The sequence below is a fragment of the Nocardioides sp. genome, from assembly GCF_041913365.1.
Classification (GTDB): Bacteria; Actinomycetota; Actinomycetes; order Propionibacteriales; family Nocardioidaceae; genus Nocardioides.
On the sequence record NZ_JAYSFM010000001.1, the window covers coordinates 478,288 to 533,406 of the forward strand.

General features: G+C 73.3%; 52 protein-coding genes (2 of these 52 cut by a window edge). 29 read left to right on the forward strand and 23 right to left on the reverse strand.

Annotation, left to right across the window (positions count from 1 at the left end; translation table 11 throughout):
* The 3 genes from acs to ACE3QY_RS02440 form a co-directional block, all read right to left on the reverse strand.
* Positions 1-1,767, reverse strand: the 5' portion of a protein-coding gene (gene acs, locus ACE3QY_RS02430; RefSeq protein ID WP_374454915.1) for an acetate--CoA ligase. It extends 162 nt beyond the left edge of the window; only the first 1,767 of its 1,929 coding nucleotides appear in the window; the start codon lies at positions 1,765-1,767; its stop codon lies off the left edge, out of view.
* Between the two features lie 144 nt (positions 1,768-1,911).
* Complete coding sequence (locus tag ACE3QY_RS02435; protein WP_374454407.1) at positions 1,912-3,543, reverse strand: cation acetate symporter; 1,632 nt, start codon at positions 3,541-3,543, stop codon at positions 1,912-1,914.
* Between the two features lies 1 nt (position 3,544).
* The gene (locus ACE3QY_RS02440; protein WP_374454408.1) at positions 3,545-3,913 is read right to left on the reverse strand and encodes a DUF485 domain-containing protein; all 369 of its coding nucleotides are present in this window, start codon (positions 3,911-3,913) and stop codon (positions 3,545-3,547) included.
* 219 nt (positions 3,914-4,132) lie between these two features.
* Here ACE3QY_RS02440 and ACE3QY_RS02445 point away from each other — a divergent pair, with 219 nt between their 5' ends.
* The 7 genes from ACE3QY_RS02445 (at position 4,133) to ACE3QY_RS02475 (ending at position 12,277) form a co-directional block, all read left to right on the forward strand.
* Positions 4,133-4,996, forward strand: a complete 864-nt coding sequence (locus ACE3QY_RS02445) for an MEDS domain-containing protein (protein ID WP_374454409.1) — start codon at positions 4,133-4,135, stop codon at positions 4,994-4,996.
* Positions 4,993-5,916 carry an anti-sigma factor RsbA family regulatory protein gene (locus ACE3QY_RS02450; RefSeq protein ID WP_374454410.1) on the forward strand — a complete coding sequence of 308 codons (924 nt, stop codon included), beginning with the start codon at positions 4,993-4,995 and terminating at the stop codon, positions 5,914-5,916. Before ACE3QY_RS02445 ends, ACE3QY_RS02450 begins: the two co-directional genes overlap by 4 nt.
* Before the next feature lie 88 nt (positions 5,917-6,004).
* A complete protein-coding gene (locus tag ACE3QY_RS02455; protein WP_374454411.1) occupies positions 6,005-7,474 on the forward strand; it encodes an MFS transporter in 1,470 nt (489 codons plus the stop codon).
* Complete coding sequence (locus ACE3QY_RS02460) at positions 7,474-9,504, forward strand: molybdopterin oxidoreductase family protein (protein ID WP_374454412.1); 2,031 nt, start codon at positions 7,474-7,476, stop codon at positions 9,502-9,504. Before ACE3QY_RS02455 ends, ACE3QY_RS02460 begins: the two co-directional genes overlap by 1 nt.
* The gene (locus ACE3QY_RS02465; RefSeq protein WP_374454413.1) at positions 9,497-10,885 is read left to right on the forward strand and encodes an FAD-dependent oxidoreductase; all 1,389 of its coding nucleotides are present in this window, start codon (positions 9,497-9,499) and stop codon (positions 10,883-10,885) included. Before ACE3QY_RS02460 ends, ACE3QY_RS02465 begins: the two co-directional genes overlap by 8 nt.
* A 69-nt stretch (positions 10,886-10,954) precedes the next feature.
* A complete protein-coding gene (locus tag ACE3QY_RS02470) occupies positions 10,955-11,614 on the forward strand; it encodes a hypothetical protein (RefSeq protein WP_374454414.1) in 660 nt (219 codons plus the stop codon).
* Between the two features lie 21 nt (positions 11,615-11,635).
* Positions 11,636-12,277 carry a hypothetical protein gene (locus ACE3QY_RS02475; RefSeq protein WP_374454415.1) on the forward strand — a complete coding sequence of 214 codons (642 nt, stop codon included), beginning with the start codon at positions 11,636-11,638 and terminating at the stop codon, positions 12,275-12,277.
* On the opposite strand, the gene ACE3QY_RS02480 is transcribed toward ACE3QY_RS02475, so the two are convergent.
* Positions 12,274-12,672, reverse strand: a complete 399-nt coding sequence (locus ACE3QY_RS02480; protein ID WP_374454416.1) for a DUF1304 family protein — start codon at positions 12,670-12,672, stop codon at positions 12,274-12,276. The two genes, ACE3QY_RS02475 and ACE3QY_RS02480, sit on opposite strands and share 4 nt — an antisense overlap.
* Before the next feature lie 4 nt (positions 12,673-12,676).
* Positions 12,677-13,762 (reverse strand): methyltransferase, encoded by a 1,086-nt coding sequence (locus tag ACE3QY_RS02485; protein WP_374454417.1) that lies wholly within the window; start codon positions 13,760-13,762, stop codon positions 12,677-12,679.
* A 71-nt stretch (positions 13,763-13,833) separates the two neighbouring features.
* Between ACE3QY_RS02485 and ACE3QY_RS02490 the strand changes: the two genes are divergently transcribed.
* Both ACE3QY_RS02490 and ACE3QY_RS02495 read left to right on the forward strand, forming a co-directional pair.
* Positions 13,834-14,253, forward strand: a complete 420-nt coding sequence (locus ACE3QY_RS02490) for a MarR family winged helix-turn-helix transcriptional regulator (RefSeq protein WP_374454418.1) — start codon at positions 13,834-13,836, stop codon at positions 14,251-14,253.
* Between the two features lie 14 nt (positions 14,254-14,267).
* Positions 14,268-14,681: a VOC family protein gene (locus ACE3QY_RS02495; protein ID WP_374454419.1), complete on the forward strand. Its 414-nt coding sequence runs from the start codon at positions 14,268-14,270 to the stop codon at positions 14,679-14,681.
* On the opposite strand, the gene ACE3QY_RS02500 is transcribed toward ACE3QY_RS02495, so the two are convergent.
* Positions 14,656-15,081 carry a GNAT family N-acetyltransferase gene (locus tag ACE3QY_RS02500; RefSeq protein ID WP_374454420.1) on the reverse strand — a complete coding sequence of 142 codons (426 nt, stop codon included), beginning with the start codon at positions 15,079-15,081 and terminating at the stop codon, positions 14,656-14,658. The two genes, ACE3QY_RS02495 and ACE3QY_RS02500, sit on opposite strands and share 26 nt — an antisense overlap.
* Positions 15,078-15,560 (reverse strand): redox-sensitive transcriptional activator SoxR, encoded by a 483-nt coding sequence (gene soxR, locus ACE3QY_RS02505; protein ID WP_374454421.1) that lies wholly within the window; start codon positions 15,558-15,560, stop codon positions 15,078-15,080. Before soxR ends, ACE3QY_RS02500 begins: the two co-directional genes overlap by 4 nt.
* Before the next feature lie 46 nt (positions 15,561-15,606).
* Between soxR and ACE3QY_RS02510 the strand changes: the two genes are divergently transcribed.
* The 4 genes from ACE3QY_RS02510 (at position 15,607) to ACE3QY_RS02525 (ending at position 18,549) form a co-directional block, all read left to right on the forward strand.
* Positions 15,607-16,293, forward strand: a complete 687-nt coding sequence (locus ACE3QY_RS02510; RefSeq protein WP_374454422.1) for an SDR family oxidoreductase — start codon at positions 15,607-15,609, stop codon at positions 16,291-16,293.
* Positions 16,290-17,339, forward strand: coding sequence for an S-adenosylmethionine:tRNA ribosyltransferase-isomerase (locus ACE3QY_RS02515; RefSeq protein ID WP_374454423.1), 1,050 nt, complete (start codon positions 16,290-16,292; stop codon positions 17,337-17,339). The genes ACE3QY_RS02510 and ACE3QY_RS02515 overlap by 4 nt, the downstream gene beginning before the upstream one ends.
* Positions 17,340-17,360: 21 nt before the next feature.
* Complete coding sequence (locus ACE3QY_RS02520) at positions 17,361-17,780, forward strand: SRPBCC family protein (protein ID WP_374454424.1); 420 nt, start codon at positions 17,361-17,363, stop codon at positions 17,778-17,780.
* A 67-nt stretch (positions 17,781-17,847) separates the two neighbouring features.
* On the forward strand, positions 17,848-18,549 hold the full coding sequence (locus ACE3QY_RS02525) for a phosphatase PAP2 family protein (protein WP_374454425.1): 702 nt from the start codon (positions 17,848-17,850) through the stop codon (positions 18,547-18,549).
* Here the strand turns inward: ACE3QY_RS02525 and ACE3QY_RS02530 are convergent.
* Complete coding sequence (locus tag ACE3QY_RS02530; RefSeq protein ID WP_374454426.1) at positions 18,498-19,955, reverse strand: phospholipase D-like domain-containing protein; 1,458 nt, start codon at positions 19,953-19,955, stop codon at positions 18,498-18,500. The two genes, ACE3QY_RS02525 and ACE3QY_RS02530, sit on opposite strands and share 52 nt — an antisense overlap.
* 89 nt (positions 19,956-20,044) lie before the next feature.
* On the opposite strand from ACE3QY_RS02530, the gene nirB reads away from it, so the two are divergent.
* The 5 genes from nirB to ACE3QY_RS02555 all read left to right on the forward strand — a co-directional run bounded on the left by nirB (position 20,045) and on the right by ACE3QY_RS02555 (position 25,792).
* Positions 20,045-22,642, forward strand: coding sequence for a nitrite reductase large subunit NirB (gene nirB, locus ACE3QY_RS02535; protein WP_374454427.1), 2,598 nt, complete (start codon positions 20,045-20,047; stop codon positions 22,640-22,642).
* The gene (gene nirD, locus ACE3QY_RS02540; protein WP_374454428.1) at positions 22,639-22,983 is read left to right on the forward strand and encodes a nitrite reductase small subunit NirD; all 345 of its coding nucleotides are present in this window, start codon (positions 22,639-22,641) and stop codon (positions 22,981-22,983) included. Before nirB ends, nirD begins: the two co-directional genes overlap by 4 nt.
* Positions 22,980-24,101, forward strand: a complete 1,122-nt coding sequence (locus tag ACE3QY_RS02545) for a uroporphyrinogen-III synthase (RefSeq protein ID WP_374454429.1) — start codon at positions 22,980-22,982, stop codon at positions 24,099-24,101. The genes nirD and ACE3QY_RS02545 overlap by 4 nt, the downstream gene beginning before the upstream one ends.
* Positions 24,098-25,003: an NAD-dependent epimerase/dehydratase family protein gene (locus ACE3QY_RS02550; RefSeq protein ID WP_374454430.1), complete on the forward strand. Its 906-nt coding sequence runs from the start codon at positions 24,098-24,100 to the stop codon at positions 25,001-25,003. Before ACE3QY_RS02545 ends, ACE3QY_RS02550 begins: the two co-directional genes overlap by 4 nt.
* 135 nt (positions 25,004-25,138) lie before the next feature.
* The gene (locus ACE3QY_RS02555) at positions 25,139-25,792 is read left to right on the forward strand and encodes a VOC family protein (RefSeq protein WP_374454431.1); all 654 of its coding nucleotides are present in this window, start codon (positions 25,139-25,141) and stop codon (positions 25,790-25,792) included.
* Here ACE3QY_RS02555 and ACE3QY_RS02560 read toward each other — a convergent pair.
* The 10 genes from ACE3QY_RS02560 to ACE3QY_RS02605 form a co-directional block, all read right to left on the reverse strand.
* Entirely contained in the window at positions 25,789-26,250 is a 462-nt protein-coding gene (locus ACE3QY_RS02560; RefSeq protein ID WP_374454432.1) for an isoprenylcysteine carboxylmethyltransferase family protein, read from the reverse strand. The genes ACE3QY_RS02555 and ACE3QY_RS02560 overlap by 4 nt on opposite strands.
* Positions 26,251-26,253: 3 nt before the next feature.
* A complete protein-coding gene (locus ACE3QY_RS02565; RefSeq protein ID WP_374454433.1) occupies positions 26,254-27,291 on the reverse strand; it encodes a DUF4082 domain-containing protein in 1,038 nt (345 codons plus the stop codon).
* A 79-nt stretch (positions 27,292-27,370) separates the two neighbouring features.
* A complete protein-coding gene (locus ACE3QY_RS02570; RefSeq protein WP_374454434.1) occupies positions 27,371-28,888 on the reverse strand; it encodes a cation acetate symporter in 1,518 nt (505 codons plus the stop codon).
* A complete protein-coding gene (locus ACE3QY_RS02575; RefSeq protein WP_374454435.1) occupies positions 28,885-29,277 on the reverse strand; it encodes a hypothetical protein in 393 nt (130 codons plus the stop codon). Before ACE3QY_RS02575 ends, ACE3QY_RS02570 begins: the two co-directional genes overlap by 4 nt.
* 10 nt (positions 29,278-29,287) lie before the next feature.
* Entirely contained in the window at positions 29,288-30,001 is a 714-nt protein-coding gene (locus ACE3QY_RS02580; protein ID WP_374454436.1) for a LytR/AlgR family response regulator transcription factor, read from the reverse strand.
* Positions 29,998-31,125: a sensor histidine kinase gene (locus tag ACE3QY_RS02585; RefSeq protein ID WP_374454437.1), complete on the reverse strand. Its 1,128-nt coding sequence runs from the start codon at positions 31,123-31,125 to the stop codon at positions 29,998-30,000. The genes ACE3QY_RS02580 and ACE3QY_RS02585 overlap by 4 nt, the downstream gene beginning before the upstream one ends.
* Before the next feature lie 19 nt (positions 31,126-31,144).
* A complete protein-coding gene (locus tag ACE3QY_RS02590; protein ID WP_374454438.1) occupies positions 31,145-32,485 on the reverse strand; it encodes a hypothetical protein in 1,341 nt (446 codons plus the stop codon).
* Positions 32,486-32,534: 49 nt separating this feature from the next.
* Complete coding sequence (locus tag ACE3QY_RS02595; RefSeq protein WP_374454439.1) at positions 32,535-33,902, reverse strand: calcium-binding protein; 1,368 nt, start codon at positions 33,900-33,902, stop codon at positions 32,535-32,537.
* 22 nt (positions 33,903-33,924) lie between these two features.
* Positions 33,925-34,791, reverse strand: a complete 867-nt coding sequence (locus ACE3QY_RS02600) for a class I SAM-dependent methyltransferase (RefSeq protein ID WP_374454440.1) — start codon at positions 34,789-34,791, stop codon at positions 33,925-33,927.
* Between the two features lie 33 nt (positions 34,792-34,824).
* Positions 34,825-36,141 (reverse strand): hypothetical protein, encoded by a 1,317-nt coding sequence (locus tag ACE3QY_RS02605; protein ID WP_374454441.1) that lies wholly within the window; start codon positions 36,139-36,141, stop codon positions 34,825-34,827.
* Between the two features lie 96 nt (positions 36,142-36,237).
* Here ACE3QY_RS02605 and ACE3QY_RS02610 point away from each other — a divergent pair, with 96 nt between their 5' ends.
* Entirely contained in the window at positions 36,238-36,954 is a 717-nt protein-coding gene (locus tag ACE3QY_RS02610) for an oxidoreductase (RefSeq protein ID WP_374454442.1), read from the forward strand.
* Between the two features lie 282 nt (positions 36,955-37,236).
* Here the strand turns inward: ACE3QY_RS02610 and ACE3QY_RS02615 are convergent, their stop codons facing one another.
* Together ACE3QY_RS02615 and ACE3QY_RS02620 are read right to left on the reverse strand one after the other, a co-directional pair.
* Entirely contained in the window at positions 37,237-38,034 is a 798-nt protein-coding gene (locus tag ACE3QY_RS02615) for an HAD family hydrolase (RefSeq protein ID WP_374454443.1), read from the reverse strand.
* A gap of 44 nt (positions 38,035-38,078) precedes the next feature.
* Entirely contained in the window at positions 38,079-39,803 is a 1,725-nt protein-coding gene (locus tag ACE3QY_RS02620; protein ID WP_374454444.1) for a lipase family protein, read from the reverse strand.
* A 147-nt stretch (positions 39,804-39,950) separates the two neighbouring features.
* On the opposite strand from ACE3QY_RS02620, the gene ssd reads away from it, so the two are divergent.
* From ssd to ACE3QY_RS02655, 7 genes are all read left to right on the forward strand, one after another.
* Complete coding sequence (ssd, locus tag ACE3QY_RS02625; RefSeq protein WP_374454445.1) at positions 39,951-40,970, forward strand: septum site-determining protein Ssd; 1,020 nt, start codon at positions 39,951-39,953, stop codon at positions 40,968-40,970.
* Complete coding sequence (locus tag ACE3QY_RS02630) at positions 40,967-42,130, forward strand: TadA family conjugal transfer-associated ATPase (RefSeq protein ID WP_374454446.1); 1,164 nt, start codon at positions 40,967-40,969, stop codon at positions 42,128-42,130. The genes ssd and ACE3QY_RS02630 overlap by 4 nt, the downstream gene beginning before the upstream one ends.
* On the forward strand, positions 42,124-42,795 hold the full coding sequence (locus ACE3QY_RS02635; protein ID WP_374454447.1) for a type II secretion system F family protein: 672 nt from the start codon (positions 42,124-42,126) through the stop codon (positions 42,793-42,795). Before ACE3QY_RS02630 ends, ACE3QY_RS02635 begins: the two co-directional genes overlap by 7 nt.
* Complete coding sequence (locus tag ACE3QY_RS02640) at positions 42,795-43,478, forward strand: type II secretion system F family protein (RefSeq protein WP_374454916.1); 684 nt, start codon at positions 42,795-42,797, stop codon at positions 43,476-43,478. Before ACE3QY_RS02635 ends, ACE3QY_RS02640 begins: the two co-directional genes overlap by 1 nt.
* A gap of 134 nt (positions 43,479-43,612) precedes the next feature.
* Entirely contained in the window at positions 43,613-43,786 is a 174-nt protein-coding gene (locus tag ACE3QY_RS02645; protein ID WP_374454448.1) for a DUF4244 domain-containing protein, read from the forward strand.
* Positions 43,786-44,148, forward strand: coding sequence for a TadE family type IV pilus minor pilin (locus ACE3QY_RS02650; protein ID WP_374454449.1), 363 nt, complete (start codon positions 43,786-43,788; stop codon positions 44,146-44,148). Before ACE3QY_RS02645 ends, ACE3QY_RS02650 begins: the two co-directional genes overlap by 1 nt.
* Positions 44,145-44,480, forward strand: a complete 336-nt coding sequence (locus tag ACE3QY_RS02655) for an Rv3654c family TadE-like protein (RefSeq protein ID WP_374454450.1) — start codon at positions 44,145-44,147, stop codon at positions 44,478-44,480. The genes ACE3QY_RS02650 and ACE3QY_RS02655 overlap by 4 nt, the downstream gene beginning before the upstream one ends.
* 9 nt (positions 44,481-44,489) lie before the next feature.
* Here the strand turns inward: ACE3QY_RS02655 and ACE3QY_RS02660 are convergent, their stop codons facing one another.
* Both ACE3QY_RS02660 and ACE3QY_RS02665 read right to left on the reverse strand, forming a co-directional pair.
* Positions 44,490-44,792 (reverse strand): hypothetical protein, encoded by a 303-nt coding sequence (locus ACE3QY_RS02660; protein ID WP_374454451.1) that lies wholly within the window; start codon positions 44,790-44,792, stop codon positions 44,490-44,492.
* Positions 44,793-44,810: 18 nt separating this feature from the next.
* The gene (locus ACE3QY_RS02665) at positions 44,811-47,150 is read right to left on the reverse strand and encodes a DEAD/DEAH box helicase (RefSeq protein WP_374454452.1); all 2,340 of its coding nucleotides are present in this window, start codon (positions 47,148-47,150) and stop codon (positions 44,811-44,813) included.
* A gap of 157 nt (positions 47,151-47,307) precedes the next feature.
* On the opposite strand from ACE3QY_RS02665, the gene ACE3QY_RS02670 reads away from it, so the two are divergent.
* The 3 genes from ACE3QY_RS02670 to ACE3QY_RS02680 all read left to right on the forward strand — a co-directional run bounded on the left by ACE3QY_RS02670 (position 47,308) and on the right by ACE3QY_RS02680 (position 54,337).
* Entirely contained in the window at positions 47,308-47,643 is a 336-nt protein-coding gene (locus ACE3QY_RS02670; RefSeq protein WP_311287040.1) for an anti-sigma factor antagonist, read from the forward strand.
* A 155-nt stretch (positions 47,644-47,798) separates the two neighbouring features.
* Entirely contained in the window at positions 47,799-50,126 is a 2,328-nt protein-coding gene (locus ACE3QY_RS02675) for a sodium-translocating pyrophosphatase (protein WP_374454453.1), read from the forward strand.
* Between the two features lie 125 nt (positions 50,127-50,251).
* Positions 50,252-54,337, forward strand: coding sequence for a hypothetical protein (locus ACE3QY_RS02680; protein WP_374454454.1), 4,086 nt, complete (start codon positions 50,252-50,254; stop codon positions 54,335-54,337).
* A gap of 2 nt (positions 54,338-54,339) precedes the next feature.
* On the opposite strand, the gene ACE3QY_RS02685 is transcribed toward ACE3QY_RS02680, so the two are convergent.
* Positions 54,340-55,119, reverse strand: partial view of a phosphotransferase family protein gene (locus ACE3QY_RS02685; RefSeq protein WP_374454455.1) — the 3' portion only. The gene runs 114 nt beyond the window's last position; 780 of the gene's 894 nt are visible here — the last part of the coding sequence; its start codon lies off the right edge, out of view; its stop codon occupies positions 54,340-54,342.

Below are 55,119 nucleotides of genomic sequence, written 5' to 3' on the forward strand. Positions count from 1 at the left end.
CATGATCTGGCGCGGCTTGGCGATCGCCCCGATCTCCTTGGCCACGTGCTTGCGCAGCTCCTCGACGATGTCCTCGCCGCCGTCGCCCGCGGAGTCACGGAGGATGACGAAGGCGCAGACCGCCTGGCCGGTGGTCTCGTCGGCGGCACCGACCACGGCCGCCTCGGCGACCTTGGGGTGGGAGACGAGCGCGGACTCGATCTCGGTGGTGGAGAGGCGGTGGCCCGACACGTTCATCACGTCGTCGACGCGGCCGAGCAGCCAGATGTCGCCGTCGTCGTCGAGCTTGGCACCGTCACCGGCGAAGTAGAGGCCCTGCCAGCGCGACCAGTAGGTCTCCTTGAACCGCTCGTCGTCGCCCCACAGCGTGCGGAGCATGGCCGGCCACGGCTCCTTGAGCACCAGGTAGCCGCCGTTGCCGTTGCCGACCGAGTGTGCCTCGTCGTCGACCACGTCGGCGGCGATGCCGGGCAGTGCCTTCATCGCCGAGCCGGGCTTGCCGGCGGTGACGCCGGGCAGCGGGCTGATCATGATCTGGCCGGTCTCGGTCTGCCACCAGGTGTCGACGATGGGGCAGCGGTCGCCGCCGATGACCTCGCGGTACCAGACGTAGGCCTCGGGGTTGATCGGCTCGCCGACCGACCCGAGCAGCCGCAGCGACGACATGTCGTAGCCGTCGGGGATCTCACGGCCCTGCTTCATGAAGGTCCGGATCGCGGTGGGGGCGGTGTAGAAGATCGTCACCTTGTAGTCCTGCACGATCTGCCACCAGCGGCCCTTCTCGGGCGTGCCCTCGTACATCACCTGCGTCGCGCCGTTGGCGAGCGGGCCGTAGACCATGTAGCTGTGGCCGGTCACCCAGCCGACGTCGGCGGTGCACCAGTAGACGTCGGTCTCGGGCTTGAGGTCGAAGACCTCCCAGTGCGTGAACGACGTGCCGGTGAGGTAGCCGCCCGTCGTGTGCAGGATGCCCTTCGGCTTGCCCGTCGTGCCGGACGTGTACATGACGTAGAGCGGGTGCTCGGAGTCGTGCATCTCGGGCTCGTGGTCGGCCGAGGCGCCGTCGACGGCGTCGTGCCACCACACGTCGCGGCCCTCGTGCCAGTCGACGTCCTGGCCGGTGCGGCGCACGACGAGCACGTTGCGGACGAGGTCGCCGGTCTTCTCCACGGCCTCGTCGACGGCCGGCTTGAGCGCGCTGGCGGCGCCGCGGCGGTAGCCACCGTCGGAGGTGATGACGACGTGGGCCTCGCAGTCGGTGATGCGCGAGGCGAGGGCGTCGGCGGAGAAGCCGCCGAAGACGACTGTGTGCGGGGCGCCGAGGCGGGCGCAGGCGAGCATCGCGACGACGACCTCGGGGATCATCGGCATGTAGATCGCGACGCGGTCGCCCTTCTTCACGCCGAGCCCGGTCAGCGCGTTGGCGGCCCTCGAGACCTCGTCCTTGAGCTGGGAGTACGTGATGTCGCGGGTGTCGTCCTCGGGCTCACCGACCCAGTGGAGGGCGACCTTGTCGCCGTTGCCGGCCGCGACGTGGCGGTCCACGCAGTTGACCGAGGCGTTCAGGGTGCCGCCGACGAACCACTTGGCGAACGGCGGGTTCGACCAGTCCAGGACCTGGTCCCACTTCTGGCCCCACTCGAGGCGGTCGGCCGCCGCGGCCCAGAAGGCCTCGCGGTCCTCGTCGGCCCGGGCGTACGCCTCCTCCTTGACGTTGGCGTCGGCGGCCAGGTCGGCGGGAGGCTCGAAGCGCCGGTCCTCGTGCATCAGGTTCGACAGGGTCTGCTCGGACAACGTTCTTCTCCTCGTGCGGGGACGCGGACGGGGTGTGGGGTGCGGGGTGAGGCGACCCCCTCGCCGAACCTACTCCGGCTCGGCGAAGGGGTCACCGGTGGTGGTGGGTGTGCTGGGCTAGTGCTGAACGGCCTGCTCGGCGCCCGCCCCGGTGAGGGCACGGACCTCGAGCTCGGTGTAGCGCTCCTCGGCCGCCGGCTCCTTGGACGTGATGGTGCCGAGGTAGCCGAGCAGGAAGCCGAGCGGGATCGACACGATGCCGGGGTTCTCCAGCGGGAACCACGAGATGTCGATGTCGGCCGGCAGCAGGGACAGGTTCTTGCCCGTCGGGTCGAGGCCCTTGCCGGAGACGACCGGGCTGAAGATCACCAGGCCGACGGCGGAGATGAGACCGCCGTAGATGCTCCAGAGCGCACCGCGGGTGTTGAAGCGGCGCCAGAACATGTTGTAGATGATCGCCGGCAGGTTGGCCGAGGCCGCGACCGCGAAGGCCAGCGCGACCAGGAACGCGATGTTGAGCTTCTGCGCCGGGATCGCCAGCAGGATCGCGACCAGGCCGATGACGCCCGCGGCGATCCGGGACACCCGGATCTCCTCGGCCTCGGAGGCCTTGCCGTCCTTGAACACCGAGTTGTAGAGGTCGTGCGCGACCGACACCGACGACGTCAGGGTCAGGCCCGCGACCACCGCGAGGATGGTGGCGAACGCGACCGCGGCGATCAGCGCCAGCAGCACGGCGCCTCCGGTCGAGCCCGGTCCACCTCCGACGGCCTCGGCCAGCAGCGGCGAGGCCAGGTTGCCGCCCGACGCGGCCACCTCGGCGTACGAGTCCTTGTCGAGCAGGGCCGCGGCACCGAAGCCGAGGACCAGCGTGAACAGGTAGAACGCACCGATCAGGCCGATCGCCCAGAGCACCGACTTGCGTGCGTCGCGCGAGGTCGGGGTCGTGTAGAAGCGGATCAGGATGTGTGGCAGGCCGGCCGTGCCGAGCACGAGGGCGATGCCGAGGGAGATGAAGTCGATCTTCGACGTGGTGGACACGCCGTACTTCAGTCCGGGCTCGAGGAACGCCTGGCCCTTGCCGCTGTTGGCGGCGGCCGTGCCGAGCAGGTCGGACAGGTTGAAGCCGAACTTCGCGAGCACCAGCACGACGATGAGCGCGGAGCCCGCCATCAGCAGCACGGCCTTGACGATCTGCACCCAGGTCGTGCCCTTCATGCCGCCGACGGTGACGTAGAAGATCATCAGCGCGCCGACGAAGAAGATCGTCAGGTTCTTGACGCCGTCGCTGGTGACGCCGAGGAGCAGCGCGACGAGCGCGCCGGCGCCGACCATCTGGGCGAGCAGGTAGAAGATGGAGACGACCACCGTGGAGGTCGCCGCCGCGGTGCGCACCGGCTTCTGCCTCATCCGGTAGGCGAGCTGGTCGGCCATCGTGTAGCGGCCGGAGTTGCGGAGCACCTCGGCGACGAGGAGCAGCGCGACCAGCCAGGCGACCAGGAAGCCGATCGAGTAGAGGAAGCCGTCGTAGCCGGACAGCGCGATGGCGCCGGAGATGCCGAGGAACGACGCCGCCGACATGTAGTCGCCGCCGATGGCGAGACCGTTCTGGAAGCCGGAGAAGCTGCGGCCCCCGGCGTAGTGGTCGGCCGCGCCGGAGGAGTTCCGGCTGGCCCAGATGGTGATGCCGACGGTCAGGGCGACGACCCCGAGGAAGAGGGCGGTGGTGAGGATCTGGTGGCCTTCCATGTCAGCGACCTCCGTTGTCGGCACGACCGTCGAGCGTGCGGTGGTAGTCCTCGGTCAGCTGGCGGGCCAGCGGGTCGAGGTTGGCGTTGGAGTAGCGGCTGTAGAGCCACGCGATGAGGAACGTGGTGGCGAACTGCAGGAGCCCGAAGACGAGGGCGACGTTGATGTTGCCGACGACCTTCGCGCTCATGAAGTCGTGGGCGAACATGGACATGAGCACGTAGAGCGCGTACCAGAGCAGGAACGCGGCGCTGGCCGGGATGATGAACTTGCGGTAGCGAGAGCGGAGCTCTGCGAACTCCGGGCGGGCCGACAGCTCGTCGTAGACGGGGTCGTGCCGCGCGGCCTGGTCGTGGGCTTCCTGTGTCACGACGGGTCCTTCCGAGCGGGGGTCACCGGAGTGTGACCGCCGTCACCGTGACACCGGTCACGCGCCGCGGGGGAGGGGGCGACCGCGACGGGTCGGTCGGTGGGACCGGCCGCGCGCCCAGCGGTCGGTTGGGCACGACGAGCGGTCGCCGGTGCCGATCGGGCATAACTCGCGGAGATCTGATGGTCCAGACCGCGCGGACCGACCTAGAGTGACGCCATGATCCACGGGGCGCACCGCTCGGCGGCCGACCTCTGTGCGCTCGAGCCCGGCACGCACCTGTGCGCCCTCGAGCGCGGCGAGCTGCAGCTGGACCGGGTCGCGGCGACCTTCGTGGGCCACGGCCTTGCCGCCGGTGACCAGCTGCTCTACGTCTCTTCGGTCGAGCAGGCCGACGCCCTCGTCGCCGCGCTCCCCGAGCACGTGCACCCGGGCCACGCCCTCGCCACCGGCCAGCTGCGCCTCATCTCGTTCGAGGAGGCCTACGGCACCGGCCGGCCCGACGACCTCGCCACGGTCGCTGCCGGCTTCCGGGCCGCCGCCGCCCAGTCCCGCAAGGACGGCTTCGCCCACCTGCGCGTCGCGGCGCGGATGGACGAGCTGGCCGCCCTCCTCGGCGCGGACGAGGACGTGGTGGCGTGGGAGCGCATGTCGACCGGTCTGCAGCGCGAGATCCAGGTCAGCTCCGTGTGCCTCTACGACGCGAGCCGGATCGACCCCAGGCAGGCGGCCTCGATCGCGCGGGAGCACGACGGCCAGGCGCCGGAGATCGACGTCCCCCCGATCGGCACCTTCCTCGCCACCGACGAGCCCTGGGGCCTGCGGGTCAGCGGCGAGGTCGACGTCTCCAACCGCGACCTGCTCCAGCGGATGGTCCTCTCGCGGGCGGCGGTCACCCCGCGGCTGCGCCTCGACCTCGGCGACGTGACCTTCGCCGACGCCGGCACCGTGGCCCGGCTCCACGCGGTGGCGGCGGAGCTGCCCGACAGCGGCTGGCTGCTGCTCGACCGCGTCCCGTCCGTGGTGCGCCGGATCCTCGACGTCACCGGGATCAGGCACGAGCGGCTGAGGGTGCAGCCATGAGCGCCCCGGCCACGCACGCCACGATGTTCTACGACGGCCCCCGGCAGTACGCCGCCGAGGCTGGGAGCTTCCTCCGCAGCGGGCTCGAGCAGGGGCACCGCGGCCTGGTGATGGCGCCCCCCGACCGCGTGGAGCTGCTGCGCTGCGAGCTCGGCCGCGACGCGGAGGAGGTCACCTTCGTCGACGACTCGGTCGCCTACGCCCCGCAGTGGAACGCCTACCGCGTGCTGCTCGACTTCGCCGCCGAGGCGCCGGACGTGCGCTCGCGCGTGATCGCCGAGCAGTCCCTCGCCTGCCGCGTCCCCGCCGAGCAGGTCGACTACCGCCGGCTGGAGGCGGCCGTCAACGTGGTGTTCGCGGACAGCCCGGTCGACCTGCTGTGCCCCTACGACGCCGGCGCGCTCCCGGCGCACCTGCTCGACATCGCCCACGAGACGCACGACACCGTCCGCGCCGGCGGCGTGGCCGTCTCCAACGGCAGCTTCGGCGACCCGCTGGCGCTGCTCGACGACCTGTCGGCCGCCGTGCACCCGCCGTCCGGTGCGACCACCCTCGACTGCACGTCGCCGGCCGACCTCGCGCTCGCGCGACGGCTCGTCCGCAGCGGCGGTGAGGAGGCCGGCCTCGGGCCGGACGCGGTGCACGACATGGCACTCGCCGTGAGCGAGGTGCTGGCCAACGCGATGCTGCACGGCCGCCCGCCCTCGCTCCTCCACGTCTACGACGAGGACGGCACCTGGGTGTGCCACGTCCAGGACTCCGGCAGCGAGCCGGTGGACCCGCTCACCGGGCTCCTCCCGCCCGCGCAGCCGTCCGACCACGGCTACGGGCTGTGGATCGCACGGCAGCTGTGTGCCGCGGTCGACGTCGGGCACGACCCGACGGGCACGCACGTGCGGCTCCACGCGCGCACGCCGTAGCTGCCTCGTGAGGCCGTGAGGAAGATGTGACGGTCCCGCCACCGCAGCGGCAGGGTGTCCGATACACGCGCTGACGACCATCGTCGGCATGAGCACGCAGACCGCCCCCCGACGCACCCGCCGCTGGATCGACGACTGGCGCTCGGAGGACCCCGACTTCTGGGCGTCGACCGGCCGCACGGTGGCCCGCCGCAACCTGGTGTGGTCGATCTTCGCCGAGCACGTCGGCTTCTCCGTGTGGCTGATCTGGAGCGTCTCGTCCGCGTTCCTGCTGGCCCAGGGGTTCGCGTTCACCCCCCAGCAGCTCTTCCTGCTGGTCGCCCTGCCCAACCTCGTCGGCTCCCTGCTCCGGTTGCCCTACACCTTCGCGGTGCCGCGCTTCGGCGGCCGCAACTGGACGATCGTGAGCGCCGCGATGCTCCTCGTCCCGACGCTGCTCTTCGCGTACGCCGTCCAGGACCCGTCGACGCCCTACTGGGTGTTCTGCCTGATCGCGGCGACGGCCGGCGTGGGCGGCGGCAACTTCGCCTCGTCGATGGCCAACATCAACTTCTTCTACCCCTCGGCCGAGAAGGGTGCGGCGCTCGGGCTCAACGCGGCCGGCGGCAACCTCGGCGTCTCGCTCATCCAGCTGCTGCTCCCGGTGATCGTCGGCGGTGCCGGCGTCTTCGGCCTGGTCAAGGCGTCCGGAAGCGGGATCCACCTCGAGCGGGCGGCGTACGTCTATGCGGGCCTGGCGCTGCTCGCCACCGCCGCGGCCTGGCTGCGGATGGACAACCTCACCACCGTCACGTCCTCGCCGCGTGAGCAGCTGCAGGTCGTGCGGCAGAAGCAGACGTGGCTGCTCTCGGTGCTCTACATCGGCACCTTCGGCTCGTTCATCGGCTACTCCGCCGCGATGCCGCTGCTGATCAAGCTCAACTTCTGGGTGCCCGAGCCGGCACCGCTGGGCACCGGCATCTACTTCGCCTTCTACGCCTTCCTCGGTGCGGGCGTGGGCTCGCTGACGCGTCCCTTCGGCGGCTGGCTGGCCGACCGGCTGGGTGGGGCGCGGGTGACGCTCGGTGCCTTCGCCGCGATGGTCGTCTTCACCCTCGGCGTGCTGTGGACCGTCAGCCGGCTGACGCCCAACCCGGGAGCCGACCCGGCCGTCGCCACCGCCAACGCCGGGTGGTTCCCGCTGTTCCTCGGCTTCTTCCTCTGCATCTTCGCCGCCACCGGCATCGGCAACGGGTCGGTCTACAAGATGATCCCCGCGCTCTGGAAGGCCGAGGCCGAGCGCTCGACGGTGCCGGGCACGACGGCGCGCGCCGCCGCGCTCACCACCGCCACCCGCCAGTCGTCCTCCGCGCTCGGCGTGATCGGTGCCGTCGGTGCCGTGGGTGGCTTCCTGGTCCCGCTGGCCTTCGCCGCCCCGTGGGTGTCCGACCCGCTGGCAGCCACCCGCGCCGCCTTCACCGTCTTCACCGCCTACTACCTCGGCTGCGCGGTCCTGACCTGGGCGCTCTACCTGCGCCGCCCCGTCCGTGCCCACGGGCTGGCCGCCGCGGAGATCTGATGACCCAGGCCCAGACCGAGACCCACTGCCCCTACTGCTCGCTGCAGTGCGGGATGCGGCTGGCCGGACGTCGCACTCCCGAGGTGCAGCCGTGGGAGGAGTTCCCGGTCAACCAGGGCGCGCTCTGCCGCAAGGGCTGGTCGGCCGCCGGCCTCTACGGCTCGCGCGAGCGGCTCACCTCGCCGCTGGTGCGCGACCGGGCGACGGGGGAGTGGTCGGCGGTCTCCTGGGACGACGCCCTCGACCGGGTCGCCGACGGGATCCGCGCGGCCCAGGCGCGTGGCGGTCCGGACGCGGTCGCGGTGTTCGGCGGCGGTGGGCTCACCAACGAGAAGGCGTACTCGCTCGGCAAGCTCGCCCGCGCCGCGCTCGGCACCTCGCAGATCGACTACAACGGCCGCTGGTGCATGTCGTCGGCCGCGTCGGCGGGGATCCGCGCCTTCGGCGTCGACCGCGGACTGCCCTTCCCGCTGGCCGACGTGGAGGAGGCTGACGTGCTGGTGCTGGTCGGCTCCAACCTCGCCGAGACCATGCCGCCCGCCGCGCGCCATCTCGACCGGCTGCGGGAGCGGGGCGGCCGCGTCGTCGTGATCGACCCGCGGCGTACGCCGACCGCGGACCGCGCCGACCTGCACCTGCAGCCCGTGCCGGGCACCGACCTGGCGCTGGCGCTCGGGCTGCTGCACCTGCTGGTCGCCGCGGGTGCGGTCGACGAGGACTACCTCGCCACCCGGACGACCGGCTGGCCGCAGGTCCGGGACTCGGTCGCCTCGTGGTGGCCAGAGCGCGTCGAGCGGGTCACCGGGGTCGAGGCACACGAGCTGCGGGAGCTGGCGGCCTGGCTGGCCGGGTCGCCGCGCGTCATGGTGCTCACCGCGCGCGGTGCCGAGCAGCACTCCACCGGCTCGGACACCGTGCTCGCCTGGATCAACATCGCGCTCGCGCTCGGGATGGTCGGGCGGCGGGGCGCCGGCTACGGCTGCCTGACCGGCCAGGGCAACGGGCAGGGCGGGCGCGAGCACGGGCAGAAGGCGGACCAGCTGCCCGGTTACCGCCGCATCGACGATTCGGCGGCAAGGGCGCACGTGGCCGGCGTGTGGGGGGTCGAGCCCGACTCGCTGCCGGGGCCGGGGCGGTCGGCGTACGAGCTGCTCGACGCGCTCGGCACCGAGGGCGGTCCCTCGGCGATGCTCGTCCTCGGGTCGAACATCGTCGTCAGCGCGCCGCGCGCCACCCACGTCACCGAGCGCCTGGAGGCGCTCGACCTGCTGGTGGTGTGCGACGTGGTGATGTCGGAGACTGCGGCGCTCGCCGACGTCGTGCTGCCGGTGACGCAGTGGGCCGAGGAGACCGGGACGATGACCAACCTCGAGGGCCGTGTCGTGCTGCGCCAGCGCGCGATCACGCCGCCCCGCGGGGTGCGGTCCGACCTCGACGTCATCGCCGGGCTCGCGTCCCGCCTCTCCGACGTCGCCTTCTCGACCGACCCGGAGGAGGTCTTCGCCGAGCTCGGCCGGGCCTCGGCCGGTGGCGCGGCCGACTACTCGGAGATCACCTACGACCGGATCCGCGCGGAGGGCGGCGTCTTCTGGGGCGGTGAGCGGCTCTTCGCGGAGTCCTTCGCCCACCCGGACGGCCGGGCCCGGATGCTCGTGGTCGAGCACCGCGGCGCCGCCGAGCAGCCGTGCGCGGACTACCCCGTGCACCTGACGACCGGGCGGGTGCTCGCGCAGTACCAGTCCGGCGCCCAGACCCGCCGGGTCCGCGCACTGCCCGACGACGGACCCTTCGTCGAGGTGCACCCGCTGCTGGCCGGTCGCCTCGGGGTCGCGTCGGGCGAGCCCCTCCGGGTGTCGACGCGGCGCGGCAGCATGACCGCGCCGGCCCGGGTCGTCACCACCATCCGCCCCGACACGGTCTTCGTCCCCTTCCACTGGGTCGGCGTCAACCGGCTGACCAACGACGCCCTTGACCCCGCCTCCCGGATGCCGGAGTTCAAGGTCTGCGCGGCACAGGTCGCTCATGCCTGAGCGCGTCGTGGTGGTCGGCGGCGGCATGGCCGCGGTGCGCCTGGCTGCGCAGCTCGTCGGCGCCGACGTCGCGCTGACGATCCTCGCCGACGAGGCGCACGCCCCCTACAACCGCATCCTGCTGTCGGCCGTCCTGGAGGGCACGCACCCCGCTTCGGCGCTGACCCTGCGGTCGCCGGAGTGGTACACCGACCACGGCATCGACCTGCGCCTCGGGGCGCGGGTCCTCGAGATCGACCGCGAGGCGCGCGAGGTCGTGCTGGTGGATGGGGAACGGATCGCATGGGACCGGCTCGTCCTGGCCTGCGGATCGATCCCCACGCTGCCGCCGATCCGCGGCCTGGTCCGCCGCGACGGCACCCTCGACCCACGGGTCCACCCGTTCCGCAGCCTCGACGACTGCCGCCGGCTCGACGAGTCCCTCGGCCACGCCCGGCGTGCCGTCGTCGTGGGTGGCGGCCTCCTCGGCCTCCAGGTCGCCCGGGCGCTGGCTGTCCGGGGACTGCTCACCGAGGTCGTCGAGGGAGCCGACCACCTGCTGCACTCCCACCTCGGGCGCCCCGCCGGCCGGGTCCTCGCACGCGACCTGCGCCGCCTCGGCACCGAGGTCTACACCGGCGCGCGCGCCGTGCGGCTGACCGAGGCGGGCCTCGTGCTCGACAACGGCGCCGTGCTGCCGACGGACCTCGTCGTGCTCACCGCGGGTGGCCGGCCGTCGACCGCCCTCGCCCGCCGCGCGGGGCTGATGGTGGGGCGCGGGGTCGTCGTCGACGGCTCGCTGGCCAGCGTCACCGACGACCGGGTCCACGCCATCGGCGACTGCGCGGAGCACCGGCGTCGCACGACCGGCTTCGTGCCACCGGCCTGGGACCAGGCCGAGGTGCTCGCCCGCGTGCTGCGCGGGGAGGAGGCGACGTACGACGGCAGCCGCAGCGTCGCCCGCCTCCGGGCCACCGGCCTCGACGTCGCCGTCCTCGGCGACCCGCGCACGGCCGAGGGGGAGGTGGTCGAGGTGACCAACCCGATCAGCGGGTCGCACCGGCGCCTCGTCGTGCACGGAGGACGGATCGTCGCGGCCGAGCTGGTCGGCGACCTGTCCCGCGTCGGCCTGCTCACCCAGCTCTACGACCGCGGCACGATCCTCGGCCCCGATGAGCCCGGTCAGCTGCTGCTCCCCGAGCCCGCCGACGCACCCGCACCGCTGCCCGACGAGGCCGAGGTGTGCGCGTGCGCGGGCGTGTCGGCCGGCGAGATCCGGGCCTGCGGCTCCGTGGCCGAGTGCGTCGACCGGACCCGCGCGACCACCGGCTGCGGCGGCTGCGCCCACGTCGTACGACGACTCGTGGAGGAGCGCAGCGCGAAGCCGGTCGCTGTCGGCTGACCCGGTTGCGCGCGGGGGCCTCAGGTCGAGACGCTGTCGGCCGATGGGAGGCGGCAGAAGGAGGTCGAGATGCAGCTGCACGCGGTGGTCGTCCCGCCGGCTGCCAACGCACTGGCGGCGCTCGAGGCGGCCCAGGAGCTCGCCCCGCCGCCCGTGGTCGTGGACGAGCCGAAGCCGGGTCTGCTCGACCGGCTGCGTGGCCGGCGCGAGCCCGAGCCGGTCGAGGAGGCGCCGGTGGTCACCCTGGTGCCGGAGCCGCCCGAGGCCGTCCGCGTGCGGCTGGCCAAGTTCGGCAACGTGACCACGAACGATGCCGGAGCCCTCGCCGCAGCGCTCGAGGCCGAGGCCGGCGCCTGGCGGGTGCCCGTGGTCTACGTCGCAGCGCTCGCGGTCGGCGCGGAGCACCCCTTCGAGGTCACGGCCAGGCTCGAGGGCGACGTCGACAGCCTGCGCGACCTCTACCGCAACGTCAACGAGGTCGCCCAGTCCGAGCGCTTCTTCCTCGACCGGCGCGGCTTCCGCAGCGAGATGGTGCTCGGCACGCTCCGCGTGGACGACGGGTCGCCGCCTCCGCTGGCCGGGGTCGAGGTCCCGTTCCGGGGCGCGTACTGGTCGCCGTCCCACGTCTCGCTCCTCCGTGCGTCCTATGGTGCCGGCGGGACGACGTTCGCGGAGTACGCGCGGATCGACCTGGCGGACGGCGCCGAGGAACCGGTCGCCCTCGGCTGACCGCGGGCCCTACGGTGAGCCATGGCCCGCCACCTGCCGCTGCCCCCGCCGAGACCCGTGGTGCACCCGCTGCGCACGTCGGACCCCGCCCGCAGCACGGTCCACCGGCTGTCCCACCACCGGATGCGGGTCACCATCGACCACGAGCCGCTCGCCGGTGTCACACCGGCGATGCTGCTCTGGTGGTTCCGCCACATCGGTGACTCCCTCACCTACGCGGGCCAGCAGATGTCCGGCTACCTCGCCTGGCACCCGCTCGACCACATCCGGTGGGAGCTCGCCCGGCCGGCGCCCGGCGGTGGCGCCGGGGAGGGGGCGCGCTACCGCATCGTCGAGGCCTTCGGTCGACGCGACGACTTCTACGTCGACTCGGTCGAGCGGGTGGAGAAGCTGGACGAGACCGGCATCCGGCTGGTGCGCCGGATCGCGGGGATCCAGGTCTTCCAGCTCGAGCACACCTGGTCGGCCGGTCGTGAGGGCACCCACTACGTCAGCGTGATGGACCTCGGCTCCGGGTCGCCCCTGATGGCGCCGGTCAACCGCCACCTGACCTCTCGCGTCTTCCCGGAGGCCATGGCGCGGGCGTGGGTGGTGCACAACGTCGAGGAGGTCGGCGTCCTCGAGCACCTGCTACCCGGCCTCGTGCCGGCCGAGGGCGGCTAGACCGCGATGGCCACCAGCGCGACCGCGGGCAGCACCGACGACGCGAGGGTGCCGCGGACGCTGCCGCCGCGCGGCAGCCAGAAGCCGAGGAGGTCGGCGACGCCCATGAAGAGCGACGCCAGCAGCATGTAGACGCAGCAGACCACGACCACCGTCGTGCCCGTGTCGGCGTCACCGCGGTTGACCATCCAGAGCCCGACGAGCGTGCCGACCCCGGCGAGCGCGTTGCGGGCCCCGATGCAGAACGACCACAGGTGGACGTTGGCAATGCCGTGCGGCTCGATCCCGAGGAAGCGCTGCACCCACGGACGGTCGATGAGGAACGCCTCGAACGGGAAGACCGCGATCAGGACGACGGCGGACAGGCCGGCGGCGAGCTGGGCGAGGGTGTCCACGACCTCACCTCCCCGGCCTGGCCTCGACCAGCGAGATGGTCGAGACCGTCGGCACGACCCGGGTCATCCGGAAGCCCGAGCGGTCGAGGAGCGTGGCCATCTCGCGCTCGGTCCGCTCGCGGCCGCCGACGAAGACGAGCATGTCGAGGTCGAGTGTCTTGGCGAAGTGCGGCTCTTTGCCCGGGGGCACGACGCTCTCCATGAGCAGCAGCGTCGCGGTGCCGGGCATGTGCCGCCGGAGGGTGGCGAGGATCGCGGACGCCTGCTCGTCGTCGAAGTCGTGCACCACCCGCCGCAGCACGTAGAGGTCCCCGTCGTCGGGCGCCGTCTCCAGGAACGACCCGGGCTCGAGGCGGCACCGCGCGAGGACCCCGGCCTCGCGCAGGTGCGCCTCGGCTCCCTCGATGACGGACGCGCGCTCGAGCAGCACGCCCTTGGCCGCCGGCGCCGCCTCCAGCATGCGCGCGAGCAGGTGGCCGTGCCCGCCGCCGACGTCGACGATCGTGGCGAACGGCGTGAAGTCGTAGGCCGCCTCGACGGTCGGCCAGTCCAGGTCGGACAGCCGGGTCATCGCGTCGTTGAACGTCGCCGCGAAGTCGGCGTCGCGGTCGACGTGCTCCCACATCGGCACGCCCAGCGCGGCCTCCGCGCCGGGGCTGCCGGTCGTCACCGCGTCGGGCAGCCGCCCCCAGACCGCCTGGTAGGCCGGGTCGCCGACCATCAGCACGACCGGCCGCATCGAGTCCTCCGTGTCCGAGCGCAGGGTCGCGCCCAGCGGGGTGAGCGAGAAGCGGCCGTGGTCGTCCTCGCGGAGCAGGCCGGTCGCCGCGGCCGCGCGGAGCAGCCGGTACGTCGCGTCGGGGTTGGTGCCGAGCTCGCCGGCCACCTCGGCAGCCGGGCGGGCCCGGGGCGCGAGCACGTCGGCGATCCCGAGCCGTGCGACGGCGTACGTGATGTGGGTCGCCATGAACCCCGACGCCAGCTCGAGGACGCCGACCTCGGGCGGCACCATCCGGCGCGTCAGCGACTGGAGCGCGGTCCGGACGCTGGTCGCGGCACGGACCACGCGGACGGGTGGGATCTTCGCCATGGTGTGCCCCTATGATGGTCAGGAATGCTGACCATATTGGTCAGTGAGGCTGACCAATGTCAAGGGGTGCGATGGACCTCGCCACGCTCATGTTCGTCTCCTACCGTGCGATGGACGAGCGCGTCATGGCCGCCATGCGCGCGGCGGGCTACGACGTCACTGCAGCGCAGTCGCGCCTCGCCCAGCGGATCGACGACGAGGGGTGCCGGCTGACCGACCTGGCCGAGCGCGCGCAGGTCACCAAGCAGACCGCGAGCCTGCTCGTCGCGGCCCTCGAGGAGCAGGGACTGGTCGAACGCGTCCCCGACCCGGCCGACGGGCGCGCCCGGCTGATCCGCTTCACCGAGCGCGGCCGCGCCGCGGCCCAGGAGGCGATGCACGTCGTGATCGGCGTGGAGCAGGAGTGGGCGGACCACCTCGGACCCCGGCTCACCGGACAGCTGCGCGCCGCGCTGACGAAGCTGCGCGAGGTGACCGACCCCTACGCCTGAGCGAGGATCGGTCCATGACCGATGTCCACCTCGATGTCCACGAGCTCCGGATCACCCTCACCGTCGACGACTTCGACGCCGCCGTACGCCTCTACCGCGATGCGCTCGGCCTGCCCGAGGTGGCCGACTGGAGCAGCGAGCAGGGCCGGGTGCTGCTGCTCGACGCGGGCCGGGCCACGCTCGAGCTCTTCGACGAGGCGCAGGCCGCGATGGTCGACGACCTCGAGGTCGGCCGCCGGGTGTCGGGGAAGGTGCGGTTCGCGCTCCAGGTGCCCGACGCGGACGCCGCCGCGGCGTCGCTCGTCGGTGCCGGGGCCACGCCCGTCGCGGACGCCGTCGACACCCCGTGGGGCGACCGCAACGCCCGCGTCGCCGCTCCGGACGGGATGCAGCTGACGCTGTTCAGCCTCGGTCCGGAGGCGTCCTGATCATCCACATCGTCGGGTCCGGGAGCGGCGTGAAGCCGAAGCCGGTGTAGACCTCGTGGGCGTCCCGGGTCGCCAGGAGCGTCCGCCGGACGCCGAGCGCGTCGAGGCGCTCCGCGGCGGCCGCCACGAGGCGCGTGCCGAGGCCCTTCCCGCGGTGGTCGCGGTCGACGTACACGTCGCAGAGCCAGGCGAAGTTCGCGCGGTCGGTGACGACGCGGGCGTACGCCACCTGCCTCCCGTCGCGCGCGAACGCGCCGAAGTTCAGCGAGTGCTCGGCCGCGGTCCCGACGGCCTCGCGGGAGCGGCCCATCGACCAGTATGCGTCGGTGCTGAGCCACCGGTGGACCAGGTCGAGGTCCATGTCGGCGAGGTCGGTGCGGATCTGGTGGTCGTCGCTCATGCCGAGGATCCTCGCTTGGTCGGGTGCGGCTTGCGCAGGGTGTCGGGCAGCAGCTGGGCGCCGGGGCCGCGGGAGGCGGCCCAGTCGCCGGCGTTGGAGAAGGCGCACGACCGCAGGCTCAGGCACCCGCAGCCGATGCAGCTGTCGAGGCCGCCCTTGAGCCGCTCCAGGGCGGCGATCTGCTCGTCGAGCCGCCGCCGCCAGTGCTGGGAGATGCGGTGCCAGTCCGCCTTGGTCGGCGTGCGGTTGCCGGGCAGCCGCGCCAGCTCGTCGCGGATCTCCTCGATGGTGAGGCCGACGTTGGCCGCGGCCCGGATGAAGGCGAGCCGACGGAGCACGTTGCGCTCGAAACGGCGCTGGCCACCGCCGGATCGGTGCGCCTCGATCAGGCCCTCGGCCTCGTAGTAGCGGATCGCCGACGCTGCGAAGCCACTCCGCCGCGAGATCTCGCCCATCGGCAGCAGATCACGTGAATCCATGCACACCCCTTGAACTCAAGTTCACTTGAACTTGAACCATGATGTCATGACATCGAAAAGGACGACACGGGTGGCGCTGGTCACCGGAGGATCTGCTGGGCTGGGCCGCGCCCTGGCCCGGGCGCTGGCGGCCGACGGGTGGGACGTGGTGACCGACGGGCGGAGCGCGGAGAAGTTCAAGGAGGCCGACCTGCCGGCGGGGGTGGCCGTCGTGGTGGGTGACCTCACCGACGCGGAGCACCGGGACCGGCTCGTGGCCGAGGTCGCCGGGCGCGGCCGCCTCGACCTGCTGGTCCACAACGCCAGCACGCTGGGGCCGCTGCCGATGCGCCCGCTCGCCGAGGTCGACATCCCCGACCTGGCGCACGTGTGGCGCACCAACGTCGGCGGGCCGCTGGTGCTCACCTCGGCCCTGCTGCCCTGGCTCCGCGAAGCCAGCGGCGTGCTCCTCTCGATCAGCTCCGACGCCGCGGTGAACCACTACGAGACCTGGGGCCTCTACGGCGCCAGCAAGGCCGCGCTCGACCACGTCACGCTGACGTACGCCGCCGAGTCCGGGCTCACCGGCTACGCCGTCGACCCGGGCGACATGCGCACGGCGATGCACCAGGACGCGTTCCCCGGCGAGGACATCTCGGACCGGCCCCTCCCGGAGAGCGTCGTACCGCGGCTGCTCGGCCTCCTGGCCGACCGCCCTGCCTCGGGCCGCTACCGGGCGGAGGACCTCGGATGACGACCCTCGACGAGACGCCACGCACCCACTTCGCCGCGTCGACCTTCGCGCCGCAGCCCGCCGAGGAGCGCGGGGTGGCGCGCGACGAGGTGCGGCTGCTGGTCGGCACGCCCGACGGCATCGACCACGTCCGCTTCCGTGACCTGCCGGACCACCTGCACCCCGGCGACGTGCTGGTGGTGAACACCTCGGCCACGGTCAACGGCGAGGTCGACGCGACGGTCGACGGCGGGCCGGTCGTGCTGCACGTCGCCCACCACCTCGAGGACGGCGACCGGGTGGTCGAGCTCCGGACGGCGCCGGACGCCGCCCGCGCGGTCCTCGACGCCGCTGTGGGGACCGTCGTGGTCGTGGGAGACGTCCGCCTGGTGCTGCGCGAGCCGTGGCCGGGGGCTCCGTCATCCCCGACCGGGCAGGGGAACCGTCTCTGGCGGGCCTCGGTCAGGGGCGACCTGGACCGCCAGCTGGACTGGAACGGGCGGCCGATCGCCTACGGCTACCTCGACCACCGCTACCCGCTGTCGGCCTACCAGACCGTCTTCGGCACCCGGCCGGGCAGCGCGGAGATGGCGTCCGCGGGACGGCCGTTCACCCATGCCCTCGTCACCCACCTGGTGACGGCGGGCATCCACTTCGCGCCGGTCACGCTGCACACCGGCGTCTCCTCGCAGGAGGCCGGCGAGGCGCCGGGGCCGGAGTGGTTCGAGGTGCCGCCGACCAGCGCGCGGGTCATCAACGGCGCACGCGAGAGCGGCGGTCGCGTCATCGCGGTCGGCACCACCGCCACCCGCGCGGTCGAGTCGACCGTGCGGGGCCGGCACGTGGTCGCCGGCCGCGGCTGGACCGACCGGGTGATCACGCCAGGCGACCCGCCGCACGTGGTCGACGGCCTCATCACCGGCTGGCACGACCCGATGGCCTCGCACCTCCTCCTCGTCGAGGCGGTCGCCGGTCGCGGCCTGACGCAGGCGGCGTACGACGCGGCTGTCGCGGAGGGCTACCTCTGGCACGAGTTCGGCGACTCGGCACTGCTGCTGCGGCGCTGACCGCGCGCCTAGACTCCCGTCATGCCGGGTCTCCAGCAGTCCGTCACCATCGCCGCCCCGCCCGAGCGCGTCTGGGAGGTGCTCGTCGACCTCGAGCGCTGGCCCGAGCGGATCCCGACGGTGGACTCGGTCGAGCGGCTCGACACCGGCCCGCTCGCCGTCGGCTCGCGCACCCGGCTGCGCCAGCCCAAGCTGCCGGAGGCGGTGTGGACGGTCACCGAGCTCCACGAGGGCCGCTCGTTCACGTGGGCCTCGACGTCACCGGGTGTGGCGATCGCCGCCAGCCACGTCGTCGAGCCCCACGCCGACGGCAGCCGGCTGACGCTCGCCATCGACATCACCGGACTGCTCGCCCCGGTCGGGTGGCTGATGACCAAGAAGCTCTCCCAGCAGTACGTCACCACCGAGGCGGCGTCGATGAAGGCGGCCGCCGAGGGCTGAGGAGCGCGCTCCGCGAAATGTCCTTGGGGGTGGACGACGAAGCGGCGCCGTGCGGCAGTCTCTGCCCGTGAGCACGTCGACCGACCACCGCACGACCGCGCGCGTCCTCGCGACGGTGTGGGCCGCCCTCGTGCTGGGCGTCCTCGCCCTCGGCTGGCTGATCACGCATCCGCTCGAGACGACCGTGGACCCGTGGGACGACCGCGTCGAGCGCAGCATCGCGGCCGAGCGCACCGCCGACCTCGACGTCGCGGCCGCGATCGGCAGCGGCGTCGCGGACACGATCGTCGGCGTCGGGCTGGCCGTGGTGGTCGCCGGCCTGGCTGCCTGGCGGCTGCGCTCGTGGCGCCCGGTCGTCTACTTCGCCACGCTGGTCGGCGGCTACCTCGCCCTCTACGCCATCGTCACCCACCTGGTCACGCGCGACCGGCCGCCAGTCGAGATCCTCGACCCCGGCCTGATCCCCGACCACAGCTTCCCCTCGGGCCATGTGGCCACCTCGATCGTGGTCTACGGCGGTATCGCGCTCTGGGTCGCCGCCGCCGCGCCGCGCTGGCGCCGGTGGACGTGGCCGCTCTTCCTCCTCCCGCTCGTCGTCGCCCCCTCCCGCCTCTACCAGGGCGCGCACCACCCGACCGACGTGCTCACCAGCTTCGTCTTCGCGAGCATCTGGCTCGTCGTGGTCTCGCGGGTCCTGCTGCCCCGCGACGCGGAGCCTCAGAAGTCGGAGGTGCCCCGCATCGAGCGGGGTCTCCCGTCGGGGTCGTAGAGCAGCCGGTAGGCCCGCTTCGCCCACGCCGTCGTACGACGTGGGAGCACGGGGGGCTCGTGGAGGCCGATGCGGCTGCCGGGTGCCCCGAGCCGTGAGGTCCACAGGGCCATCGGGTCGTCGGCGTACGCCAGCCGCTCGTCGTCGTCCGGAAGACCGAGGTGCTCGGCCCAGAGCTGCGTCCGCAGCCGACCCGGCAGCTCGCCGTCGGGGTCGACGATCGCGCAGGTCAGCTCGGAGTCGTGGGTCCACGAGCGGAGGTTGAGGTTGTCGGAGCCGATGGTCATCCACTCGTCGTCGACGATGCACACCTTGGCGTGGACGTAGATCGGCGTGCCCGCGTCGTTCTCGAGGTCGAACATCGCGAACCTCTCACCGCCCGCCTCGCGCAGGCGCTCCCACGCGACCCGCTGCCCGTAGTGGGCCGGCGGGCCGCCGAACCTGCCCTCGTCCTCGCTGAAGCGCGGGACGACCGCGATGACCTGCAGCTCGGGCTCGCGGCGCAGCGCGTCGGACAGCGTCGTGGCCACCACGTCGGACCAGAAGTACTGGTCCTCGACATAGACCATCCGGCGAGCGCGCTGGAAGGCCCGGGAGTAGGCCCGGGCGATCGACCGCTCGCCGTCGGGCGCGAAGGGGTAGCGCGGGCGCTTCGAGGGGTAGGTGCGCAGGACCTGCACCTGGTGCCGACCGGCCTCCGGTGGCGGGTCCCACCGCTCCGGCAGCTGCTCGGGGTGGCGCGGCATCCGCACGACCCGGTGCGCGACCGCGCGGTAGGGGTTGCGGTGGTCGAGCGGCGTGCGGTCGTCCCACCGCTCGGTGAAGGTGTCGAGGACGTGCGCGACCGCCGGGCCACGGATCTCCGCCATCGCGTCGTGCCACGGCGGGGCGTCGCCGTACCTGTCGTCGAGCGGAGCCGCCTGCGGGTCGCCGCCGTGCTCCGCGTCGTCGCGGCGGCTGTAGCAGAGGTCGATGCCGCCGACGAAGGCCACGTCCTCCTCGGGACGGCCCTTGCGGCGCACGACGAAGAGCTTCTGGTGGTGCGAGCCGCCCCACTTGACCCGTTCGTCGAGCAGCGCCTCGCCGCCGCACTCGTTGATGATCCGGCCGAGGTGGCCGTTCTCCTCGCCGTTGAGCTGACCGGGGTGCGAGCGCCACATGAGGGCGCGCACCTCGACGTCGCGCGCGGCCGCCTGCCGGAGCAGCTCCGCGACCGTGGGGCCGTCCTCGGTCAACCGCTCGTCGGAGTCGCCCCGCCAGTCGGTGAAGTAGATGCGGTCGCCCGCCTCCGTGGCCTCGACGAGCTCGACGAGCCGGGCGAAGTAGCCGGCGCCGTGCACGCGGGGGACCACCAGGTTGCCGGAGGTCCACGGACGCTCCGACTCGGGCAGGAACCACTCGCTCACGTCCTCAGTGTGAGGTCGTGCCGCCCAGTTTTCACAGCCGAAACATTCGCCCGACGGCCGGGAAACATCGCGTTCCTACCGTCCTCGGCATGAGCAAGCGCCAGCGGATCGTCGTCGTCGGGCACGGCATGGTGGGCCACCGGTTCGCCCAGGCCGCCGTCGAGCGCGGCCTCACCGAGACCCACGACGTGCTCGTCATCGGCGAGGAGCCCCGCGCGGCGTACGACCGGGTGGCGCTGACCAGCTGGTTCGGCCACGACGCGGCCGGCGACGGCGAGGGCGCGCTCACGCTGCTGCCCGGCGGGGAGTACGACGACCCGCGGGTGCGCCTGGTCCTCGACAGCGTCGTGACCGAGGTCGACCGCGCCGGGCGCACCGTCACGGTGGTCTCGCCGCCGGCCGCGGTCGGTGACCCCCTCGCCCACCCGGGCGCCGTCACCGTCCACGAGTACGACGTCCTCGTGCTCGCCACCGGAGCCGCACCGTTCGTCCCGCCGGTCGAGGGCCGCGGCAAGGCCGGGTGCTTCGTCTACCGCACCATCGAGGACCTCCAGGCGATCAAGGCCGCCAGCGCGACGGCGACGAGCGGGATCGTGATCGGCGGCGGTCTCCTCGGGCTCGAGGCGGCGAACGCCCTCGTGCAGCTCGGCCTGGAGACGCACGTCGTGGAGATGGCGCCACGGCTGATGCCCGTGCAGCTCGACGCCGCCGCGGGCACCACGCTGGTCCGCCACATCGAGCGGCTCGGCGTGACCGCCCACACCGGTGTCCTCACCGAGGCCATCGTGGGGGACGACGACGCCGTCGCGGGCCTGCGGATGCGGCAGGCGGGCACCGAGGAGGGCGCGCCCACGACGACCGTCGAGGCACAGGTCGTGGTGTTCTCCGCTGGCATCCGGCCGCGCGACGCCCTGGCCCGCGAGTGCGACCTCGACGTCGCCGAGCGCGGTGGCGTACTGGTGGACGAGCAGTGCCGGACGAGCGACCCCGCGATCTTCGCGATCGGCGAGTGCGCGGCGCCCGGCGGGAGGATGTACGGCCTGGTCGCGCCGGGCTACGCGATGGCCGAGGTCGTCGTCGACGCGCTGCTCGACGGGCCGGGCACCTTCACCGGCGCCGACATGTCGACCAAGCTCAAGCTCCTCGGCGTCGACGTGGCCAGCTTCGGCGACGCCTTCGCCACGACCGCAGACTCCCTCGAGCTCGTCTACTCCGACGCCGTCGCCGGCGTCTACAAGAAGCTCGTGGTGAGCGAGGACGGCACCCGGCTGCTCGGAGGCATCCTCGTGGGCGACGCGTCGGCGTACGGCGTGCTCCGGCCGATGGTGAGCAGCGGGCTGGCACTGCCCGACAACCCCGAGCAGCTGATCCTGCCGGCGAGCAGCGGCGTCCAGCTGGGGATGCCCGACGAGGCGCAGGTCTGCTCGTGCAACGACGTGACGAAGGCCGACATCCTCCACGCGGTGGCCGAGCAGGGGTGCGAGGACGTCGCCGCGGTCAAGCAGTGCACGCGGGCCGGCAGCACCTGCGGCTCCTGCGTGCCGACGGTGAAGAACCTCATCGAGGAGCACTTCGCCAGCGTCGGCAAGGTCGTCGACAAGGGCCTGTGCGAGCACTTCCGGCTCACCCGGCAGGAGCTCTTCGACGTGGTCGCCGTCCACGGCTACCGCCGCTTCGACGACATCGTCGAGGCGCACGGCACGGGTCGCGGCTGCGACGTCTGCAAGCCGGCGATCGCCAGCATCCTGGCCAGCCAGACCAGCACCCACATCCTCGAGCGCGAGACGGCCGAGCTCCAGGACACCAACGACGCCTACCTCGCCAACATCCAGCGCAACGGCACCTACTCCGTCGTCCCGCGCATCCCCGGCGGCGAGATCACCCCGGAGAAGCTGATCGTGATCGGCGAGGTGGCACGCGACTTCGACCTCTACACCAAGATCACCGGCGGCCAGCGCATCGACCTCTTCGGCGCCCGGATGGAGCAGCTGCCGGCCATCTGGCGGCGGCTCGTCGACGCCGGCTTCGAGTCCGGCCACGCCTACGGCAAGTCGCTGCGGACCGTGAAGTCGTGCGTCGGCTCGACCTGGTGCCGCTACGGCGTCCAGGACTCGGTTGGCCTCGCCATCGCCCTCGAGCTGCGCTACCGCGGCCTCCGCAGCCCGCACAAGCTCAAGGGCGGGGTCAGCGGCTGCGCCCGCGAGTGCGCCGAGGCGCGCGGCAAGGACTTCGGCGTCATCGCGACGGAGAAGGGGTGGAACCTCTACGTCGGCGGCAACGGCGGCGCGAACCCCGCCCACGCCCGGCTCCTCGCCGGCGACCTCGACACCGCGACGCTGGTGTCGTACCTCGACCGCTTCCTCATGTACTACGTCCGCACCGCCGACCGGCTCCAGCGCACGTCGACCTGGGTCGAGCAGCTCGACGGCGGGCTCGACCGGGTGCGCGAGGTCGTCGTCGACGACGCGCTCGGGCTCGGCGCCGAGCTGGAGGCCGAGATGGCACGCCACGTCGGTGGGTACGCCGACGAGTGGCGCGCGACGCTGGAGGACCCGGAGAAGCTGGCGCGGTTCGTGTCGTTCGTCAACGCCCCGGACACGCCCGACCCGAGCATCGCCTTCACCACCGAGCGCGACCAGATCCAGCCCATCGCGCCGGCCCTGATCCCGGTGGGGGCGCCGGCATGACCGACCTCGCAGTCGCCCGGATGACGGCCGTGTGCACCGTCGACGCGATCCCGCTGGAGGGCGGCGTCGCGGCTCTCGTCGACGGACGGGCGGTCGCGGTGTTCCGGACCCACGACGGCGCCGTCCACGCGATCGGCAACGTCGACCCCTTCAGCAGCGCCTCGGTGCTGTCGCGCGGCATCGTCGGCAGCCGCGGGGACGTGCCGGTGGTGAGCTCGCCGATGTACAAGCAGGCCTTCGACCTCCGCACCGGACGCTGCCTCGACGACGACGGCGTCTCCGTGCCGGCGTACGACGTGACGGTGGTCGATGGTGTCGTCCACGTCGGGGAGGCCACGTGACGGCGCTCCCTCTCGACGGCTTCCGGATCGGGGTCACCGCTGCTCGCAAGGCCGAGGAGCAGGTGGCCCTGCTGGAGCGTCGTGGGGCGAAGGTCGAGTGGGCGGCGGCGCTGTCGCTGGAGCCCAACCACGTCGACCTCACCGAGCTGCTGACCGCGACGAAGGAGGTGCTCACCGGGCCGGTGGACTTCTTCCTCGCGACCACCGGGGTCGGCATGAAGACCTGGCTGGAGGCCGCACGCGAGGCGGGCCTCTACGACGACCTGGTCGCCACGCTCGACGGCGCCGAGATCCTCGCCCGCGGGCCGAAGAGCGTCGGCGTGCTGCGCCGCCACGGCCTGCGCGAGCTGTGGGCGCCGGAGTCGGAGTGCTTCGAGGACGTGCTCGCGCACCTGCGCGGCCGCGACCTGAGCGGCAAGCGGATCGTGGTGCAGGAGCACGGGCAGTCGCTGTCGATGGCCGCGCACGCGCTGCGCCGGCAGGGCGCCTCCGTGGTCACGGTGCCGATCTACCGGGTCGCGTCGGCCGACGACCCGGAGCCGATGTTCCACATGATCGACCTGATCGCCGACCGGGAGCTCGACGCGGTCACCTTCACCTCCGCGCCCGCCGTGGGCGCCCTGATGGAGGCGGCCTTCTCGGTCGGGCGGCGCGACGACCTCATCTCGGCGTTCCAGTCCGACGTGATCGCCTCCTGCGTCGGTCCGGTCACCGCGGCCGCCTTCGAGATGTGGGGCGTGCCCACGATCTTCCCCGAGCGCTCGCGCCTGGCCGGGATGGTCAAGCAGCTGGAGGCCGAGCTGCCGACCCGCCGCGACGGCGTCGGCGTACGCCTCGCGGACGGGCGGACGCTCATCGTGCACGCAGACTCGCTGATCCTCGACGGCGTGCCGGTCGAGCTGTCCCCGGCGCCCGCGTCGGTGCTGATGGCGCTGCTGGTCAACCCCGGCTTCGTGGTCTCGCGGCGCGCCTTGCTCGCCGCGCTGCCCAGCGGCCAGGCCGGCTCGGAGCACGCGGTCGAGATGGCGGTCGCGCGGCTGCGTGCCGCGATCGGCACCAAGGCCGTGCTGACCGTGGTGAAGCGGGGCTACCGGCTGGCTGTCACTGTGGAGGCATGACCTCCCCGATCGTCGTCGTGACCGGAGCCAACGGCCTCGTCGGCAGCCACGTGGTGGCCGCCCTGAGCGAGCGCGGAGCGACGGTGCGTGCCGTCGTACGCCGCCTCGGTGCGGCGCCCGACCTGCCCGGGGTCGAGGAGCACGTCGGCGACTTCGCCGACCCGGCCTTCGCGGGCTCGGTCGTCGCCGGGGCTGACGCGCTGGTGACGACCGTGCACCCGCTTGGCGGCGACGGCGAGGCCCAGCGTCGCGTCGGCCTGGACGGGACGCTCGTCGTCGCGTCGGCCGCGGTCGAGGCCGGGGTGCCCCTGCTCGTCCATGTCTCGACGGCCGCCGTCTACGACCGCAGCCCCTCCGCTGGCGACGTCTCCGAGGAATCCGCGCTGGTGGGTGACGACGCCGGCGACTACGCCGTCATCAAGCGCGACGTCGACGCCGCGCTGGCCCGCCTGCAAGGCACGACCCGGGTGCTGCTGCGCCCGCCCGCGATCCTCGGGCCGGGGGCGTCGTCGGTCTGGAACTCCGTCGTCCCCGCGGGGATCCGCGACTCCGAGCAGCAGCGCCACGCCCAGCCCGACAAGACTTTCGCCTGGGTGCACGTCACCGACCTGGCTGTCCTGGCCGCCGACGTCGCGACCGGCGCGATCGCTGTCTCGTCGGACGTCTCGTCCGGCCCGGTCTCCGGCGACTGCACCCCCGTCAACGTCGCCAGCGGCCCGGCCACCCAGCGCGACTACGTCGGCACCGTCACCCGCGCCCTCGGCGTCGACCCCGTCTGGGACGACGGCGACGCCTGGACCGGCCAGATCGTCGCCGACCGGGCTCGGGGTTGGGGCTGGGCGCCGAAGGTCAGCCTCGCCGACGCGTTCGCCGAGCTCGAGGCGGGCGTGCGGGAGCTGTAGGGCCGCTGGCAGGGCGGATCCGGCTCGTCGCGCGGCGTGTCGTGAATGCCGCATGGCGTGTCGGGAGACGACGCGCTCCGGATGGGCCCCGCAAACTGGGTGGTCCTGGGAGCGAGGGCTGCCTACGGTGCTGGCATGGCCGCCCGACTGGAGTCATTGACCATCCTGTCCGCCGAGCCCGAGCGACTGGCGTCCTTCTGGGGCGAGCTCCTCGGCCAAGGTACGGAGGACCTGCCGTTCGCCCTGGTCGTCGAGCAGGGCGACGTGCCGCGGGTCGGGCTGAACCAGATCCACCTCCACCTGACCAGCAACGCGGCACGCCAGGAGGACACGGTGGCTCGGGCGCTCGAGCTGGGGGCGACCCACCTCGACGTCGGGCAGCTGCCCGAGGAGGACCACGTCGTCCTGGCCGACCCCGACGGCAACGAGTTCTGCGTGATCGAGGCCGGCAACGGCTGGCTCGCCGGCACCGGCTTCCTCGGGGAGCTGGCGGCCGACGGGACACGGGAGGTCGGGGTCTTCTGGAGCGAGGCGCTCGGCTGGCCGCTGGTCCATGACGAGGCCGGCGAGACCGCGATCCAACCGCCGAGCGGAGGCGTCAAGATCGCCTGGGGTGGGCCGCCGCTCAACCCGCGCCACGACCGCAACCGGATGCACTTCGTGCTCGAGGCCGACGACCTCGACGCCGAGTTCGAGCGGCTGGTCGGGCTGGGCGCGACGCTCGTGGCGAGGCACGCAGGTGAGGTCGAGATGGCCGACCCCGACGGCAACGAGTTCCGCATCCGTTAGAGCCAGCGGCGCACCCGGCGGCGGTAGGCGTCGTACGGCTCCCCGAAGCGGGCGTGGAGGAAGCGCTCCTCGGGCAGGATCGCGCCCCAGAGCACGAGCAGCACGGCGGCGGGGAAGAGCACGAGCCCCCAGAAGGTCGGGCCGAGCAGCGCGATGGCGAGGTAGAGCGCGAGCAGGCCGACGTAGAGCGGGTTGCGCGAGAGCCGGTAGGGGCCCGACTCGATCATCGCCCTCGTGGAGTCGCCCGGCAGCAGCCCGGTCTCGTGGCGGGCGAAGAGCAAGAGCGACCAGCCGTTCCAGACCACGAAGAAGGCAGCCAGCGCCCAGCCGATGGGCACGCGCCAGCCGCCGGGCTCGACCGGGTCACCCCACCACGCCGTCGCCAGGGCACCGGCCACGAGCGGTGCGCCGATCGCGACAGGCGGCCAGAGCCGGAAGCTGACGGTGTCGGCGGCCACGTCTCACCGCGTGCGGAAGGTCCAGGTGGCTCGCTGGATGCCCGGCTTCTGCGGGTCCTGGTCCAGCGCGTTGCCGAAGACGTCGCGGACCTTCGACGTGACGACGACCCGGTACGTCGTGCCCGGCAGCAGGCGCTGCTTCGGGACCAGGGTGAGGCGCCTGCGCGCGGCGTCGTACGTCAGGCGCGTGGGCACCCGCCCGGACCTTCCGGCCCGTTGGAGGCGGACGCTCGCCTTGGTCAGGGTGGCGGGCCGGACCCTGGTGGAGAAGGTGACCTTGATCCGCGTACCGCGGCTGACGCGGGTGGCGCCGGCGCTGGGGGCGGACCCGTGGACGGCCGGTGCCTGGGTGCCGGGCGGCGGTGTGGGGGTCGGCGTGGGGGGAGTCGGCGTGGGCACCGGGTCGGCGGGGTCCTGCCACAGCGGGGTCACCCAGTAGGTGGAGCTGCGGAAGCCGTTCGACGGGAAGACGCAGGACGCCACGTCGTAGCAGTGCACGCCGTTGGGGCTGGTGGCGGTCGAGCGGAGGGCGGTGACGGGTCCGCGCGTCGCCTGCTGCTGGAAGAAGTCGTACTGGAAGGCGTACTTGGTCGCCGGGGTGTAGTAGGACGCGATGTAGGTCTGCCCGGGCGAGATCGCGACGGGCTGCGCGAAGACCAGGTCCTGCCAGCCCTTCTTCGAGGTCTCCTGGAACGTCCCGGTCGCGAGGCGGTTGCCCTGGCCGTCCCACAGGGTGCCGGTCACGGTGGCCGGGTCGGTGCGGTAGACCCGGATCCCGACGACCGAGAGGTCGCGCGAGGTCCGGAACCGGGTGCCGAGCTCGACGCCGTTGCGCGAGTCGTTGGCCGTGCAGAAGCCGTGGTCGTCGAGCCGCCAGCGGCCGCAGTCCTTGGCGGTGAGACCGGCCTCGAAGCCGGTGTCCCAGAGCCCCGTCGGCGCCTTCGCGCGTGGTGTCGGGGTCGGCGCTGCCGTCGAGGGCAGCACCGCCAGGCTCGCCAGCACCAGCCCGGCCAGCGTCGAGACCGCTGTCCTGCTCCTCATGTCCCCGCCCCCACGTCGCCCTGCACAACCCCCACCGAAGAACGTACCGCCTCACCCCCAAGGGTGAAGGGCGAACCGCTCAACCGCGCTCGAGCTCGACGGCCTCCGGAGTGTGCAGACGGACCATGAACCGGCCCGCGTGAGCGGGGACGGAGGCCCTCGTGAGGCGCGAGACCACGATCATGGTGGCCAGGGAAGCTGGTACAGACCAGGCCGCCGGCTGGCCCAGCAACGCCGACGTCCAGCCCGCCGACGGCGCGGCGCCCAGGGTCCACGCGACCGCCGCACCCGAGCCGAGGCCGCCGACCAGCAGGCCCGCGACCGCGCCCGCGGGCGTCAGCCCCCGCCACCAGATGCCGAGCATCAGCAGCGGCGCGAACGTCGATGCCGTCACCGCGAAGGCCAGGCCGACGGTCCGCGCAACAGCGACGTCCTGCGCCGGCAGCGAGGCCAGCAGCGGGACGACAACGGCGATGGCGGCGGCGACCCGGAAGGCGGCGACCCCGCCGAGGCGGTAGCGGCCCCAGCGCCGGCCGGTGACGTCCTGCGACAGCACGCCCGCCACCGCGATGGTCAGCCCGGAGCTCGTCGACAGGAACGCGGCGAACGCGCCGGCAGTGACCAGGCCCGTCAGCACCGACCCCACCGCCCCGGGGACCATCAGGTTCGGCAGCTCGAGGACGAGCACGTCGGACCGTCCGTCGACCAGCTCGGTGGCGTAGATCCGGCCGAGGGCGGCGTACACCGGTGGCAGGACGTAGAAGATGCCGAGCAGCACGAGCACGGCGAGGGTGGTGCGGCGGGCGGCCCGACCGTCGGGGTTGGTGTAGAAGCGCACGACCACGTGGGGCAGCCCCATCGTGCCGAGGAACGTCGCGATGATGAGGGAGTACGTCGTGTAGAGCCCGATGCCGCCGCCGGGCGAGGCCAGCGGCACCGACCACGACTGCGGCGCCGCGCCTGCCGGGTCGGCCGCGCCGTCACCGGCCCAGACCGCGAGCAGCACGAAGACCGGGACGAGCAGCGCCGTGAGCTTGAGCCAGAACTGGAAGGCCTGCACGAAGGTGATCGAGCGCATCCCGCCGGGGCTCACCGACGCCAGCACCACCAGCGCGACGACCAGCGACCCCGCCCACGTCGGGGCGTCGATGGTGGCTCGCAGCGTCACTCCGGCGCCCTGGAACTGCGGCAGCAGGTAGAGCCAGCCGATGCCGACCACCAGCACCGAGCAGAGCTTGCGGACCCCGCGCGAGCCGAGGCGGGCCTCGGCGAAGTCGGGCAGCGTGTAGGCGCCCGAGCGCCGCAGCGGGGCGGCGACCAGGACGAGCAGGACGAGGTAGCCGGCGGTCCAGCCGACCGGGTACCACAGCATCTCCGCGCCGAACGTCAGCAGCAGCCCGGCGACGCCGAGGAACGACGCCGCGGAGAGGTACTCCCCGCCGATCGCGCTCGCGTTGAGCCGCGGCCGGACGGTCCGCGAGGCGACGAAGAAGTCGCTCGTGGTGCGCGAGATCCGCAGGCCCCAGGTGCCGATCGCGAGCGTGGCCAGCGAGACCAGGACGACCGCGACGACGCCCGGCACCACGCTGGTGGTCACGGACCCTCCTCCGGGCGGACCGTGCCGACGAGGTCGGCGAAGTCGCGCTCGTTGGCCTCGGACCGGCGGATGTAGAACCACCCGAGCAGCACCAGCCACGGGTAGGTCAGCAGCCCGAGGAGCAACCACGCCAGCGGCATCGGCCCGACCCGCACCCCACCGAGCTCCGGGAAGAGGTGAAAGAGCAGGGGCAGCAGACCGAACGTCAGCGCGAGCGCGACCAGCACGCGCATCGCGAGCAGCAGCTGCTCGCGCAGCAGGGAGCGCATGAACACCTCGCCGAGGGCCGTCTCGGCGTCGATCTCCCGCGTCCCCGTGGACCGTACGCCGTCCGCCCGGCGCCGCGGCGGCCCGGTGACTCTCACCCGGGGCGGCGGCTGCTCGGTCACGTGCTCGCCCTCACGCGTCGCGCTTCGTGAGCACCGACCGCAGCTCGCGCGTGTGGCGCCGCGAGACCGGCAGCTCGGTGCCGCCGATGACCACGCTGACCCGGCCGCCCTCGCTGCGGACCTCCTCGACGTGCGGGAGCGCGACGAGGACCGAGCGGTGGATCCGCACGAAGCCGGCCGGCGCCCACTGCTCGGCCAGCGAGCTGAGCGGGGTGCGGACCAGGTGCGAGCCCTCGGCGGTGTGGAGCCGCGCGTAGTCGCCCTGCGCCTCGACGTGGGTGATCTCCGAGCGGTTGATGAACCGGGTGACCCCGCCGCGCTCCACCGGGATCTGCACGTCGCCGGACGGCGCCGGGCCGCCGGCCTCGACGACGCGGCGTACGGCCTCGGCGAGGCGCTCCTCGCGCACCGGCTTGAGGACGTAGTCGACTGCCCGCAGCTCGAAGGCCGCGACCGCGTGCTCCTCGTGCGCGGTCACGAACACCACGGGTGGCGGCTGCTTGAAGCGCGAGAGCACCTGCGCGAGGTCGAGCCCGGTGAGGCCGGGCATCTGGATGTCCAGGAAGACCGCGTCGACCTCCTCGGCCTGGAGCACCCGCAGCGCCTCGGTCGCGGAGTCGCTGCCCATCACCTCGCCGATGCGCGGGTCGCGGCCGAGCAGGAAGGTGAGCTCGTCGAGCGCAGGACGCTCGTCGTCGATGACGAGGACTCTCAAGCCGGTCATACCTGTACTCCCGGGGCGAACTTCGGCACCCGCACGATCACCTTGGTGCCGGCGCCGGGCGCGGTCTCGACCACCAGACCGTAGTCGTCGCCGTAGGCGTTGCGCAGCCGCGCGTCCACGTTGCCCAGGCCGACCGAGTCCATCGACGCGTCGCCGGCGAGCGCGCGGCGTACCCGCTCGGGGTCCTCGCCGGTGCCGTCGTCCTCGACCTCCAGCACGCACTCCTGGTCGAGGTCGCGCGCGGTGATGGAGAGCCGGCCGACCCCGTCCTCCTTGTCGGCGCTGGCCTCGAGCCCGTGGCGTACGGCGTTCTCGACGAGCGGCTGGATGCACAGGAACGGCACCGCCACGGGCAGCACCTCCGGGGCGATCTGCAGCGTCACGTGCAGCCGCTCCCCGAAGCGCGCCTGCTCGAGGAGGAGGTAGCGCTCGACGGAGCGGAGCTCCTCGGCGAGGGTCGTGTACTCGCCGTGGCGGCGGAAGGAGTAGCGGGTGAAGTCGGCGAACTCGAGCAGCAGCTCGCGCGCCCGGTCGGGGTCGGTGCGCACGAAGCTGGCGATCGCGCCGAGCGAGTTGTAGATGAAGTGGGGGCTGATCTGCGCCCGCAGCGCCCGGACCTCCGCCTCCATCAGGCGGGTGCGCGAGGCGTCGAGCTCGGCGAGCTCGAGCTGGCCGCTGACCCACGACGCCACCTCGTCGGCCGCCCGGACGAGGCCGCCGGTCGTGTGCGGCGCGCCCACCACGAGGGCGCCGACGAGCCGGTCGTCGACGACGAGGGGGCTCACGATCGCCTGCCGGACCTGGCAGCCGCCGTCGTCGCAGACCAGCGTCCGCTCGTCGACGATCATCGTCCGCCCGGTCTCCGCGACCTGGCCGATGGTGGCCGCGAGCTGGCTGCGGTGGTGGCCGCCGAGGCCGTCCCACGCCAGCAGCCCGCTGGTGTCACCGAGCCCGGCGGCCGGGGTGCCGAGCAGCGCGCGCAGGTGGCGTACGGACCGCTCGGCGCTCGACGAGGTCAGTCCCTCCCGCAGCGCCGGGCTCGCCAGCGAGGCGTTGTGCAGCGCGCGGAAGGCGGCGCGGTCGGCCTCGCCGCCCAGGGACGTACGCCGCCACCGCCATGCCATGGCGAGACAGTAGCCGCGATCAGCGCTCGCAGCGGCGCTCGACCTCGGCGGTGCAGCGGTCTAGGCCCTGGCCGCCGTCGGCCTTGTCGCGGCCGCCGCGGCCCTCGAGGCGATCGTTGCCGCCCTGGCCGCGCAGCCGGTCAGGTCCCTGTCCACCGCGGAGCCGGTCCCGGTCGGGCCCGCCGTCCATCGTGGTGCGCGTGGTGCAGTCGAACGAGTAGGAGGTCGACGCGAAGAACCTCTGGGCGACGTTGCGCAGCGTGTCGCGGCCGTGGCCGCCCCGGAGCGTCCCCTCGCAGCCGGCGAACGACAGGTCGTTGTCGGCGTTGCTGCCGACCAGGGTGACCTCGGGCGCGACGAGGAGGGCGTCCTCGATCCCGGAGACGCTCGCCACCTTCGCGCCGCCGATGGCCAGGCGCTGGTAGAAGCCGAGGTTCAGCTCGAGGGAGCCGGCAGAGGTCGCCGCCACCACCCGGTCGACGCCGCGGCCCAGGTCGATCCGGCTGCCCTCGGCCACGCTCGCGGGCTCGATCACCAGCAGGTCCTGGCCCCGGTCGGTGGCGATGTCCACCGTGGGGGCGCCGTCGGAGCGCACGGTGAGCGAGTCGTCCCCGCGCGTGCCGCGGTAGGTGAGCTTCCCCGATCCGGCGTCGACGGTGACGGCCTCGAAGCCGACGACGCGCGCGGTGCCCTGCGCCGAGGTGAGGGTGCCGAGCGCCTGGTCGAGGGTGACGTCGCTGTCGCCGATCGGGAGGCTCAACGGGTCGTCGCCGTCGCCCCCGGTGAGCACGGCGTCGCCGCCTGCGGCCGAGGTGCCGAGGTAGAACCGGTCATCGCCCGCGCCGACGTCGACGACGTCGTGGTTGGCGGTGCCCGACGACCCGGAGAAGACCGTGTCGTCGCCAGTGCCGGTCTCGACCCGGTCGGTGTCGACGTCCGAGCCCGGCTGCGCGTTGTAGTCGCGGGGGTCGGGGAAGTAGCCGGCGGAGACGAAGTCCGCGGCGCCTCCACCGGCGAACGTGTCCGCGCCGGCGCCGAGCTCGACCCGGCCGGAGTAGCCGCTCGTCAGCGACGAGGCGTCCACGAAGTCGTTGCCCTCGCCCGCGAGGACCTCCAGGAGGTGGGCTGCGGAGACGGGCTCGCTCACACAGATCAGGTCGTCGCCCCCCAGGGCGCTCACCACGGTGGAGGAACCGGTCACGATGACGTCGCGTCCCTCCGTGCCCACGACGAGCTGGCCGGTCCCCACGATGGTGGCCGCCTCGCCGCGGCAGGTCTCGCCCGCGGCGGTGGCGTTCGTGGTGGGTGCGAGCAGGGCCAGGCCGAGCAGCCCAGCAATGGTCAGTGTCGTCGTACGCATCTGTGTTCCCCCGTGTGTGTTGTGGTCGTCGTGGCCGGGTGTGCGCCGCTCAGCGCTCGCAGCGCTTCTCGCGCTCGGCGGAGCAGCGGTCGCGCCGCCCGTCGCCGCCGTCCGCCCGGTCGCGCCCGGCCCCGCCGCGCAGCACGTCGTTGCCGTTGGCGCCCTCGAGCAGGTCCTTGCCGGGACCGCCGATGAGCGTGTCGTCGCCGCTCTGGCCCTTGAGCTCGTCGGCGCCGGAGCCGCCGTCCAGCTTGTAACGCTCGCGGCAGCCGGGGGAGGTCTCGTACCAGTACTCGTAGCGGCGGCTGATGGTGTCGTCGCCGCCGCGGCCGCGCACGACGCCGCTGCACGCCGAGACGCCGATGTCGTTGCCGGCGCCGGTGCCCTTCACGTCGACCATGCGGGCGTGCACGTCGGCGTCCTCGAAGCCGCGCACGACGGCGTCGGTCGACGTCGTGGCGTCACGGGCGAGGAGCTGCTCGGCCCGCAGGTCGAGGAAGAGGTCGCGGTCGCGGTCGAGGACGTAGAGGTCGTCGCGGCCGGAGCCGGCGTCGACCACGGTGCCGTCGAGGAGCAGGGAGCTCGACGTGAAGTCGTCCGCGCCGCCGGCCAGGTCGGCGGTCACGACCGCGCTGGCGGCGTACAGGGTGAGGAAGTCGTCGGCCGCCGTGCCGGTGAACGCCAGGTCGATCGGGTCCTCGTGCGTCGGCCAGATGCTGAACGACTCCACCCCGGACCACGGGAGGGACGGGCTGCCGTCCTCGGTGAGCCGGCCGGTGACGTTGTCGACGGCGAGGTCGTGGGCGCCGGTGACGAAGGAGAGCGTGTCGGTGCCCGCCCCGCCGGAGACGGTGCCTCCGTCGGCGGTGGGGCCGTTCCAGCTCAGGTAGTCACCGCCGCTGCCGAGGTCGACCACGTCGGTGTTGGGCAGGCCCTCCTGGCCGCTGACGAAGCTGTCGCCACCCCCGCCGCCGAGGAGGACGTCGCGATCCGCGTCGAGGTGCGCGTAGTCGGCCGACCGCGTGCCGGCGTCGAGGTAGTCGCCGGCGCCGCCCCCGTAGAAGGTGTCCGCGCCGGTCCCCAGCGTCCCGCTCGCGGGCCAGTCGCGCGCGGCCGTCCCGTCGACCACGTCGTTGCCCGGCCCGGTGTCGATGTCGACAGGCCGCTCGGTCCCCCTGCCCTGGTCGGGGCCGGTGATGCAGACGAGGTCGTCACCGCCGAGGGTCGTCACGTCCTGGCTGCGGTTCGTGACGATGACGTCGCGGCCCTCGGTGCCGACGATGTTCTTGTTGGGCGTGCCGACGATGGTCGCGGCCTCGCCGCGGCAGGTCTCGCCGGCGGCGGTGGCGCTCGTGGCGGGCCCGAGCAGGGCCAGGCCGAGCAGGCCGGCAACGGTCAGTGTCGTCGTACGACGCATGGGGTCCCCCCGGACGGAGCAGTCAGCGGAAGTCGATGAGCAACATGTCGGTGTCGGTGCCGTCGCTCACGACCGGTCCTTCCTGTGACGGCTCGTCGGGCGAAGAAGTTGTCGGCCCGGAAGGATCGGACTCCGTGCGATCGACAACGACGGCGCGGTAGCAGCGGGTGACGTAGGGGATCTGCATCCCGTCCATGCCGCGGCCGTAGTCGTCGTAGAAGGCGAGCAGCTCGGCGAGGTGGCGCTCCCGCTCGTCGTCGTCCATCGCCGCAAAGCTCGACCGCGAGCGCGCCAGGTCGAGCACGGTCTCGCGGTTGACCTCCTGCCAGTGCTTGAAGGTCGTCTCCTCCACGAAGCCGAAGACGTCGCTGTGGACGAGGTGCTGGGAGGAGCTGGTGTTGGAGTCCTGCCGGCCCAGGATGTCGCCCATCCGGCGCACCCACGGGATCCGTTCGTCGCGGCTGTTCCACACCAACGCGACGTGGCCGCCGGGCTTGAGCACGCGGGCGATCTCGGCGAGGGCCACGTCGTGGTCGAACCAGTGGAAGGCCTGCGCCACGACCACCACGTCGACCGACCGGTCGTTGGCCGGGATCTCCTCCGCGGTCGCGACCTTGGCGCTCACCTCGGGCACCCGATCGCGCAGCACCTCGAGCATCGCCTCGTCCGGCTCGGTCGCGAAGACCGCGTGGCCCTGGTCGACGAGCTCGCGGGTCAGCTTGCCGGTGCCCGCCGCGAGCTCCAGGACGACTTTCGCCTCTCCTCCCGCGAGCCACGCCACCGCCTCCGCGGGGTACGACGGCCGGCCCCGGTCGTACGCCTCGGCGACGGGTCCGAAGGACCGGGCGCGGTCGACCGGGGCTGGGGCTGCGGGGAGTTCGTCGCTCATCGTGGACAGGCTACAAGCGCGAGCGTGCTGCCCTCAGCGGCGTGCCTCGCAGCGCGGCACCGTCTCGCCCTGGCAGGTGTCGCGTCCCGACCTGCCGTCGACGAAGTCCCTGCCGGGACCGCCGATGAGGCGGTCGGGGCCGTTCGAGCCGGTGAGCGTGTCCTTGCCCGGGCCACCCAGGAAGCGCACCCGGGGCTTGCGGGCGCAGTCGGCGCGGCCGAGGTCCGCGGTGGCGTCGAGGGCGGTGATCATGTCCTTCCCGCCGAGGCCGTGTGCGGTCGCGCGGCAGGCGAGGACGGCCAGGTCGTTGGCGCCGGGCGTGCCGAGGACCTCGACGTCCGGTGCGACGACGGTGGCGTCCTCGAAGCCGCGCGCGGCGATCGTGACCTCGCCCTTGCCCCGGCCCGTCGAGAGCCGGCCCTTGCGGAGGTCGAGGTCGACGTCGGACACGGTGGCCATGCCGAGGTCGAGGCGGTCGGTCCCGCGCCCGCCGTTGAGGGAGGCGTTGTCCTTGGTCTTCCCCAGGGAGACGATCCGCAGCTCGTCGTCCCCCGACCTGAAGGACGCCTGGAAGAGCGTCGAGCTCCGCAGGCCGTCGAAGAACAGCGAGTCGTGGCGCTGGCTGCCGCCGAAGCCGAAGCGGGTCAGCCCCGGGTGGGAGGTGACCGCGAACCGCGAGAAGCCCGACATGGGCTGCACCGGTGCCCGCGTCATGCCGAGGGTGCCGAGGTCGGCGTTGATGCTCACGCCCCACGCCTCCACCGGGTGCAGCCGGAGCATGCTGTCGTCCCCTCCGTCCAGCACTCCTGCGCCGGTCGCCACGCCGTACCACGACAGGTCGACCCAGCCCGCCCGCACCGCGTCCGGGTTGCCCTGCTGCGGCTGGCCCGAGACCACGACGTCCTCGCGCAGCCCGCGCCAGCCCGTGTCGATGGTGTCCCGCCCGGTGTCCAGGTGGGTGCCGGCCTGGACGGTCCCGGCGTGCACCACGTCCCGGGCCGGCGAGCCGATGTAGCTGTCGTCGCCCTCGCCCAGGACGCTCTCGCTCCCAGCGACGGCTGCGCCGGCGTCCACGCTGTCGTTGCCCGCGCCCGCGTCGACCACGGGTCGCGCCCAACCGGTCACGCACACGAGGTCGTCGCCCCCGAGCGCGAGGACGCGGGTCGCGCCCTCGGTGGCGATGACGTCCCGGCCCTCGGTGCCGGTCAGCGTGCCGGAGGCGTCACCGGGACCGCTGACGGTCACCGCCTGCCCCTGGCAGGTCGTGGGCGCGGCCGTGGCCGAGGTGGCCGGCAGCAGCGTCGCGCCGAGGAGGGCGCTGGCGAGGAGTGCGGTGGTGGAGCGGTGCATGGACGTGTTCCCCCGTCGTGGTGGTCGGCTGTGGCGCAGGTTACGGCGTGGGATGCCGCGACCGGCCGAAAGGTTGCCGCGACTACCGTCCTCCCCATGACCGACCCGCTCGCCTGGCTCACCGACCTCGAAGGGGTGCGCTCGGCCTACGCCGGCACCCGCGACGGGATCGACGTGATGCTGCGCGACCGGGGGCTGCGGCGTACGTCGCCGGAGCTGACCGCGGAGTCGCTGCTGCGCGGCGCCCACGCGAGCGCCGTGCTCGAGGGGTCGTCCTCCTCGCTGGAGCAGGTGCGGGCGGGGGAGGGCGACGAGATCGCCTCCGACGCGGTCCGGCTGTCGGCGTCGATGCTCGCCCTCGCCCCGTTGCTCAAGACCGCCCCGCTCCAGGCGATCGCCCGGCTGCACACCGTCGTCGCGTCCTCCGCCCTCCCCGCCGACGAGCTGGGCCGCCCGCGCGACGCGGCGTCCGCGGACCGGCTGCGCGGGGTGTCCGAGCTGCTGCTCTCCGGCACCGAGGCGCCAGCTCTCCTGGTGGCGGCGATCGCGCACGCCGACGTCGCGACCGCGGCACCGTTCGCCTCGCACAACGGGATCGTCGCCCGCGCGCTCGAGCGGCTGGTGCTGGTCTCGCGCGCTGTCGACGCCAAGTCGCTCGTCGTGCCCGAGGCCGGGCACCTCGCCCACCGGGCGGCGTACGAGTCCAACCTGCGCGGCTACTCCTCCGGCGGTCCCAGCGGGGTGCACTCGTGGGCGCTCTACGGCGCCGAGGCCTTCGCCGCGGGCGCCGAGGCCTCGCCGCTGCGCGGCTGACCCGCGCATGCGAGCGGCACCCGCTCACATGGATCGGGTGCCGCCGCTGACACGTGATGCCGTGGCTACCAAGCGTGCTCTTCTCAATCGCTGCCTCGGGCAGATCCCGAACGGTCAGCACCCCATCGGATGGGTGGATCGCCGCGTGGGTACCCGGTACACGTGCTGTCTCTTGAGTTGCTGCTTCAGTTCTAACCCGGCCCGCAGGGGTCTTCAAGGGTTGACTTTCCCCACCGCCGGTGGGTGCGCCGGGGATCGGGTCGGAACTGGCGCCGGAACCGGTCAGGCCTCGAGGCCGCGGCGCTTCCGGTTGGCCCAGATGACGCTCCCGGCGGCGACCGCGCCGCCGACCGCGAGGGCGGCCAGGGTCGGCTTGGCGGGCGGGACCGGGATGTGCCGGCGCAGCGCCACGGGGCGGACGAAGCTCAGCACCGGCCAGTCGTGGGTGACCGCGATGCGGCGCAGCTCCTTGTCGGGGTTGACCGCGAACGGGTGTCCGACGACCTCGAGCATGTGTACGTCGGTCACCGAGTCGCTGTAGGCGAAGGACTCGGCCAGGTCGTAGCCGACGGTCGCGGCGAGGTGCTCGATCGCGCGCGCCTTCTCCTCGGCGTAGGCGTAGTAGTCGATGTTGCCGGTGTACTTCCCGTCGACGATCTCCATCCGCGTCGCCACCACCCGGTCGGCACCGAGCATCTGGCCGATCGGCTCGACGACCTCGGCGCCGCTGGCGGAGACGATGACGATGTCGCGCCCGGCGGCCCGGTGCTCGTCCATCAGGGTGACGGCTTCGGCGTAGACCAGGGGCTCGACGATGCTGGTGATCGTCTCGGTGACGATGTCGCGCACCGTCGCCACGTCCCAGCCGGCGCACAGCTGCGACATGAAGGCGCGCATCTTGTCCATCTGGTCGTGGTCCGCGCCACCGGTGAAGAAGACGAACTGGGCGTACGCCGACCGCAGCATCGCGCGCCTGGAGATGAGCCCGCCCGCCTGGAACTCGCGGCTGAAGGCCAGCGTGCTCGACTTGGCGATGATCGTCTTGTCGAGGTCGAAGAAGGCCGCGGTGGGGCGAGGCATGCCGTCATGTTAGGTGCGTACGACGTCGCCCGCCGGGAGTCCGGTCAGCTGCAGGTGTCGTCGGCCGGCTCGCCGGAGAGCCGCTGGGCGGTCCATTCGTAGAGGTCCGCGACGAGAGGTGAGTCGGCGGCGACGACGCCGACGTGGTCGCGGTCGGGGTAGGTGCGGTAGTCGACCGGCCCTCCGCCGGATGCACAGCGCTGGTCGGCGTACTCCTGCTGTGCGGACGGGATGACCAGCTGGTCGGTCTCGCCCTGCGCGAGCAGGAGGGGTGCCGGGATCGGGCCGACGGGGACGTTCTCCTCGAGCCGCGCGCCGAGCGCGCCCGACGCGGGGTCGCCGTCGACGACCGAGGTGTCCTGCGTCAGGTGGACGCCGACGTTGAGCAGGGCGCCGAGGCCGGACAGGCACCTCGACGCCATCTCGCGCACCTGCACCTCGGCGGCGCCGCGGACGTAGGTGGAGAGCCGGACGTCGTCGTAGGTGCGGGCGTACCCCTCGAGCACGTAGGAGGCGAAGATGCTGCCGCCGGTGACCTCGTCGAGGTTGGCGATGAGGCCGGTCAGGTTGCTCGCGGGCGCCATCGCGGCGACGCCGACGACCCCGGCGTCGGGGGCGTAGTCGTCGGCCAGCGTGCCCGCCCAGAGGGCGGCGTGACCGCCCTGGGAGTGGCCCCACACCACCGCGTGGTCGTCGAGCTCGAGCCCCTCGACCTCGCGTGCGGCGCGGATCGAGTCGAGGACGGCGTGCCCGGCGGGCTCACCGACGAGGTAGGAGTGCGGACCCTCGGTGCCGAGACCGATGTAGTCGGTGGCGACGACGGCCCAGCCCTCGTCGACCGCCCGGTCGAGGGTGAACATCGCGCCGGCCTCGAAGGGGTCGGGCAGCAGCGACGGTGCGCACCCCTCGGCGACGCCGGTGGTGCCGTGCGCCCAGGCGACCAGGGGGAGCGGTCCCTCGGGGGCGTCCTCCGGCACGACCAGCAGGGCGCTCGCCACGGCGGGATCCTCGCCGAGGCCCGTCGTCGTGTAGAGCATGCGGTAGGCGGTTGCGCCCTCCGGGACCTCACGGTCGAACTCCGCGGTGCGCAGCAACGCCCCGGGCTCGGACGGGACGTCCGCGGGTGGCGTGTAGAACGCGTCGGGCACCGGCGTGCTGCGCGCGACGACGGAGCCGATGCCGGCCAGCGCCACCGCCACGGCGAGGGTGGCGACCGCGGTGACGAGGGAGATGCTGCGACGCCACCACGGTGCCGCACCGGTGACCGCGTCACCGCTGGTGCGGCCGCGCGCTCCCTGCCAGACCAGCTCGAGCCCGTACCACAGCAGCCGGATGCCGAGCACGACGGCGATCACGATGGACGCGAGGTCGGGCCAGGTGGCCGCGAGGACGCCGAGGATCACCAGCGCCGCTCCCCGGATCGCCGCCGTGATGCGCCCGGGGCCGCGCTCGCGGAGGGCGTGGAGGATCGCGACGGCCCCGTCGACGACCAGTGAGGCGGCGACCACCCAGACCACCACGACGACGGCGCTGCCCGGCCAGGCCAGCACGGTGACGGCCGCGAGCGCGTACGCCGCCGCGGGGAGCAGGTCGAGGGGCCGGCGCGGCCTCTCCACGTCGGTGAAGCTGCTGAGCGCCATGACCAGCAGGCCCAGCACGACCAGCACCAGGAGGAGGGTCAGGGACCGGAACGGGCGGAACAGCAGCGACCAGCCGACGACGACCGCCAGCAGCCCGACCACGAGCGACCGCACACGCCAACCAGCCATGGGTGCCCTCCCGGAAGCGCCTCCACCCCGGACCATCGTGGCTTCCCGGGCCAGCATCCGTCCACAGCCCGCGGCCTGACGGCCCTTTCCACAGGCAGCCGCGTCACGCACCCCGCGGGGTCGGTGCCTGCGACGAGGCTCGTCGGCATGCCCGTCCTCCTCGTCACCGCCTCCGCTCCCGTCCACGACGCCGTGGTGCCCCTGTGCGCAGCCGCCGGCGTCGGCGCCCAGGTCTGCCGGGACCCGGTGCTCGCCCTCGCCACCTGGGTGGAGGCCGACCTGGTCCTGGTGGGGGCCGACCTGGCGGCGGAGGTGGCGGCCCTATCGCCGGCGCGGAGGGAGGGCGTCCTCGTCGTCGGGCCGGCGCCCGCGGACGACGCGTTCCGGGCCGCCGTCGAGCTCGGTGCGCAGTCGGTCGTCGACCTCGGCACGGCGGCCGAGTGGCTCGTGGATGCGCTGGCTGACGTCGGGGAGCGCGCCTCGCCGGGCCGGGTGGTCGGGGTGGTCGGAGGAGCCGGTGGTGCCGGAGCCACGACGCTCGCCTGCGCCCTGGCGCAGTGGCACGCGGGGCGGGCGCCGACGCTGCTCGTCGACACCGACCCGCTCGGTCCCGGTCTCGACCGGCTGGTCGGGATGGAGGGCGAGCCTGGCGTGCGCTGGGAAGGCCTGGCCGAGACCGCGGGCCGGCTGGGTGCCCGGGCGCTGCGCGAGGGCGTGCCTCGCCGCGACCACCTCGGCGTCCTCTCCTGGTCCGGCGTGCGGCGGCGGCTCGACCTGCCGACCGTGCGCCGGATCCTGCCCTCGGCCGTCCGCGGCCACGACCTCGTCGTCCTCGACCTCGCCCGCCACGGCGGGTCGCTCACCGAGCTGGTCGACCGCTGCGACGACCTCCTCGTCGTCACCCCGGCCACCGTTCCCGGGCTCGCCGCGACGGCCCGCCTCGTCGAGGAGCTCGGCCGCGACGGCAGGGCGGAGCGCGCCGGGCTGGTGGTGCGCCCCGGCGGTCTCGGCGACGCCGACGCCGAGCGGGTCACCGGCCTGCCCGTCGTCGCGGCGCTGCCCGACCAGCGTGGGCTGGCCGCGTCGGTCGACCGGGGACTCGGCCCGCTCGCCGGGCGAGGTCCGCTCGCGAGGGCCGCGCGCGACCTCCTCGGGGACGCGGCATGAGCACTCCGGTGCCGGCGGCGGTCCTCGACGACGTACGCCGCCGGCTCGCCGGCGCCGCCGGTGACCTGACCCCGCACCGGGTGGCCGAGGCGCTGCGGGCTTCGGGGTCGCCGGTGGGCGACGCGACGGTGCTGGCCGTCCACGACCTGCTGCGCCGCGACGTGCTCGGCGCCGGGCCGCTGGAGGAGCTGCTGCGGCTGCCCGACGTCACCGACGTGCTGGTCAACGGGCCTGAGGACGTCTGGATCGACCGTGGCCGCGGGCTCGAGCAGGCGTCGGTCTCCTTCCCCGACGACGCGGCGGTGCGCCGCCTGGCGCAGCGCCTCGCCGCCACGGCCGGCCGGCGGCTCGACGACGCGTCCCCGCACGCGGACGTACGCCTCCCCGACGGCACGCGGTTCCATGCGGTGCTCGCACCCGTCGCCCGGTCCGGGACGGTGATCTCGCTGCGCGTGCCGCGCGGTCGCGTCTGGACGCTGCCGGAGCTGGTGGCCGCCCACGCGCTCCCGCCCGAGGGCGCCAACCTGTTGGAGGAGGTCGTCGACGCGCGGTGCGCGTTCCTGGTGACCGGCGGCACCGGCACGGGGAAGACGTCGGTGCTCTCCGCGCTGCTGTCGCTGGTCGACCCGGGCGAGCGGATCGTGCTCGTGGAGGACGCCAGCGAGCTGCGGCCCGAGCACCCGCACGTCGTCGCGCTCGAGGGCAGGCCGGCCAACATCGAGGGTGCCGGGGCGATCTCGCTCCAGACCCTCGTGCGGCAGGCGCTGCGGATGCGCCCGGACCGGCTGGTGGTCGGGGAGGTGCGCGGAGGTGAGGTCGTCGACCTGATGGCCGCGCTCAACACCGGTCACGGCGGGGGCTGCGGGACGCTCCACGCCAACTCGGCGGCCGACGTGCCCGCCCGGGTCGAGGCACTGTCGTTGGCCGCCGGGCTGCCGCGGGCGGCGGCGCACAGCCAGCTCGCCGCCGCGCTCGACGTGGTGGTCCACCTCGGCAGGGGGCGGGAGGGCCGGCGCCGGGTCCTCGAGCTGGCCGTCCCTGTGCGCGGCGACGACGGACTGGTCTCGCTGCGTACGGCGGCCACCTTCGAGCCCGACCGGGTCGTCCGCGGCCCGGCCGCGGCGGCGCTCGCCCGGCGGCTGGACACGGTGGCGTGCTGAGCGCGTGGGTCGTCGCGCTCGCGGCCGGTGCACTGGCTGCGCTGGTGCTGCCGGCCGGCCCGCGCGGCCCGATCCCGGTCCGCGCGGGATCTCGCCGACCGGTGTGGTCGCCGCGGGGCCGGCGGCGCCGGCGAGCCGCGGACCAGGCGGCGGTGCTCGAGGTGTGCGACCTCCTGGCGGCCGAGCTCGCCTCCGGGCAGCCAGCCGGGACGGCGCTGGCGGTGGCGGGCGAGCGCTGGCCGCCCCTGATGCCGGTCGTGGAGGCCCACCACCTCGGCGCCGACGTGCCGCAGGCCCTGCGTGACGTGGCGGCGCAGCGGCCGGGGGCGGCCGACCTCCGCTGGGTCGCAGGTGCCTGGCAGGTGGCCCACCACACCGGGCGCGGGCTCGCCGCCGCCCTCGAGCGCACTGCGGCCGGGCTGCGGGCGAGGCGGCGGACCCGCCGCCTCGTCGACTCGGAGCTCGCCTCCGCCCGGGCCACCGCGCGACTGGTCGCCGGCCTGCCCCTGGCGGTCCTCCTGATGGGCTCGGGCGCCGGGTCGGACCCCTGGGGCTTCCTGCTGGGCACCCCGGTCGGCGTGGGGTGCCTGGTGGCCGGGCTCGCCCTGCTCGCGCTCGGTCTCTGGTGGATCGAGCGCCTGGCCGACCAGGCGGCCGCGCCGTGATGTGGCCGTCGGTGGCGTGCGCGTTCCTGGCAGTGCTGGCGTGGCTGCCGCCTGCCCGCCGGCAGGTCAGGCGGCCGACGGCCTCCCGCCCGCCGCTTCGCCTGCTCTGGGCCGCCGGCGCGGGGATAGGCGCGTGGCTCTTCGTCGGTGGCACGGGCGGACCCGTGGCGGGTGTGGCGGGGGCGGCAGGTGCGTGGTGGGTCCTCTCGCGCGTGGAGCCGCCCGACGTACGCCGCGACCGGCAGGAGGTGGAGCGGACGCTCCCGCACCTCATCGACCTCTTCGCCTCGACGCTGCGCGCCGGTGCCGAGCCGGTCGCCGGGCTGGCGCAGGTGTGCGCGGCCCTCCCGGGGCCGGCCGCCGACCGGCTGGCGACGGTGGTGGAGCACGCGCGCTGGGGCGCCACCGCGACCGAGGCGTGGGAGTCGGTGGGCGACGACGAGCAGCTGGCGCCCCTGGTGCGCGCGATGGTCCGTTCGCAGGCGTCGGGTGCCTCCGTCGTGGACCTCGTCGAGCGGTTCGCCGACGAGCTGGAGCGCGAGGGCCTCGCGCGGGCCGAGGACGCCGCACGGAAGGTCGGGGTCTCGGCGGCCGTGCCGCTCGGCGTCTGCCTCCTGCCGGCGTTCCTGCTCCTCGGCGTCGTGCCGACGGTCACCTCGCTCCTCGGCCGGGTCGCGCCGTGAAGTGTCCACAGGCGCCGCCGATCGGGGCCTGTCCACAGCGAGCGGGTCGACCAGGTGCGGCTCCGGGCCCCGGCCCGGAGGCTCGTGCCACGGCGGGTCTCATCGGGAGTCCCGCGCCACCCTCAGGAGGACGGATGACGACCACCCCACGCGACGAGCGCGGCATCACCACCGCGGAGTACGCCGTCGGCACCGCAGCGGGCGCCGGTTTCGCCGCTCTGCTCTACAAGCTGCTCACCGGCAGCTTCGGCGACCGACTGCTCGGCCGCCTCTTCGACCACGTCATGAGCCTGCTCGGCATCGGCTGATGCCGCCGCGCGAGCACCGGGAGCGGGGAGCGGCGACCGCCGAGCTGGCCCTCGGCATCCCGCTCCTGGTGGCGCTGACGGCCGGCCTGGTCTGGATGCTGGCCGTCGGTGCGGCGCAGGTCCGGGTCGTCGACGCCTCCCGCGAGGCCGCTCGCGCGGTGGCGCGCGGCGACGACGTCGCGGCTGCGGAGGCGGTGGCGCTGCGGATCGCCCCCGAGGGTGCCCGGGTGAGCGTGGCGGTCGGCGACGGGCAGGTCGTGGTCACCACCACCGCGCGGGTCCGCGGTCCCGGCGGCCTGCTGGCCTCGCTGCCAGGCGTCACCGTGTCCGACGAGGCGGTGGCGCTGGTGGAGGAGTCGTGAGCAGGCGGCCCGACGGCGGAGGCGCGACGGTGCTGGTGGTGGCGATGGCCGGGGTGCTGCTCCTCGTGACGGTCGGGCTGTCGGCGGCCGGCGGCCTGGTGACGGCCCAGCGCCGGGCCCAGGCGGCGGCCGACCTGGCCGCCCTCGCGGCGGCGACGAGCCCGAGCGCCGCGTGCGACGCAGCCGCCCGGATCGCCGCCGCCAACGAGGCCACGCTGGAGGGCTGCGGGGCCGTGGGTCGTGACGTCACGGTGGAGGTGAGCGTCGCGGGTCCGGCCGTGCCGTGGCGGAGGGTCCGGGTCACGGCGGAGGCGAGGGCCGGCCCGGGATGAGCGGGTGGGTCAGCTCCGGGTGTCGTCGTCGCCGTCGGCGCGGCGCTCGGCCTCGACCCGCTCGAGCTTCTGGTTCAGCTCCGTGAGCTCCTTGCGCTCACGGCGGTGGGCGAGGCTGCGCTTGGTGCCCCACTTGAGGATCGAGAAGCCCCACAGGATGGCCGCGCCCGCGGCGACGCCGACGAAGAACGACTCGAGCGTCGACACGGTGAACCCGAGCAGCTCACCGCCGTTGCCCGGCTCGCTGACGAACACGGCCGAGAGGATCGCGATGCCGCCGAGGATGATGAGACCGAGTCCGAGGATGACCATGGGCCGAATCTAGCCCCATCACGCAGTGCGTGGCGCTCCCGCGAGGAGCGCGTCCAGCAGCAGGATCGCGCCGGGCTTGTCGAGCGGGTTGTTCTGGTTGCCGCACTTGGGCGACTGGATGCACGAGGGGCAGCCGCTCACGCACTCGCAGCCGGCGATCGCCTCCCGGGTGGCCGTCAGCCAGTCGACGGCCGTCCGGTAGCCCCGCTCGGAGAAGCCGGCACCGCCCGGGTGACCGTCGTACACGAAGACGGTGAGCACCCCGGTGTCCGCGTGCCGGGCGGTCGAGACGCCGCCGATGTCCCAGCGGTCGCAGGTCGCGAAGAGGGGGAGGAGGCCGATCGAGCAGTGCTCCGCTGCGTGGGCGGCCCCGGGGACGTCGAGCGTCGCCAGGCCAGCCTCGGCGACCACGTCGTCGGGGACGGTCCACCACACGGCGGTCGTCCGCAGGGTGCGCTCGGGCAGGTCGAGCGGCTCCTCGGCGAGCACCTCGCCGCCCGGCTGGCGCCGCTTGAGGAAGGACACCACCTGGTGCGAGACGTCGACCTCGCCGAGCGCGAGCTCGCAACCGCCCCAGGACCGGCGCTCGCGCGTCGTGACGATGCTGATGTCGGTGACCTCGCGCGCCGTGGTGCTGTAGGCCGGGTCGTCGCGCCGCATCGTCGCCACGGAGTGCTCGAGGTCGAGCTCCTCGACGAGCCAGGTCTCGCCCTGGTGGACGTAGACCGCGCCGGGGTGGGCCTGGTTGTGCGCGCCGCCGGCGTCGACCGTGCCGACCACCCGCCCGGTGTCCGCCTCGATGAGCTGCACCGGCGACCCGCCGGCCGACCGGATGTCGGCCAGGTCGGCCGCGCGGCCGCGGTCGGTCCAGAACCAGCCCCGCGGCCGCCGGCGCAGCAGGCCGAGCTCGACGAGCTGGTCCACGACCTCGCGAGCGGTCGGCCCGAAGAGCGGCAGGTCTGCCTCGACCAGCGGCGACTCCTGCGCGGCTGCCGCCAGGTGCGGGCCCATCACGTGTGGGTTCGACGGGTCGAAGACGGAGGCCTCCACCGGGGCGCCGATCAGCATCTCGGGGTGCGTCACGAGGTAGGTGTCGAGCGGGTCGTCCTTGGCTACGAGGATGCCGAGCGCGTCCTCGGCCCCGCGGCCGGCGCGCCCCACCTGCTGCCAGAACGCCGCTCGGGTGCCCGGGAAGCCGGCGATCAGCACGGCGTCGAGCCCGCTGATGTCGATGCCGAGCTCCAGCGCGTTGGTGGCGGCCAGCCCGACCAGGTCGCCCCGGCGGAGGGCCGCCTCGAGGGCGCGCCGTTCCTCCGGCAGGTAGCCGCCGCGGTAGGCCGCCACCTTGTCCGGCAGCGACGGGTCCACCTCGGCCAGCAGCCCGGAGGCCGTGACGGCGACCTGCTCGGCGCCGCGCCGCGAGCGGATGAAGGCGAGCGTGCGCACGTCCTCGGCAACCAGGTCGGCGAGCAGGTCGGCCACCTCCGACGAGGCCGCCCGTCGGACGGGTGCGCCGTTCTCCCCGGCGTGCGAGGTGAACGGCGGCTCCCACAGGAGCAGCGAGACCTTCCCGCGCGGGGAGTCGTCGCGGGTGAGGGCGACGACGTCGAGGCCGGTCAGCCGGGAGGCGGTCACCTCGGGCTGGGCGACCGTCGCGGAGGCGAGCACGAAGGTCGGGTGGGCGCCGTACATCGCGCACACCCGGCGCAGCCGTCGCAGCACGTGGGAGACGTGGGCCCCGAAGACGCCGCGGTAGTGGTGGCACTCGTCGACGACGACGTACTGCAGCGACCCGAGGAAGCGGGACCACCGGTGGTGCGAGGGCAGCAGCGAGCGGTGGAGCATGTCGGGGTTGGTGAGGACGTACTCCCCGAAGTCGCGGGTCCAGTCGCGCTCCTCCCGCGAGCTGTCGCCGTCGTGCGCGGAGAGGCGTACGTCGAGCCCGAGCGAGGACAGCCCGGCCAGCTGGTCGTGCGCGAGCGCCTTGGTCGGGGCGAGGTAGAGCACCGAGGCCCCGCGCTCGCCCCGCAGGCCCCGGGCGGCGCGGATCGCCGACAGCGCCGGCACCTGGTAGGCCAGCGACTTGCCCGAGGCGGTCCCGGTCGCCACGATCACGTGGTCGCCGGCGTGCGCGGCGTCGGCCGCGACGACCTGGTGGCGCCACGGACGGGCTACACCGTGGGCGGCGAAGGCGGCACGCACGTCGCCCGGCACCCATGCGGGCCAGTCCTCGTGGACCGGCTCCCGGGCCGGCAGCACCTCGCGGTGCAGCAGCCTGTCCTCCCGCCCGGGGACGCCCGCCAGCCGGTCGACGAGGGCGTCGACCTGGGGCAGCACGCCGGGGCGGGAGGGACTCACCACTCGAGTCTGGCAAACGGGACCGACGGGGAGATGTTGGGGAGTCCTGCGCAACGGGTGGGACTCGTGGTTTGATACCACCCGGAATGAACTAGGGACGCACCCTGTGTCCCGCTGGCGTACTGTCCGAACTGATTTCGGGAACCGGGGAGCAGTCGTGGATCTCACCCTTGCCACACGCGAGGTGGATGGTCGCGCCATCGTGGCGGTCGGCGGCGAGATCGACGTCTACACCGCACCCAAGCTCCGTGACTGCATCACCGAGCTCGTCGGCGCCGGCACCTACGACATCATCATCGACCTCGAGGCCGTCGAGTTCCTCGACTCCACCGGCCTCGGCGTGCTGGTCGGCGGCCTGAAGAAGGTCCGCGCCCACGACGGCTCGCTCGACCTGGTCTGCACCCAGGAGCGGCTGCTCAAGATCTTCCGCATCACCGGCCTCGCCAAGGTGTTCGTGATCCACGACTCCGTCGGCCTCGCCCCCGGGGCCTGACGAGCGCGGCACTCCACCCCTCCGGATGCTTCCGGAGGGGTTTTCACGTTCCACTCGCGACGCCGCGTGTGGCGTGGGTCACCCAACACCCGTGATCCGGATCACGTCTGCGTAGACTCCGGCGCGTTCTGACTCATTCACAGGAGGACGCGCTAATGACGGGGATCTTGCCCGCTGTCGTGAAGCCGGAGCTCGAAGGTGGGAACCTGGTCCTGGTCGTCGTCGTCGCCCTGATCGCGCTCGGCGCGCTCGGGATGGCTGCGATGTTCCGGTCCCAGGTGATGGCCGCCGGCGAGGGCACCGACAACATGAGGACCATCGCCCAGGCCGTGCAGGAAGGCGCCAACGCCTACCTGACCCGGCAGTTCCGCACTCTCGGGATCTTCGCCGCGGTGGCGTTCGTGGTCCTGTTCGCACTGCCCGCCGACGACGTCACCGTCCGCATCGGCCGCTCGATCTTCTTCCTCGTCGGTGCCGGGTTCTCGGCCACCATCGGCTACCTCGGCATGAGCCTCGCCGTCCGCGCCAACCTGCGCGTCGCCGCAGCGGCCGAGACCGAGGGCCGCGACCCCGCCATGACCATCGGCTTCCGCACCGGCGCGTTCGTCGGCATGGCCACCGTCGGCCTGGGACTCCTCGGCGCGAGCCTCGTGGTGCTCCTGTTCAAGGACGAGGCCCCGCACGTGCTCGAGGGCTTCGGCTTCGGTGCCGCGCTGCTCGCCATGTTCATGCGTGTCGGCGGCGGCATCTTCACCAAGGCGGCCGACGTCGGCGCCGACCTGGTCGGCAAGGTCGAGAACAACATCCCCGAGGACGACCCGCGCAACGCCGCGACGATCGCGGACAACGTCGGCGACAACGTCGGCGACTGCGCCGGCATGGCCGCCGACCTCTTCGAGTCGTACGCCGTCACGCTGGTCGCGGCGCTGATCCTCGGCGCCGCCGCCTTCGGCGACAAGGGCCTGGTCTTCCCGCTGCTGATCCCGGCGATCGGCGCGCTGACCGCGGTGCTCGGTGTCTTCATCACCAAGCCGAGGGCCGGCGAGAACGGCCTGACCACGATCAACCGGGCGTTCTACATCTCCGCCGCCGTCGGCGCGGTCGCGTCGGTGATCCTGTCGTACATCTACCTCCCCGGCTCGTTCGCGGAGTTCGAGAACTTCACCGGCAGTGACATCGCGCAGGCGACCGGCGACCCGCGCCTGATCGCGAGCCTCGCCGTCGTCATCGGCATCGTGATGGCCGCGGGCATCCTGGCCCTCACCGGCTACTACACCGGCACCGAGTTCCGCCCCGTCAAGGACGTCGGCAAGACCTCGCTCACCGGCCCCGCGACCGTCATCCTGTCGGGCCTGAGCGTCGGCTTCGAGTCGGCGGTCTACACCACGCTGGTCATCGGCGCGGCGGTCTTCGGCGCCTTCCTGCTCGGCGGCGCGACCGTCACGGTCTCGCTCTTCGCCGTCGCGCTGGCCGGCTGCGGCCTGCTGACCACCGTCGGCGTGATCGTCGCGATGGACACCTTCGGCCCGGTCTCCGACAACGCCCAGGGCATCGCGGAGATGTCCGGCGACGTCAGCGAGCACGGCGCGCAGATCCTCACCGAGCTCGACGCCGTCGGCAACACCACCAAGGCGATCACCAAGGGCATCGCGATCGCGACGGCGGTGCTGGCCGCGACCGCGCTGTTCGGCTCGTACTCCACCTCGGTGGCGGAGGCGGTCCGGGACGCCGGCGTGCTCAGCGACGACGACGTCTCGGCGCTGAACTTCCTCGTCTACAACCCCGGCGTCCTGGTCGGCGTGCTCCTCGGTGCGGCGGTCGTGTTCCTCTTCTCGGGCCTGGCCATCAACGCCGTCGCCCGCGCCGCCGGCGCGGTCGTGTTCGAGGTGCGCCGCCAGTTCCGCGAGATCCCCGGGATCATGGAGGGCACCGGCCGTCCGGAGTACGGCAAGGTCGTCGACATCGTCACCCGTGACTCGCTCCGCGAGCTGATCACGCCGGGCATCCTGGCCGTGATGGCCCCGATCGCCGTCGGCTTCGGCCTCGGCGTCGCCGCGCTGGCGGGCTTCCTCGCCGGCGCGATCGGTGCTGGCACCCTGATGGCGGTCTTCCTGGCCAACGCGGGTGGCGCCTGGGACAACGCCAAGAAGCTCGTCGAGGACGGCCACCACGGTGGCAAGGGCTCGGAGGCCCACGCCGCGACGGTGATCGGCGACACGGTCGGCGACCCGTTCAAGGACACCGCCGGCCCGGCCATCAACCCGCTGATCAAGGTGATGAACCTCGTCTCGCTGCTGATCGCCAGCGCGGTGGTCTCGATGAGCGTCGGCGAGGACCAGAACGACGCCCTCCGCATCGCCATCGCCCTCGTCGCGGTCGCGATCATCGCGGTGGCCGTGGTGATCTCCAAGCGCCGCGAGGTGGCGATCGCCGACGACGGTGACAACGCCGGCTCGTCGTCGTTCCAGCCGCACACCGCCTGACCCAGGCGGCTCATCAGACGTCATGGCGGCTGGTCGCTCCGGCGACCGGTCGCCATGACGTCATTTCGGGGGCGGCGTCGCGCAAACCGTGTTCAAGGCCCGCCTGACATCCCTAGGCTCCGCGCATGGGGTTCGGGGGGCGGCTGACCGCGCTGCTGGTGACACTCGCTGCGACGGTTGCGGGGACGGCGGTGGTGGCGCTGCCGGAGGCGGTCGGTGCAGACCCGAGCGGCACCGCCACCGTGACCCTGCGGGTGCTCGACGCCGATGGCCGTGGTTCCCCCGGCACGGTGAAGCTGTGGCGCGAGGACGGCGACGGGTACGCGCAGGTCCCGGGGGCGGCTGTCACCACCGCCGGAGACGGCTGGGTCCGCATCTCGCAGGTCCCGCACGACGTCGAGCTCACCCTCTCCTCGGGGGCGCCCTCCTCGAGCGAAGGCGGCGACACCGCCTCGGTCGAGACGTTCCTGGGCGGGGAGCAGACCGCATACACCGCTGACTGGTTCTCCGTCCCTGGCAACGTCACGTTCCTCCGGCTCCCGTCCCTGAGGCGTCAGAGGGCCGTTGCTGTGTCCGGGACCGTGACGGACCTGCAGGGTCGGCCATGGTCAGCGCACGAGCGTGCCGTGGTGCGCTCGTGGGTTCGCACACCGGGTGGGCTCGTCCCCGGTCCCACCGCCGAGACGCAGCGGGGCGAGTCCGCGGGGTCGTTTCGGATGAACGGATTGTGGCCGGGCAGCGAGGTGACCGTCGGGGTGGTCCCGGACGGCGCCCCGGTGACCGGCCCGGCGTACCTGGGTGGCGCTTCGACCCTGGATGACGCGCGCTTCGTCACGACGCGCGAGAAGCGCACCGTCTCCGTGGGCCGCTTCGGCGCTCCGTTCGCCGCGACATGGGTCACGGGGCGGGCCGTCGACGACGACGGGCTGGCAGTCAGCGGGGCGGAGGTCACCCACGTCTACCTGGACTACACCTGGAGCCCCCGTGGCAGCGTGCAGGGCACGATCATCGCCGACACGGATGGCGACGGGCGTTTCGGCGTGCACGTCCTGCCCGGCGACACGGCGAAGTTCAGGGTCCGCTCACCCGAGTCCTACGACGAACACCCTTGGGTCGGCGGCGGCACGTCGTGGGAGACGGCCGGCGCCTACACCCCCGATGGCCGGGCCGAGATGACCGTCGACGACGTCGTCCTCCCTCGGGCCGGCGCGGTCCTTCGCGGTCGAGTGGTCGGCAAGGACGGTCGACCCGTGGTCGGCGCGTCCGTCTTCACCTCCGGTGCGACGTCGCAGCTGGACAGCTTCAGGGCGGACACCGACGATGCCGGCCTCTTCGAGCTGGTCGGAGTCCCGTTCGGCAGCGAGGTGAAGGTCTGGGTCAGCGACACGAACACCGGTCGCACGGGTTCGACCGATGCGGTCGTCGGCGAGGAGGCTCTGGTCACGCTGCCGGACATCGTGGCGCGGACAGAGCGGGCCGTCGTGACGGCCAGGGTCGTCAGCGACGACTCCATCCACGGCGTGGAGCTGTCACTGGTCGATCTCGACACGGGCAACCGGTGGGGTGTCCGCACGGTCTGGCACGGCCACGCCAGTGTGGCCGTCCCTCCGGGGCGCTACGGGGTGTACGGCAGCCGGCGTGCGCGGATCGACCACGACGACCGCGACTCGCGGGTCGACTGGTGGTGGGGTGGAGGCCGCCCTGACAGGGGGAGCCCGTTCGAGGTCGTCGTCACGGGCGGCGACGACCTGGACCTGGGTGAGCTCCGGATGGATCCTCCCACACTGCTGACCGGGCACGTCCGCGACTCCGCGGGGGTCGGGCTGGGCGGAGCCACCCTCACGCTCACCATGGGCAACGGATTCTCGGGAGTGCAGATTGTCAGGACGGATGACGACGGCGAGTACGCGGCCCTGATCCCGGACGGTGCCACCGTCGAGATCGCCGCGCAGCGCGAGCTGCCGACCGCGACCTACCCGACGGTGGTCCGCGGGACTCCGGGTGAACCGATCATGGTGCAGGGGGACCGGCAGGTGGAGGACGTTGTCCTCCGGCCGGTGTGGCAGCCCACGGTCGGCACGGTGGCCGGGATCCGGGACGAGGTGTGCCTCCAGAACAGGGCGAGCGAGCTGACCACGGGGCTGGGGCTGAGGATGACCTACGGCGCGCTCACCTGGTCGGGGTCGGTCGGCCAGGACTGGACCCGCCCCAGCCCTGCGGTGGCCGTGATCGCACCGCTGATGCTGCCCTCCACCGAGGAGTCGGAGGAGCTGGGACGCAGCATGTCGTGGGGTGAGGCCACGGACGGTTCTCTCTGCTTCCTCACCGTCACCCCGGACGTCACCCACCAGGTGTGGATCTCGGCGCCGGGAGACGACGGGCGCGTCACGGCCACGATCAACTACGACCACGTGCACGCTCCCGCCGACCGGTTCGGCCGGGAGCAGACGGTGGTAGCGGGCTGGAGCGACGGGCGGAAGTCCGTCGTGCTGCCGGGCGCGGGCCACGAGGGCGACTACGACGACGACGGCCGCTACGCCCTGATCAAGGGAAGCAGGGGCTCCGGACACCCCGGCCGGTACGTCTTCGACCACATCGGCTTTCAGGGAGGTGTGTCGGTCGAGAACGTCGAGCCACCGTCGATCAGCGGCACCGCGCGCCCCGGGGAGACCCTCCGCGTCGATCCGGGAAGCTGGACGGTCGACGGCGTTCCCTCCGACGCACTCGCCTTCACCTACACCTGGACCAACCGCAACGGCGAGACCAGTGGTCCCACGCGTCGGCTCGCATGGGAGGACGGCTCCACGACGATGGACGTCACCGTCGAGGCAGTGGTCCCGGGTCCCCGATTCCCGGCCGTGGCGCGCGCGACGGTCGAGGTCGAGGCCGCCACCGATCCCAACCCGGTCGACGTGACGACCAGCCACGGCACGACCTCCACCGGTCTGCCGATCGTGCTGATCGGCGAGACCCAGCTGATCGTCGTCCACGGCTGCGGCGGCGTGGCCCAGCCTACGTACACGCTCGACTACGCCTCTCCCTGGTCGTCCGACGTCAGCGGACCGATGACGCCGGGACCGGTCGACGAGAACGGGATCGGTGAGTACGCGATCACCATCGAGCACCTGTACGTCTCGGGCGTCGCCCGGATCCGGACCAACGTCCCCGAGTCCTGTGAGCCGGGATCAGCACTCGTGTCCGTCACCATCTACGTCGACCCGGCCGGCACGATCACCGACCAGTGGGGCGTCCCGGTCGACCATGCCACGGCCGCGCTGTTCAGGTCCGACACCGAGCAGGGCGACTACTCGGTGGTCCCCGACGGCTCGGACGTGATGTCGCCGAGCAACCAGGTCAACCCGATGACCGCCTACGACGGTGTGTTCCGCTGGGACGTAACACCCGGCTGGTACCAGGTCCGTGCGTCGGCGTCCGGGTGCGGCACGCGGTGGGGAGTGCCGATGGAGGTGCCACCGGCACGCATCTCGCTGCTGATCAAGATGCCGTGCACCTACCGCACGCCAGAGTTCGAGACGCACTACGCGGGCACGCGTGAGGTGGGCGGGACGGTGTCGGCGACGTTCGACACCGACGTGACCATCCCTGACGCGGTCGTCACGACGCAGTGGTACCGCGACGGCGTGCCGATCCCGGGAGCCACGGGATCGGAATACACGCTCGGCCCCTACGACGTCGGTCGCGAGGTCAAGCTCGAGCAACGCATCCAGCGTCGGGCGTACGTCCCCGACGACGGCCGGGGCCGGCCCGTCACGTTCGAGCCGGCCGTCGCGGAGGCGTACTGGTTCCTGCGCGGGGATCCGATCCCGCTCCCTGATCCCACGCCACCGCCCACGCCCACCCCGCCCGCCATCCCGACCCAGACGCCGACGGCCGCGCCGAGCTCCGCGCCGACCCCCGCGCCGTCGCCGGTCTCCTCGCGAACCGCTCTTCGGCTCGTCGGGAGCAACTCGGGTCGCGCCCGCGTGCGCGTCGTCGTCCGCGCGACGGGTGCGGAGCCGACCGGCGTGGTGCAGATCCGCGAGAGAGGCCGGGTCGTCGGCCGAGCGAGCCTGCGACCCGGCGACGGCGGCCGGGTCGTCGTACCCCTCGTCAGGCTACGCGTCCGCGGCGGTCACCGGATCGTGGCGACGTACCTGGGTTCGACGGCGGTGCTGCCCTCCACCTCGCCGCGAGTGCGGCTGCGGGCCTGACCTCAGCGCTCGCCGAAGTGCGGGCGGGTGAGCTCCTCGGTGAGCCCGCCGAGGGCGGTGTGGTCGTCCGTGTCGCCGGTGTGCGGGCCCTGCAGCCACTGGGCGAAGGACCAGATCTCCGACAGCCGCCACTCCAGGTCGAAGAGCCGCACCAGCCCGGGGTCGTGGTCGACGTCGCGCCCCTCGTGGACCAGCGTGGCCAGGTCGCGCTCGCGCGGGGCCAGCTTCAGCGACTCCCAGTCGACCAGCCAGGTGCGGCCGTCGGCCACCCACTGGTTGCGGACGTGCGGCTCCCCGTGGGTGACGACGTACGTCGCCGGGTCGGCGCGTGCGAGCAGCCGTGCGTGCTCCCGCGTCCAGGCGCCGACCCGCGCGAGGTGCGTCACCACCAGCTCGCGGGCCGCAGGCCCGAGCGGCTCGGACCAGGGGCGTTGGAGGAGGTCGCGCAGGTGGCCACCCAGCCCCGGGTCGATCTCGCTCGACCAGGCGGGAGCCGTCGGCGGTGGTGTCACGGCGTGCAGCCGCGAGAGCATCTCGGGGAGCTCGGCGACCGACTGCGCCGGACGAGCGCCCTCGAGCCACCGCGTCACGCTCGCGGTCCGGGGCCCGCACGGCACGGTGAAGCGACCGTCGTGGGAGGGGAGGGACGGCCACACGAAGTCGACGTCGAGCGCTGCCGCGGCGGCGTACGCCCCCTCGAGGCTCTCGGCGGTGTGCCGGGGCAGGTCAGGGTCGAGGGTGGCGAAGAGCGTCGGCTCACCGGCCACGTCGACCCGCCAGTG

What these genes read in the sequence shown, in the direction of transcription:
- ACE3QY_RS02435 (WP_374454407.1), bottom strand. Translation starts at nt 3,543, where the DNA reads ATGGAAGGCCACCAGATCCTCACCACCGCCCTCTTCCTCGGGGTCGTC.
- ACE3QY_RS02445 (WP_374454409.1), top strand. Translation starts at nt 4,133, where the DNA reads ATGATCCACGGGGCGCACCGCTCGGCGGCCGACCTCTGTGCGCTCGAG.
- ACE3QY_RS02450 (WP_374454410.1), top strand. Translation starts at nt 4,993, where the DNA reads ATGAGCGCCCCGGCCACGCACGCCACGATGTTCTACGACGGCCCCCGG.
- ACE3QY_RS02455 (WP_374454411.1), top strand. Translation starts at nt 6,005, where the DNA reads ATGAGCACGCAGACCGCCCCCCGACGCACCCGCCGCTGGATCGACGAC.
- ACE3QY_RS02460 (WP_374454412.1), top strand. Translation starts at nt 7,474, where the DNA reads ATGACCCAGGCCCAGACCGAGACCCACTGCCCCTACTGCTCGCTGCAG.
- ACE3QY_RS02465 (WP_374454413.1), top strand. Translation starts at nt 9,497, where the DNA reads ATGCCTGAGCGCGTCGTGGTGGTCGGCGGCGGCATGGCCGCGGTGCGC.
- ACE3QY_RS02470 (WP_374454414.1), top strand. Translation starts at nt 10,955, where the DNA reads ATGCAGCTGCACGCGGTGGTCGTCCCGCCGGCTGCCAACGCACTGGCG.
- ACE3QY_RS02475 (WP_374454415.1), top strand. Translation starts at nt 11,636, where the DNA reads ATGGCCCGCCACCTGCCGCTGCCCCCGCCGAGACCCGTGGTGCACCCG.
- ACE3QY_RS02485 (WP_374454417.1), bottom strand. Translation starts at nt 13,762, where the DNA reads ATGGCGAAGATCCCACCCGTCCGCGTGGTCCGTGCCGCGACCAGCGTC.
- ACE3QY_RS02490 (WP_374454418.1), top strand. Translation starts at nt 13,834, where the DNA reads ATGGACCTCGCCACGCTCATGTTCGTCTCCTACCGTGCGATGGACGAG.
- ACE3QY_RS02495 (WP_374454419.1), top strand. Translation starts at nt 14,268, where the DNA reads ATGACCGATGTCCACCTCGATGTCCACGAGCTCCGGATCACCCTCACC.
- ACE3QY_RS02500 (WP_374454420.1), bottom strand. Translation starts at nt 15,081, where the DNA reads ATGAGCGACGACCACCAGATCCGCACCGACCTCGCCGACATGGACCTC.
- soxR (WP_374454421.1), bottom strand. Translation starts at nt 15,560, where the DNA reads ATGGATTCACGTGATCTGCTGCCGATGGGCGAGATCTCGCGGCGGAGT.
- ACE3QY_RS02510 (WP_374454422.1), top strand. Translation starts at nt 15,607, where the DNA reads ATGACATCGAAAAGGACGACACGGGTGGCGCTGGTCACCGGAGGATCT.
- ACE3QY_RS02515 (WP_374454423.1), top strand. Translation starts at nt 16,290, where the DNA reads ATGACGACCCTCGACGAGACGCCACGCACCCACTTCGCCGCGTCGACC.
- ACE3QY_RS02520 (WP_374454424.1), top strand. Translation starts at nt 17,361, where the DNA reads ATGCCGGGTCTCCAGCAGTCCGTCACCATCGCCGCCCCGCCCGAGCGC.
- nirB (WP_374454427.1), top strand. Translation starts at nt 20,045, where the DNA reads ATGAGCAAGCGCCAGCGGATCGTCGTCGTCGGGCACGGCATGGTGGGC.
- nirD (WP_374454428.1), top strand. Translation starts at nt 22,639, where the DNA reads ATGACCGACCTCGCAGTCGCCCGGATGACGGCCGTGTGCACCGTCGAC.
- ACE3QY_RS02550 (WP_374454430.1), top strand. Translation starts at nt 24,098, where the DNA reads ATGACCTCCCCGATCGTCGTCGTGACCGGAGCCAACGGCCTCGTCGGC.
- ACE3QY_RS02555 (WP_374454431.1), top strand. Translation starts at nt 25,139, where the DNA reads ATGGCCGCCCGACTGGAGTCATTGACCATCCTGTCCGCCGAGCCCGAG.
- ACE3QY_RS02565 (WP_374454433.1), bottom strand. Translation starts at nt 27,291, where the DNA reads ATGAGGAGCAGGACAGCGGTCTCGACGCTGGCCGGGCTGGTGCTGGCG.
- ACE3QY_RS02580 (WP_374454436.1), bottom strand. Translation starts at nt 30,001, where the DNA reads ATGACCGGCTTGAGAGTCCTCGTCATCGACGACGAGCGTCCTGCGCTC.
- ACE3QY_RS02585 (WP_374454437.1), bottom strand. Translation starts at nt 31,125, where the DNA reads ATGGCATGGCGGTGGCGGCGTACGTCCCTGGGCGGCGAGGCCGACCGC.
- ACE3QY_RS02590 (WP_374454438.1), bottom strand. Translation starts at nt 32,485, where the DNA reads ATGCGTACGACGACACTGACCATTGCTGGGCTGCTCGGCCTGGCCCTG.
- ACE3QY_RS02595 (WP_374454439.1), bottom strand. Translation starts at nt 33,902, where the DNA reads ATGCGTCGTACGACGACACTGACCGTTGCCGGCCTGCTCGGCCTGGCC.
- ACE3QY_RS02600 (WP_374454440.1), bottom strand. Translation starts at nt 34,791, where the DNA reads ATGAGCGACGAACTCCCCGCAGCCCCAGCCCCGGTCGACCGCGCCCGG.
- ACE3QY_RS02605 (WP_374454441.1), bottom strand. Translation starts at nt 36,141, where the DNA reads ATGCACCGCTCCACCACCGCACTCCTCGCCAGCGCCCTCCTCGGCGCG.
- ACE3QY_RS02610 (WP_374454442.1), top strand. Translation starts at nt 36,238, where the DNA reads ATGACCGACCCGCTCGCCTGGCTCACCGACCTCGAAGGGGTGCGCTCG.
- ACE3QY_RS02615 (WP_374454443.1), bottom strand. Translation starts at nt 38,034, where the DNA reads ATGCCTCGCCCCACCGCGGCCTTCTTCGACCTCGACAAGACGATCATC.
- ACE3QY_RS02620 (WP_374454444.1), bottom strand. Translation starts at nt 39,803, where the DNA reads ATGGCTGGTTGGCGTGTGCGGTCGCTCGTGGTCGGGCTGCTGGCGGTC.
- ssd (WP_374454445.1), top strand. Translation starts at nt 39,951, where the DNA reads ATGCCCGTCCTCCTCGTCACCGCCTCCGCTCCCGTCCACGACGCCGTG.
- ACE3QY_RS02630 (WP_374454446.1), top strand. Translation starts at nt 40,967, where the DNA reads ATGAGCACTCCGGTGCCGGCGGCGGTCCTCGACGACGTACGCCGCCGG.
- ACE3QY_RS02640 (WP_374454916.1), top strand. Translation starts at nt 42,795, where the DNA reads ATGTGGCCGTCGGTGGCGTGCGCGTTCCTGGCAGTGCTGGCGTGGCTG.
- ACE3QY_RS02645 (WP_374454448.1), top strand. Translation starts at nt 43,613, where the DNA reads ATGACGACCACCCCACGCGACGAGCGCGGCATCACCACCGCGGAGTAC.
- ACE3QY_RS02650 (WP_374454449.1), top strand. Translation starts at nt 43,786, where the DNA reads ATGCCGCCGCGCGAGCACCGGGAGCGGGGAGCGGCGACCGCCGAGCTG.
- ACE3QY_RS02660 (WP_374454451.1), bottom strand. Translation starts at nt 44,792, where the DNA reads ATGGTCATCCTCGGACTCGGTCTCATCATCCTCGGCGGCATCGCGATC.
- ACE3QY_RS02675 (WP_374454453.1), top strand. Translation starts at nt 47,799, where the DNA reads ATGACGGGGATCTTGCCCGCTGTCGTGAAGCCGGAGCTCGAAGGTGGG.
- ACE3QY_RS02680 (WP_374454454.1), top strand. Translation starts at nt 50,252, where the DNA reads ATGGGGTTCGGGGGGCGGCTGACCGCGCTGCTGGTGACACTCGCTGCG.